Genomic DNA, 57,671 nt, shown 5'->3' with positions numbered 1-57,671 from the left:
AGTCTTGCGTTCTTTGCTATTCCTTACACGATTATTGCATTCTTTATTTCTTATTTCTATTTACCAAAGCTTTGGAAGGTTGCAAAAGAGTTTAAATACACTACCCTTGCCGATTATGCAAAGGGCCGTTTTGATAGTAAGTTTTTATCATTGCTAATAGCCATTGTAGGTGTATTAATGCTTATTCCATATATTGATTTACAGTTAGCAGGTATTCAAGATACTTTACGTGTAGCTGGTACAGGTTATATTAATGTTCAGGTAGTTGTTATTATATCGTTTTTATTAGTCGCACTATATACATTCTTTAGTGGTATCAAAGGGCCAACTTATACAGCAATTATCAAAGATATTTTAATCTGGGTTATTATGCTGTTCCTTGTAGTAACTATTCCAATGATTCATTTTGGTGGTTGGGGCTCTATGATTAATAAAATTGTGGTCGAGTCTCCTGAGCTTCTCACAATTCCAACAACTGGTCCAAAGGGCATTCCTTGGTTTCTAACCGCTTCACTTGTTTCTGGTTTAGCGTTATTTATGTGGGCGCATGGTGCAACAGGAGTATTAACGGCAAAAAACGCGGATACACTTCGTAAGAATGCAATCTATCTACCACTATATAATATAGTGCTGATTCTGGTTGTGTTTCTAGGCTTCGCTGCATTTCATGTATTACCAGAGGGAAGTGATCCTCGTTTTGCATTATTAAATTTAATACAAATGTCTTATGGCGGGGTGGTTCAAGGTCTAGCATATGCTACAATTGCTCTTGCTTCACTTATTCCATGTTCGATTATGGCGATTGGGGCTTCCAATTTGTTTGCGAATAATATTTATCGTGACTTTATTAATCCGAAGGTAGCTCCTGCAAAGTTAACGCTTATTACACGTTCTATGGTATTTGTCGTTATCGGATTAGCTCTGGTATTTGGAATGTTGTTCCCAACCGCCCTTGTATCACTTCAACTTCTAGGGGTATCTGGAATGGTTCAAATTTTCCCTGCTATTGTCTTTAGCTTGTTCTGGAAAAAGCAAACGAAAGAGGCAACGATTATCGGGTTAATTGTAGGATTAGTGGTAACGTTTACAGTTTCTGCAACAGGAATGACTTATGGCATCTATGAAGGTTTCTGGGGTTTAATGGCAAACATCCTGATACTTATGATTCTAAATCCTATTTTTGCAAGAGCTAACAGTCGCAATTCAAACCCTATTATGGATCTATTATTTACAGAACGTAAAGTAGGTTAGGAAAATGATAGATTAAAGCTCGAATACGCTATGTATTCGAGCTTTTTTAGAAGCTTAAATAAAACATTATATTGTAGACTTTGATTGTTTAATAGAATACTAGTGTGCCATCATCTCATGTGCTATCGTATGTCCATCCATAGAAGCTGGGTAGTATGTTGGCCAATTTTCTACTTCATCTAATAGCGCTGCTCGATCATCTCCCCAATATAAATGGAAGTGATCAGATTTTTGTGGTGAAATAATATGGTCACTAAATTGAATATAACCAGGCACGCCTTCTTCGTTACCTGTGTGTTTGTAAATAAAACGAACGCCTCGATTGCCTTTTTCGTAAGTTAAAATTTCATAACCGTCATACACGAATTCTCCCATGTGGGCATGTCCGTTATCGTAAAATGTTACATTATTTCCTTCGATAACGATTCGATCAGTTGACGTTTTGTAGCCAATTTCATAGTAGGCCTTAAAATCTTCTGCGGTTTTCGTATCATCATGCTCTGCCTTGTGCTCAAATACCTCATCTAAAGTTCCATCCTGTAAATAAGGGTAGACTGATTGCCAATCTCCAGCCCAATCACTTAGTTCACGTTCCTTTACCTGTTCATCGTCAAAATAGCCTGCATAAATATCCTTTGAATCTTCGTCATGACTGTGGTTATGGTCGTGATCATGATTATGTACCTGTTCTTCGCTTGTCGTTGTTTCTTCGGATGGAGTGGTAGCTTGCTCAACCGAGTTATCCTTTGTTTCCTCTTCAGCGCAGCCAACTAACATAGCGCTTAATGCCAAAATACTTAACCAACTTATTTTTGCCTTCATCATCATTCTCCTTTTATAAATAGTAATTGTTACGCTTTATGATTATACGTAGCTAATTTGCAAATGTCAACGTAAATAGTAATTATTACGGTTTATAAAACTCGAAATAGGAATAATTATATATTTTCTTTCTTACCAATGATTATCTTTGTTATTATTATCCTTAATAGGGATACTCTAGTTAGACAATTAGTTAAAATACTAATGATAAAGGGGAAAGCACATGGCAAAAAAAGGTGTAGAGCTGTCACCTGAACAACGTGTAGAAATACTTGATTTATTGAAAAAGCGATTCGAAAAGAACATGAATCGACATGAAGGGATGGAGTGGTCAGAAGTAAGAGCTAGGCTTGAGACAAATGCTGAAAAATTATGGTCACTTAACTATATGGAATTGACTAACGGTGAACCAGATGTCATTGCACAGGATAAAGAAACTGGTGAATTTATATTTTTTGATTGTTCAAAAGAGAGTCCTAAAGGTCGCCGGAGCCTCTGCTATGATCGAGAAGCACTCGAATCAAGAAAGCAGCACAAGCCAGAAAATAGTGCTATAGATTTGGCTGCTGAAATGGGCATTAAATTACTGACTGAAGAACAGTATCGTGAGCTTCAAAGGTTAGGGAAATTCGATAATAAAACTTCAAGCTGGGTGAAAACACCTGAGAATATTAGAAAATTGGGTGGGGCACTGTTTTGCGATTGTCGTTATGACACAGTCTTTCTATACCACAATGGAGCAGAATCCTATTATGCTGCAAGGGGATTCCGTGGTTCACTAAGGGTTTAATTTTAGATTGAAATTAGATTTATTTTGCAGAGAATTGTAGAAGTGTGCTGATATTAAAAATATTATGCCTAATCTTAATACGTACAAGCAATGTTTAAAATCCTAAGTAATATATGGTACTTATAGACTCGAATACGCTCTAATGTATTCGAGTTTTTTACACCTATTAAATATAAATCTACTAAACTTTTTGCTGAAAATTATACGTTTTTATATTATGGTAAAATAAGTAAAGATGATAGAACATGACTTATCGGAAGGGGATATTATGCAAAAATTATTAATTATAGTTAGCTTTATAGTCAGTTTCTTATTTATTATTGGATGCAGTGGACAGGTCGAAGAAAATGGAGATTTTCTTTTATATAATACTGGATTTCCCTTTAAAGCAAATGAAACTTATTTTATCGTGACGAAAACAGAGTGGACTGGTGATTTACCAGTTGAAATCGATTCAATTGAATTAATAAAAAACAAGGAAGAGACAATTACATATAAAGAAGATGGAATAAAATATGAAGTTTATGGTGCAGATCCATTAAAAACATCAGGTGTTTGGCCAGAATCAGATATTGGAGATCTCAAAAGTATCGAAAATCTAGAAATTCAAAAGGAAGGTAAAATCGTTTTTAAATTAACTTTGGGTGAGGATGTAAAAGAAGATAGTAATCGGAGAGTGAAAATTAACTATAAGATTGACGGAGTTGGAAAAGAAAAAGTTGTTGATTGGGTAACTCTTCAAGAATTATCTACAGAATTAAAGAATTAGTGAAATGATAGTTGGATTCAAATGTATATAGTTAAAAAAGGGAGCTTAGTCTATCAAGCTCCTTTTTTAGGTTTCTATAATTTGCAAGCTCTATATCAGTAAGAACTTTTTACATTTTCTTTCTATAATGTAAATACTCTAAAAAACTTTTGGCTGCTAGAGAAAGGGATTTTCGCTCTCTCATTGCAATGCCGATAGTTCGGTATGCAGGTATTTCAAGCTCCTTCGCAAATATCTGATAGGGAATACGGTTTAGTATTAATTCTGGCAATATGCTGATGCCTAAACCGTTTTCAACCATAGACATAATCGCATAGTCATCCCAGGTTGTAAAAGAAATTTGTGGAGTAATTTGATGCTTCTCGAAAATTTCAGAGATTTCTGCTTTGGCCCCTTTTTCCAACAGCATAAAGGGACTGCTTAATAATTCTCTTATTGGAAAATTATCAGCATCAGCAAATGAGTGATCTTGAGGTATTATTACGAGCAATCTGTCTTCTTCTAAAACTATCGTGTCCAGTTGTGCGTTACTAGTAGGTAGTCTTAAAAAACCAAAGTCAACACGTCCTTCCAATATCCAGCTCTCTATCTCTGTATAATCTCCTAAAAGCAATTCGAAATCGATATTGGGATAGTCCTTTTTAAAGTATTTAATGATATTTGGTAGCCAATGTGTTGCCACACTTGAAAAAGTGCCTATACGGATTATTCCTGTTTGTAAATTTTGTAATTCCTCGATTTGTGTCATTAAAATTTCATGTTCATTGCATATTCGCTGTAATTGAGGAAGCAGCTTGATACCATCAGAGGTCAAGCTTATTCCTGCACGTCCTCTTTCAAAAAGTGAAACGTCCCATTCTAATTCTAAATCGTTAATCATTCGGCTGATACCTGATTGAGTATAGTTCAATGCTTCCGCAGCTCTTGTGAAGCTCCCATATTCTACAGCTTTTACAAACGCCATATATTTTTGGATATTCATAGTTCCCTCCTTAACATTCGGTTTTGTTATGTAAAGCATGAGAAACATTCAATTTTGTTATATATATGGGTATGCTATTCTATTGCTATTGAAAAATCAAGTTTAAAAGGGATGGGTTTACAGAATGGTTAGGCATTCACAAGAGGCTTGGGGGAACTTAAAGTGAAAAATACTTATTTTAAATATGTATTCGCATTGCTCTTATTTGGCTCTAATGGAATTGTTGCGAGTTACATACTATTGACCAGCTATGAGATTGTTTATCTTAGAACTTTAATTGGTAGCATATTTTTGATCGCCATATTTATATTAACAAAGCAAAAATTACACATTTTAAAAAATAAAGCACACTTTATGTATTTGCTAATTTCCGGGGTGGCGATGGGTGCAAGCTGGATATTTTTATTTGAAGCCTTCAATCAAATTGGTGTTAGTATTGCCACACTTGCCTATTACTGTGGACCAGTCATTGTTATGATTCTATCACCGTTTCTATTTAAGGAAAAAATGACAAGGGCTAAGATACTCGGATTTATTGCAGTTATGATCGGGATGCTGTGTGTAAACGTTCAGGCATTTATGCAGGGGACGGTTTCTATAGGATTGATATTTGGGATTTTGTCAGCATTCATGTATGTTATTATGGTTGTCTTTAACAAAAAGGCTAGAAGCATAACAGGCCTTGAAAATGCGACGGGACAGCTAGTCATCAGCTTTTTAACAGTTGCTATTTTTATAGGATTTAAACAAGGTTTTTCGGTCAATATAGTAGATGGGAATTTGTTTCCTATACTATTATTAGGTGTTGTGAATACGGGAATTGGTTGCTATTTATATTTTTCGTCGATTGGTAAGCTTCCTGTACAGTCTGTTTCCATCCTCGGTTATTTAGAACCGGTTTCAGCATTGATTTTTTCAGCCTTAATATTAGGTGAACAGTTAAGTCTAGTTCAAATGGGTGGTGCTGTATTAATCTTAGGAGGCGCAGCATATGGAGAATTATTTAGATCTTTTAATAATTTTAGGAAAAAAGTGTAGAACCTTCTTTTTAATTACGTCGTTGTAATAATGTTAGGAGAAGATTAATAGAACTATAAAAACATTAAATTTATTCAAGGATTTCATATTTTATCTGTATCTATAAAATTCTTTGAAGAATAAGGGGGCATAATGGAAGAGTCTTATTTTCTTTATATCATTAAAATGATAATTATTGGTTTAGTACAAGGCTTTACAGAACCAATTCCTGTGTCATCAAGCGGCCATGTAATGATAGCAAGTGAGCTTTTAGGATTAGGTGAACAAGGTTTTACTTTCGCAATTTTAACCAATACAGCTTCACTATGCGCGATACTTTATATTTATAGACATGATATTAGTAGAATAGCTACAAATTCCATTTATTATGTTAGAACAAAAAATCACAGGTACAAGAGTGACTTCCGTTTTGTGAGTTTTATCATAATTGGTACAATTCCAGCAGGGGTACTTGGGATACTGCTGGATGATTATATAGCTGAACATGTTAGTATGACAATGATCGCAATAATGCTTTTTGTCACGGGAATCGCGTTATGGTTAATTCGCAATATGAAGGGTGTAAAAGATGAACGTCATCTTACGACTAAGGATGCATTAATAGTTGGTTTAGGACAGGCTGTAGCTTTAACACCAGGAATTAGTCGTTCAGGGGCAACAATCATTACATCCATTGCTGTTGGCATGAAACAAGAAACAGCACTTCGATTTTCGTTCTTATTATATATCCCAGTAAGTCTCGGAGGGGTAATTTTAGGTCTATCTGATTTCATAAATGAGCCAAATAAAACAGATTTAGCAATACCATATCTAGCAGCATTTCTTTCTACATTAATCATGAGCTATGTGGCGATGAAATGGTTTATGGGCATTATGAAGAATGGAAAATTAATATATTTTACCTATTATTGTTTTCTTGTAGGAATACTCCTACTAATCTTCTTTTAATATTGATATTCTAACTCGCGTACATTCTTTGTATGCGGTTTTTTTATTGAAGAAATTTGATTAAACAATCTATAATAATATATGGTGCAATTTGGAAATATTATTCAGGTGATGAATAAGGTAATAAGAAGTAATTAGCTGTTACTTGTTCTGTCATTTTTATTTTACATATTCGATAGTTAGAGGATTGGGTCACACATGCATATAACTGGTCCGTATAATACTCTATTAGGCTTATACATTCCTAGATAATTAAAATATATATCAGGCTCGGATACTTTTAGTATTCGAGTTTTCTCTTTTGGTACTCAAAGTAAAATATATAATTTTCACAAAAGATCTTAGAATCTGAGCCAAATTAGATTCCTGTTTGTCTAATAGTTGTATTTGCAAACGGAAGGAGGAAAAGGTAGTGAACATAAAACGCCTAGTAAGGAAGGCACAAAAAGGGAATGATAGTGCTTACTTAGTACTTTTTCAGGAATTTGAAGCTGATATTTATAGAATGGCTTATGTGTATGTGAAAAATAAGGACGATGCATTGGATATAGTTCAAGAAGTAGCCTATCAGTCATTTAAGAAAATAAGCACATTAAAAAAACCGGAATACTTCAAGACCTGGTTAATGAAAATTACAATAAATTGTTCCTTAAATCTCATCAATAAGAATAAAAAGGTGATCCCATTAAATCCGAAATTTGAGTTACATACTCCAGTTTATGAAGATGAAGATATCGCACTATCATTATCGATTCTTAGTTTAATGGAGATTTTAAAGGATGATGAAAAGAACGTTATATTACTAAAATATTATGACGACTTAACATTCAAGGAAATATCGGAGGTATTAGAAATTCCCCTTGGTACAGTAAAGTCAATTTTATATAGGGCATTAGAAAAGCTGCGCGAAAATTCTAAGGAGGTAGGCAATTATGGATAATCAAATTAAAGAAGAAATAAAAAAAATTGTTCTTCCAGACGAAATTAATGAAAGAAGTAAATTGGGAATCCAAGCTGCAAAAAATGAGTTGGCGGGGAGTGTTAAACGATTTGTGAAAAGAAAAATCGCAATTGCGGTTTTAGCCTCTTGTATAATAGTCCCGACAGGAACATTTGCTTATCAATCGTTGCTTGCTGACGATTTATATGGTTCTTTTGACAATGTGAAAAAACATGTGACTAATTTTACAATGGAAAACTATCTATTATTTGATGCTAAATTAAATAAAGCAAAAGGTAATTTAGGAGAAGAAGAGTATGAAAAGTTCAAAGAGCTACTAAATATCATTATTAGTGCAAAGCTTGATTATGGGGATAAAAATGGGAATATAAATTTTTCTTTAGTTCCAAAGAGAGAGACTGAGGAGATAGAGGGGGTAATGTATGATATCCAACCAATTTTTGATAAGTTAAATAGTCTACCATCCAGTAGAGATTTACTGACAGATGAAGAGTATGAACAATATATTCAAGCATTAATCACTTATGAAACAACAATGGCACTTGTAGGAACTTCAAGTACTCCTGAAATCGATATGATTCCTACCGAAGTTAAAGACGAATATGTAAAAGCAAGTGAATTCTTAAATTATGTTAATGAACTACAAATAAATAATTGATAAAAGAATGACAGACTATCTAATTTCCAAGTAAAATCTATTCTCCCTTTGAACATAAATTCCTATCGAAAATGTTGATGTAAGTTTACTTCTTTTATGTAATAATATTTTTATGTAAATATTACTAATAACGCATATTGAAAGTAGGAATCATAATGGCAACAGGAACACATACAGTGGAAATTCCGGTAGAAGTACAAGTAGTTTGGGATTATATAAGTAACTTGGAAAATTGGGCACCTACAGTACCGGCCTATAAAGAACATGAATTAATCAATGATAAGCAATCCATTTGGACATTTGAAGGCAGTGTCAAGGGAATTAAAAAAACTATTCAAGCCCAAGTTGATATTACTGAATGGGAAGAACCTTCAAATATAAAGTTTGAACTAAAGGGTTTATCGGATAATTTTACAGGAAGTGGTCAATTTACTGCTGAAGAAATAAATGGTAAAACAACAATGACATGTACAGTAGATGTCAGTGCAGGAGGCATTTCGGGTGCAGTGTTAACGCCAGTAATTAAATGGGCAGTTCCAAAAGTTGCATCTCGTTTAACTGAATCAATTGCACGTAAGATCCTAGTATTTTCATAGTTCTCTAAGATTGAAAATCTCATTTCATTTATATGGAAAAAGCCTGTTACTTATTGTATAACTACAAAAAGTAATAGGCTTTTCTTGAGTACCCCACTAATTATATAGCATGCTGATCTTGTTTTTTTATAGATTCCTTGGCTTGTGGTCGATGATGTAATACGTAATATAAGAAAACGGATAATAATGTGATGATACCGGCTGCTTGATACATCATGCTGTAATTAACGATTGAAGCGATTAACCCCATAAAATATGAGCCTATGCCATAGCCAAGGTCAAAAAATAATAAGAATGTCGCTGTTGCAATTCCTCTGCGATGAATAGGAGAGTTCTTAACGGTAAGTGCTTGATAACACGAAAATAATGTTCCATAACCTATCCCCATTATCAATGCAGAAAATAAGACCATTTTTCCAGAATGAGATTGACTAAGCAAGATTAGTCCCAGCCCGAACAATAAAATTGCTGGATAATACAAATAATGCTCCTTATATTTATCGAAAGCCTTCCCGACAATAGGTCTAAAAACAACAATCATCAAAGCAAACACAACAAAAAATAAGCTTGCTATTTGAGTTTGATTGATTTCAGCGGTAAATGAAGCTAAAAAACCTGATAATGAGCTATAAGAAAAGGCTAGTAAAAATGCGAGTAATGCTATTGGTAATGCTTTTATTTCAATAAAATCACTGAATTGCATTTTCTTTTTCTTTATGGGCTCTGTAATTTGTACTTCAGTATTAGAACGTTTTGGCGATGAGACACGCATGGCACAAGCAAATAGAAGTGACAATGCTGAAATGATGCAGGCAGCTACTAACAGTAATGTGATGTTTTTGTCTTTCCATAGAAATAGTCCGAATGCTGGACCAATAACCATTGCCAGGCTCATGAACATACTAAAATAGCCTATCCCTTCACCTTGTCTTGAGACTGGGATTAGTGATGAAGCAATTGTAGTCGTAGCCGTGGAAGCAAGGGCATAGGCCATCCCGTGAAGAAAGCGGATGATTAAGAAAACAATTATTCCCATTGCACCAAAGTAACAGAAGGATGCGATAAGAAAGACTACCAGTCCGAGGAGAGCCATTTTCTTATTACCGAAACGGTCTACCCATTGTCCAGAGAATGGTCTAATTAGTACAATCCCAAGAGAATAGATAGTGATAGCTAGTCCCATCTGTTGCTCATTGCCATTTAAGATATCTTTTACATATAAAGGGAATGCTGTGGCTAATATATAGAAATTCAGCGATACAAAAAAATTACTTAAACATACAAAGATAAAATCTTTTGTCCATATCTTTTCTTTCATTTACTTCTCTTCTTTCTTATATAACTCAAATTGGATTTTAACCTTATTGATTATATAGTTAAAGAACATTAATGTATAATTATATTTATTAATGTTAATATAAGCAAAACTAATGTAATGGAGAGGTTCGATGAATTTTGAACAGCTGGAATATATAAAAGAGGTTGTTGAAACGAAATCAATGTCGATTGCTGCAAAAAACCTTCACGTGACCCAATCTGCTATCAGTCAATCGATTTCATTATTGGAAAAAGAGTTTGGGGTTGAACTATTTAAACGCTCTCGAAATGGAACGCTTCCAACAGAAGAAGGCAAGGTTATCATTACGAAAGTACTTGAAATTTTAAAAAAAGCGGATGAATTAAAGGAAGAAGTCCAATCTTTAACCTCCTCTTATATAGGGGAGTTAAAGATTGCTACAGTGCCAAGCATATTTATGACATATTTACCTAAAGCCTTAGCAAAATTTAAAAAGGATTTCCCGCAAATAAAAGTAACGCTCATGGAGCTAGATAATAGAGAGGTTATTGAACACGTAAATCAAAACAAAATCGATTTGGGGTTAATCGCCATATCTAATTCTGTAAAACACAAGTTTCCTGAATACATTTCCTTTCATTCATTTCAATCACAAGCGACATTTAATGTGATTGTTTCAAAGGACTCCACATTAGCTTTTAGTAAGGAGCTGCAGTTGATGGATATTAGAGAACACCCCTTTGTAATTTATGGGAAGAATTTTTACATCAATTTAATTGAAGACTTTGAAAAACAGTACGGTGCACTGAATATTATTTTTAAATCAACAAATTCGGAAGTAATTAAGAAGTCGGTGGCAGAGGGTGTAGGAATTAGTTTGTTTTCCAGTCTAATGCTAACAGATGATCCTTATTTGGAAAGTGGACGGATTATTTCAATCCCCTTAACAGGATTTCCACTTAATTTTAACCTACTATTTGGAGGTATTTACTCAAAAAATCGAAGTCAATTTCGTTTAATTCAAAAATTTCTCGAGTATTTTCAGGTTTGACAGGTTGGATTTAAAAACGCAGATAATTAAACAACTATTTTAGAGGATTATATGTAATGAAAGAAACCAATTTTGAAGTAGCTTATCAAAATGGTTTCTTTTTATTTTCCTAAATAATGTAATTTTATTAATGAGCTTGAAAGCAGTTTACAAATAGAGGGATTCGATGTATAGTTGATTACATAACTAATCAACCGTTCAACGTGTGAGGAAGTGAGAAATTCTTGAAAGTTGTTTTAGATGATTCGAAGCCGATATTTCAGCAAATATCAGAAATGATTGCAAATGATATTGTCGAAGGTGAGTTGCTAGAAGGGGACCAAATTCCTTCAACTACAGAAATTTCAAAGTTTTACCAAGTTAATCGTGCAACGGTTCAAAAAGGCCTTGCAGAATTAGTTGAAGCTGGCTATGTATATAAACAACGCGGGGTTGGTATGTTTGTTGCATCAGGAGCCAAACAAAAATTGCTTGATAAACGTAAGGAGGAATTTTACAACGAGTATTTAAAACCAATGCTTGAAGAGGCTAAACGGATTGATATTAAAAAAGAAGAGCTACAAAATTTAATCGAGGAGGATTATAGGGATGATTAAACTCGAAAATGTTTCGTTTTCTTATGGCAGTAATCAAGTGATAAAGAATGTGAATTTATTAGAAACAGAGCCGATTATCATAGGATTATGGGGCAGAAATGGTGCTGGAAAAACGACTCTTATGAAGCTTTTATCTGGTTTGGAAAATATAGATGCAGGAACGATAAGTGTTAACGGGATGACACCGTATAACAACAATGAAGCGATGAATACTATCACATACATGCAGGAAAATCACCCTTTTTCAGACCTTTGGAATGTAGAGGATGCCTTACGTTTCGGGGCATTATTCAACAAAAATTGGGATAGTGAGCTGGCAGAGCATCTAGTTACTTTGTTCGAATTACCGAGAAAAAAGAAGATTAAACAATTCTCTAAAGGTATGCAAACTATGATTCAAATTGTTATTGGACTTGCTAGTAAATCTCCGATAACGATAATGGACGAACCAACAAACGGACTTGATGCATACATGAGGAAGCAGTTTAAAGAAGCGCTGCTGAGTACATTAGAGGAGGATCCTCGTTTAATAATTTTATCTACTCATCATATTGAAGAGATTGAAGCATTGTGTGAAAAAATTGCAATTATCAATGAGCATACTATTGTACGCTATCAAGATACTGAGGAGTTAAAAATGCGAGGTGTACATTTATCTGGATCACGGGAGGCAATTGAACCTTTAATTGTTAGCGAAAGAGTACTAGAAAAAAGAACGCTCGGAAAGCTGATTAGTGTGATGATTGATGATGTATTTTCAAATGATTGGAAATTAAAGGCCAAGGAAGCTGGCATTAACGTAGAAAAAGTACCATTACAGGATTATCTCATAAGCTTTACTACTCAAAAAGAGGTGAATAATGTATGAATTCATTTGTTGGACCATTCCGGTTAATGATAAAGGAAATGAGCATGACCTTTTATATAAATGCCACAATTACTTTTGTGCTATTTATTTTCTTTAATCTGTTAGGTGTATTTGATGTAGCGAAATCAGGAATATTTTTCTTGCACGGACCACTTTTTATTGTCTTTCTGTTATATCCATTTATAAATTTTAAAGGCTATCAATATATACTTTCATTTGGCGGGACTAGGAAGCAATTTGTGTTTGCTTTCTATCTTTCGAGCTTGATATATGGTGCTATAAGTATATTACTTTTAAATTTATTTTACTATTTGAGTAAAATTATTAATGCTAATAATACTATTGAATTTTTTCACTTAGCCAATATTGTGAATGATTCTAATTTGCTTATGGAGCTATGGATAGATTTTACGTGGCTTATCTTTGTATTTAGTCTCGGCATAATCGCAAAAACAATATGGTTTAACTATGGCACACTTTTCACTCTTTCTTTAGCCACGTTCCTAATAATTGCGGTTACAATTGTAGCTCTATTTGCAGAGATAAGTAAGATTTTAGATGTGATTTTCGATAACTATATGCTATTTATTGTGATTTTGTTTGGATTATCTTTTACATTTCTTCTTATATCTTATTTACTAATGAGAAATGCCCCTTTAGAAAAAGGGAATCGAGTCCTTATTAGACAGAGTACGAGAACAACTTAATGTACCCATGCCCGAATACAGATTGTGTATTCGGGCTTTTAAATTATCGAGCAAATAACCCCACGGGAAATTTGTTCTTTTTTTATTTTAAGAGGTTAAAAAAGTATTCAATCCCATATTGACTTGAATATAGCCTAGTGTTAGGATAAAATAGTCCTAAGTTTAGGATAAATAATTTTAGGCTAAATATTGTTAGTCTAATGGGAGAGAAAGTAATTGACGATTTTATCAATAATTTTACAGGTTCTATTAGGTTTAGGGTTCCTAATGTTTGGTTTTATGAAGCTTGGGTCTCAGCAAATGGTTGAAGGCTTTAAGAATTATGGTTACCCTGCTTGGTTTAGAGTATTTACAGGAGTAGTTGAACTTGCTGCAGCTGTATTAGTTATTGCGGGTATTTGGAATTCAGCTTTGGCAGCATGGGGTGGTTTAGTAATCGTTGTGACGATGCTTGGTGCAATTTTCACTCATATCAAAATTGAAGATGCTGTAAAAGATTTGATGATGCCAATTATTCTGTTATTTTTAGGATTAATCGTACTGGTTATTAATTTTGGTTCATTAATTTAAGCTTGCTCATCAAGTCCTAAAGGTAGATGCTTCGGGTGCTGCTTATTGAGAATCCAACTGAAGTTGATTATCCTTTATATAGTAGACGAAGATAAGCCTTATAGTTAGGAGATTGAGTAATGGAAGAGCAAAATAATCTAGATTTAAAATTATTTCGTGTTTGGCTAAAAGCAACGAAAGCAGTTGTTGAAAATATACAAAAGGATATCGCCAATCATAAGATCAGTAGTGAAAATTTTATGATTCTTGAATTGCTTTATAGTAAAGGGCCTCATCCAGTGCAAAAAATAAGTGAAACATTGTCAATCCCAAGTGGAAGTATCACTTACGTTGTGGATAAGTTAGAGAAAAAGGGGCTTGTTGAAAGACAGCCTATCCCAAACGACAGAAGGGCATCCAATGTTGTACTGACTGAAGAAGGCAAAACACTTTTTGATCAGGTTTTCCCTAAACATGCTACTACTATTTCTGAAAACTTTTCATTTATCTCGGATGAGGAAAAAGAACTTCTAATTGATTTACTAAAAAGAATTGGAATGGGTGCACAAGGTTAGATAAATAAATTAAAAAACAAGTGATGGAGGAAATTAATCATGACAAAGCTAAACATTGGTATCATAATTGGAAGCACAAGAGAAGGACGTGTTAGTCCACAAGTGGCTGAATGGATTAAAGGAATTGCAGATAGCCGCGGAGACGCAAACTATGAAATCGTTGACATTGCAGATTATAAATTACCATTCTTAGGAACTACGGATGGTTCAGAGCCAGGAATCGCAGCTTGGAATGAAAAATTATTTAGCCTAGATGGTTTTGTATTTGTTGCGCAAGAATATAACCACAGCATCAGTGGAGCTTTAAAAAATGCAATTGATTTCGCTCGTGAAGCATGGAATAACAAAGCAGCTGGTATTGTGAGCTACGGTTCGACTGGTGGTGCTCGTGCAGCAGAGCATTTGCGCGGAATTATGGGAGAGTTAATGATTGCAGATGTACGCGTACACCCTACATTATCTCTATTCACAGATTTTGAAAACTATACAACATTCAAACCAGCTGAATTACACCTTACAAATGTAAATGCAATGCTTGACCAAGTTATTGCTTGGAGCGGCGCCTTACTAACATTAAGAAAATAATATATTGATAGTTAAATGGACATCGGATGCTACCTCTAGTAGTATTTGATGTTCGTTTTGTATTTCAAGATTTATTCATGTTATGGACTGTGTGAAAAGTGACGGGTACGGAAAAATGCTAATCTATCTTAATATTACGGATTCGATATTCTAGTGCTAATTGTCTTAGATATGAAATTCGTTCGTAATATGATTAGTTAAAATTTGAAGGACAAGTAAAGAGTCCATTTATAGGTTTTCATAATTATTGAACTGCACAATATTAAAGCATGCGACATACTATACCTCTAAAGTTGCCTTTAGACAGATTTTATAAAAATTATATATGGAAGGATACTTGAAAAAATGACTCAAGATTATCCGGTTTACCCGTACCTAGGTGTAGTACAAAAGGGAGTGCAACAGCCAATTGCTTTTCCGCCTCAGCATCAAGATCAGGCACCTGGCATGGAATGGGCAATGAATCCAAGACCCATATTTGATTATGCTGGATATAAAGGTAGTGGAAAGCTTAAAGGTAAGGTTGCGCTTATTACTGGTGGCGATAGTGGTATTGGACGTGCAGTGGCAGTAGCTTATGCGAAAGAGGGGGCTAACTTAACGATCGTCTATCTTAATGAGGATCGAGATGCACAAGAGACAAAGCAATATGTAGAGAAATTCGGAATCAGTTGTCTTCTAATCCGAGGAGATTTGCGTGAACCAACAACTTCTGAGCATGCTATAACTCATACTATAGAGAAATTTGGGCGAATTAATATTGTAGTGAATAATGCAGCGGTTCAGCCTTACACAAAGGATATTATGGATGTTTCTAATGACCAACTTGACGACACCTTCAGAACAAATGTATATCCATTATTTTATATGACAAAAGCTGCTCTTCCATATTTAAAGAAGGGTAGCTCAATTATTAATACAGCTTCGAGAGTTGCATATGAGGGAGAAAAGAACGTACTTGACTACGCAGCTTCAAAGGGGGCAGTTGTATCATTTACACGGTCCTTGGCACTATCACTTGTAGAAAAGGGAATAAGGGTAAATGGTGTTGCTCCAGGGCCGGCATGGACACCACTTACTGTTAGCACATATCCAGCAGATGATGTAGCAACACTGGGTACTGACATACCAATGGGACGTGCAGCTCAGCCATTTGAAGTCGCTCCTGCATTTGTATACCTCGCAGCTAACGAGTCGATGTACGTAACTGGTCAAGTACTTCATGTAAATGGAGGAATAATTCGTCAATCATAAAAAAACACCCTTTTTATAGTCGTCCATTTTGGATGGCTATTTTTTAATGGAACAAAAGTCAACTTAGTAATATATGACTTTTATCTCTATAAGTAACTTAAAAAATAGGCCATAAAATCTATGAATGAAAATAATAAACATTGACAAAGGAATTTTTTATTCTTAATATATATCGTGTACGATGTATCGTATCCGATTTATCTAAGGAAGGGGATACTAACTGTGAATAAAGCTGAGTTTATTGGTGAATCTATTGATTTTATACACCGCTATACGATGAAAAGCTTACAGAAAACAGCAGAAGAGCATGGCGTAACTATTCCTCAAATAAGGGTTATTGGCGATGTATATGCCCATAAAACTGTTAGCATTAAGCAACTCTCGCAAAATTTGAAAATGACTCAAAGTACGGTTTCAGATATTGTGGATAGATTGATTGCAAAAGAATTGCTGGTAAAAAGGCCAAATCAAAAAGATAAACGACTAGTAGATATTTCGTTAGCTCCTAGTTTAGTTGAAAAAATTGATGAAAGTATTTCCGAGGTCACAAATCAGTCACTAATTGGTGTAATGAATCTTTTAACTCAAGAAGAGCAAGAAATAGTGGAGAAAGGGATGAAATTATTAGTGTCTGCCGCAAAAGAAAAAATGCTTGCTGAGGGAATTGACAACTATGATTTCATCGACATATTATACTTCTCTGAAAAAGAAAAACGTGGGAAATAACATATAGTAAAAATGGAGGCTACAAGGTGAAAACCATCATAAAAAGACGCTGGGCTATTTTTGTAATTTGGCTTATTGCGACAATATTGTTAACAATAATACAGCCAGATATTAATGCGATATTAAGACAAAAAGGACAGGAAGGTACAAGTAGTGATAGTCCTTCTGTAATCGCAGGGGATATTTTGGCAAAAATGAATACCACTGAAGGAACAGATAATTTAATTGTTTTTTACGATGAAGATAAAATTTCTGAGGAAGAAATGCAAAAAATAGGAGATGCGGTTGAATCAATTCGCAGTAGTAGCAAAGAGCTTGGTATTACAGAAATGATTGACCCTTTCAGTTTACCAGATGCCAAGAGCTCTTTATTCTCTGAAGATGGTACAACCTTAATGGTGAGCTATAAGTTAGATAAAAAAGGACGAGAAATCGATGACATTAAGACACAGTTTGAAAACAAACTTGATAGTGTCCCTGTCGAATTTTATCTTAGTGGTGAAGATTTCATAAATAATGACTATTTAAAAGCTTCACAGGCAGGAGTTGAAAAAAGTGCTGCACTGACGGTGATTTTCATACTCGTAGTATTAGTTATCGCCTTTAAATCAGTTGTTACTCCTTTTATCTCTCTTGTGGCAGTAGCATTTTCCTACCTTGTGTCAATGGGGATTGCTGCACAGCTAATTGATAAAGCTGGCTTCCCAATTACGAGTCTTACGCAAATGCTTTTAGTTTTGATCTTGTTCGGGATTGGTACAGATTATAACATTCTTTTATTTAATCGATTTAAAGAAGAATTAGCTAATGGTAAATCAGTAGATGATTCAATAATTAATACGTATAAAACAGCGGGAAAAACAATTGCTTATAGTATTCTTACTGTATTTATAGCTTTCCTTGCACTCGTATTCTCTGAATCTCCAATCTATCAATCTGGTGTAGTTGTTGTGATTGGCGTAACCATTTTATTGATCGAAATTTTGACATTAACACCATTTATCATGAAAGTGTTAGGCAAGAAAATTTTCTGGCCATCGAAAAATGTAGGGGGACATAAGGAGAATAAATTTTGGGAGAAAACCTCTTCCTTCGGTACTAAGCATCCGATACTTGTTACGGTGATTATTCTCGTGCTTATTTTACCGATGATCTTGCTTCATGACGAAAAACTTAATTTCGATACAGTTGGAGAGCTAGGAGATAGTTATCCTTCATCAAAAGCTATTAATCTAGTAGCAGAGCATTTTGGAAAAGGTCAAGCTATGCCGGCTACTGTTGTAATTGAAAATGATCAGCCACTTAATAACAATGAATCTCTTGCTATTATTGATAATATTACAGAGAGATTAAAGGCCCTTGATGGTGTGAAAATGGTTTCTTCTGTTACTCAGCCTCAAGGACAGCCAATTGAAGACTTTTATGTCGATAGTCAAATGGGAAGTGTTACAGATGGAATTTCCCAAACAAAAGTTGGAGTCGACCAAATATATAGCGGATTGTCAGAAGCTCAAAAAGGTTTAAAATCCGCCGACTTTTCTAAAGCAAGCCAAATGGTTGATGGTACAGAAAAACTTCAGGCTGGTGTTACAGCCTTAGCAAATGGTCTTAAACAAATTCAAGCTGGAATCGATGATGGGACTAATAATCCACAAACGATTCAGAATGGCTTGGCAGCTATAGAAACTAATCTTTCAGCTATGAGTAATGGAGTTGCGATTTTAGCAGAAAATTATGGGAAATTGCAGGCTGGTTACTCTGAAATGGGAACACATTATCAAGATGCAGCAAACGCGCTATTAGCAGTCAAAGGTGCACTTATTCAAATGCAATCTATGACAGATGCAATAGGCAATAGTTACGAGGGATCTGAAACAGATTCAAACTTCCAAGCACTAAAACAAACTATCGATCAGCTTTCAACCTCTCTAAGTCAAATCACACCTGAGAGTATCGCTGTTTTAAATGAAAACTATAATACAGCAAATGCAGGCTTTGCCACTGCGAATAAAAGTCTGGCAAGTATGACTGATGGTTTATCGCAGATGGCAGATGGTTTGAAAAAATTAAAGAATGGCCTTGGACAAGCATCTTCAGGAATTGACACAATCGTAACCAATATGAATGCAGTTAATACCGGACTGAGTGAAATGAAGGCTGGTCAACAGCAGTTAGTTGCAGGTCTTAATGGTTTCGGTGAATTTGGCGATAAATTAACTGATGTAAATGATGGGTTGGAAGAAATATCAAGCGGGCTTGATCAAACGAATGGTTATTTAACTCAGCTAAATACGAATAAGACATTTTTTATTCCTGAGGAAGCTTTAACAAACGAAGAATTTAAAAAATCCTTGGATGCATTTATGTCTGAGGATCGTCAAATCACTAAATTGACAGTAGTTTTAAAGGATGATCCATATTCAGATGCAGCATTGGCAACAGTAAGTCAAATTAATGATGCGCTTTCCAACGGGCTAAAAGGAACACAACTTTCTGATGCAAAGAGCGGAACTGTTGGAACAAGTGCAACAACTAATGATATGAACGATGTATTATCAAGGGATTTAAATCGTACAACAGTAATTGTGATTATTGGTGTATTACTCGTGTTATTCCTGGTGATTCGTTCATTCTGGACACCAGTATTTATCACAGCGTCGCTTATTGGCGCGTACTATACTGCCATGTTCATCATTAACTTTATTTTCCTAGATATTTTGGGATATGCAGGAATTTCTTCATTTGTTCCTTTCTTCTCCTTTATCATAATCGTGGCACTTGGAGTAGACTATAGCATCTTCTTAATGATGCGCTTTAAGGAATACCCTGAGCTTACTGCAAAAGAAGCAATTGTGCTTGCATCTAAGCATACAGGTGGAGTAATTATTTCAGCAGTAATTATTCTTGGCGGTACATTCGCTACATTAATGCCAGCAGGAATTGTCCTGTTAACTGAATTAGCGATTGCAGTCATAACGGGACTGATTGTTTTATGCTTTATTTTACTTCCACTGTTTGTCCCAGCGTTAATCGCTTTACCAGAAGCTTTAAAAAAATTGGTTTCTAAGGAAAAGTAATAAGTAAAATATTTTTGAAAGAATAGGTTTCGCATAAGACCATTATAAAAAGGGAATCAATCAAATTTTATGATTGATTCCCTTTATTTTAGGTTTTTAGATAATTCGTGTTGGGTATATTGCTAAATGTAAATAGCCTGCTAACTTCGTTTAAAGATATACTGCCACACATATCACTAAACAAGCGCAGCCCGCAATAACGAACAGATGCCAAATTGCATGGTTGTAGGGGATTTTTCTCCAAGCGTAGAAGATTGAGCCAAAAGTAAATAGCAATCCTCCAGCTAGTAAAACAGTGAATCCATCAAATTGCAGGAACTGGTACAATGGTTTAATGGCAAAGATAATTAGCCAGCCCATAACAATGTAAAGTATTAATGAGAAAGTTTCGAATTTATGGATAAATAGACATTTAAATACTACGCCAAAAATAGCGATTGACCAGATGGTACAAAGGAGAACAATTCCAAAAACTCCATCCACGGCAACTAACAAAAATGGTGTATAGCTTCCTGCAATAAGTATGTAAATAGATGAATGATCTAAAATAGAGAAAAATCTTTTATATTTTTCGGGCATACTGTGTAGTAAAGTTGACATTAAAAACAAAAGGACAAGTGAAGCTCCAAAAACGGAATTAGAAACAATTTGGACCGTGCTTCCTTTTTGAACGGCGAGAATTATTAAAATGACGCAAGCGGGAATACTTATAAATAAGCCAATTCCATGTGTAATCGCATTCCATAATTCTTCTTTCCAATTTTTATAATCAAATGCTTCGTTATTTTTCATCGTTTTCACTCCCTGTGATTTCACTATACTTGAATAATAAATGGACAGATACTATCATTTGTCATATAAATTTCTTTACAATTGTGAACAATAAATACACAAAGTATAGGTATTTTTTGAAATCGATTACATTTGTCATTATTCCAGAGTGAATATTTGTATTATAATATTTCTACTATATTAAAGGATGTGTCATTTTGGGACGAATTCATATTGTTACAGATTCAACTTGTGATTTAACAAAAGAAGAATTAATGGAACATGACATTAAAGTCGTACCTTTAACAATTCAAATTGATGGAAAAACCTATATAGATGGTCAGGATGTAGAACCTGAATCATTTTTAGACCTAATGAAAAACTCAAAGGAATTACCAAAAAGCTCTCAGCCAGCACCAGGGAAATTCAAAGAACTTTATGACGAACTGGGAAGCACGGGCGATCAAATTATCTCCATTCATATGACTGGTGGAATGAGTGGAACATTTGATTCGGCACGACAAGCAGCTGAAATGAGTGATTCAGACGTAACGGTTTTCGATTCACGCTACATCGCGGTGGGACTTGCTATTCAAATTCGTGAGGCCATTAAACTACGTGATGCAGGTGCCTCAGTAGAGCAAATCATTGCCCGCCTTGAAGAGGTAAGAAAAAACACAAGATTATTTGTAGTGGTAGACAAATTAGATAATCTTATTAAGGGTGGCCGTATTGGTAAAGGAACAGGAATGATTGGTTCTTTATTAAACATCAAGCCAATTGCTACACTCGATGATGGATCTTATACACCAGTTGCGAAGGTAAGAAGTCACAAACAGGTTGTTAGTTACTTATTTAAGCAGTTCCAAGAGGATGTTGCAGGGAAAACAGTTAAAGCTGTTGGAATTTCTCATGCGGACGGATTAACAACTATGGGTAACCCGCTTATTGAACTAGTTGAATCAACTGGCATCAAGGACATAGAGATTAAATTTACTTCTCCGATCATTAGCACACACACTGGCCCTGGTGCAATTGGATTTATTTATTTCGCTGAATAATAAGAAATCTGCTATCATACGCTCATATACTATTATGAGTAGAATGATAGCTTTTTTATTTTCAGAATAGATTTCACATACAAAACGAAATAATTGCTCAAATTAAACTAAATATAACTAAACAATTTACAACAAATTCCGATTTGAAATTTAAAAAGAAAACAAATATGAAAGGGGTAATCATTCTGAAACGAATAACTATTCTCTTCGTATGCTGTGTTGTCTTACTTCTAGGTTATTTGAAAGTGGCTGGTGATAAACAAGTAACTAACGAATCTTCACAAAAAAATCTATCGAATACAATAGTCGCCTTAGATGCAAATGGTGCAACAGAAACTGATCAACCTCAACAAGTTGAGGATGAAACAGAAACAGAAGCACAAACGGAAGCAGAAGCAGAAAAGCATCCAGTTGAAGGCTTAGACGAATCCGTTGAAGAACTGACCTTAACGACAGCATTCCAAGAATCGATTGAAGAGCAATTATTAAATGAATTAAAATTAGTCCCACCTGAAGAAATAAAAGAAGATTCAACTAGATTATATTATTTGGCGCTTGGAGATTCATTAACTCGAGGTGTTGGGGATGAAGAGCAAAAAAATGGGTATACTAAAAGATTAGTGGAGAAGCTTGTGCAATCTACTGATGTAGCTGAGGTAATCTTAGACAATAGAGGAAAACGAGGCCGTAGAAGTGATCAATTACTGAACCTTATTAAAAAAGGCCATTATGATTACGAACTAAAAAATGCTGAACTCATTACACTAACTATTGGTGGAAATGATATTATGAAAGTAGTTAAAAAAGATTTGTTTGAGCTTAAAAGAGCAGACTTTGATAAAGAATTAGTTCAATTTACAAATCGCTATAACGAAATTTTGACTAATATTCGAACGGTAAACCCTGAGGTTCCAATTATAGTGATCGGACTGTATAATCCTTTCTCAGTAATAACAGATGAAATCACTGAATTCGAATCGATTATCACGGAATGGAATGATACAATCGAAGGAACATCTAGTAAGTATAAAAATTCATGCTTTGTGGACATCCAGGATTTGTTCGATGAAAACGCAAATTTAGTTTATCATTCAGATTTCTTCCATCCAAATGGATATGGGTATACAATAATGACAGAACGAATTCTCTCCATGATGAAAGCCTGTCACATAGAAGATTCATCGAACGGGTTAATCTTTACCAATTAAAATGGAGAAAGTAAGGTTAGCCCTTATCCTGTGATAGATTGATGATGTCATATGTGGGGTACATAGTTTTTAAGGTGAAAGATTTAAGGAGTGAACGTAAGTATGAATAAGTGGAAAGTCGCCTTTTTTATTTTAACAGGTGCCATCATTCTTTTCATTACCATCATTTTTTATTTGGCGACTTCTCCTTCAGAAGATGTTCAAATCAATAGTAAAGGTGTTACGGTAAGTCCTACTGACAGTGTATTACTTGTCGAAGCAACAGCTGATGATATCGAAAAAATGGCAATGAATTATTTACAAAAAGAGTTAGCCAATAGTCCACTGCCAATCGATATTGTAGTTGATAAGTCCATTAACCTAAATAGCGAACTAACTGCATTTGGTGTAACGGTTCCGTTTTCAATGAAATTTAACCCAGTAGTTACCGAAGAGGGGAATATACAATTAAAGCAGGATTCCGTTAATGTAGGAAAAGTAAATATACAGCCATCAACAGTTTTAAAGCTTATGAATGATGCTGTAGCATTTCCTGATTGGATAATTGTTCGACCAAATGAAGAAGAGGTTTATGTAGATCTAACAGATATTAAGGTGATGAATGGTGCTCGTGTAAGAGCAAAGGAAGTTGATTTAGAAAATAATCGTGTTCTTTTAGAGGTAATTGTACCAAACGAATAGGGGGATAAGGAATGAGTAAAGAAATCGCGACATTTGCTGGCGGTTGTTTTTGGTGTATGGTGAAGCCCTTTGACCAACAACCCGGCATTGAAGAAGTACTTTCAGGCTACACAGGCGGTCATATTGAAAATCCTACATATCGGCAGGTGTGCTCTGAAACAACCGGTCATTTAGAGGCTGTACAAATTACTTTCGATTCGAAGGTTTACTCTTATGAGAAATTGGTTGAATTATATTGGACTCTAATTGACCCTACTGATGCAGGCGGTCAATTTTATGACCGAGGCGAGTCATACACGACTGCTATCTTTTACCATAATGACGAACAAAAAAGAATAGCAGAAGAATCGAAGGCACGTCTAGAACAATCAGGTAAATTTAAAAAACCGATTTCCGTAAAAATCCTTCCTGCTAAGCCTTTTTATGCTGCTGAGGATTACCATCAGCAATACTATAGAAAAAATCCGATGCATTATGAGCGTTATCAAATTGGATCAGGACGTGCTGCATTTATTCAAAAACATTGGGGGCATGAACATGAATAAAGAAGAAAGATTAAAACAATTAACTGAAATGCAATACTACGTAACACAAAAACAAGGGACAGAGCCACCGTACCAAAACGAATATGATCAGCATTTTGAAGAAGGCATCTATGTGGATATCGTATCAGGAAAGCCATTATTTAGTTCAAAAGATAAATTTGATGCTGGATGTGGCTGGCCAAGCTTTGCTAAACCAGTAGAAACAGAAGAGGTAACAGAGCATTTTGATACTTCACATGGTATGAGAAGAGTGGAGGTCCGAAGTAAAGCTGCTGATTCACATCTAGGGCACGTTTTCCCAGATGGCCCGAGTGAACTAGGAGGGTTACGTTATTGTATTAACTCTGCTGCACTTCGCTTTGTTCCAAAGGATAAGTTGGAAGAAGAAGGCTATGGAGAGTATTTACAATTATTTAAATAAATACTGGAAAAGGTGGAGAAACTCCACCTTTTTTGTTGTCCCTTTTTGCAACTTTTCTAATATCGATTAGTTAATAGTATCCTCAAAGGATTTTCTACCTGTATCAATTTCTTGAACTTTAATATTAATGTTTCTAATTGAATCCTCTTTTAACGTTAAGTTCTCTTCTTTCTCAAGCTTTTTATATAATTTTACATGCTTTCGATATAAAGTTTCTGTTAGTCGGTATATATCAACATCTTTTTCTAGCCCTACCTTAAAACTATCTTTTATTTCTTTTTTAATTTGTTTAACAATGGCCTTCTCTATTTCTTCTGGTGTTAAGTTTCCTGTGAAATTATCTAATCCAGCCGTTAAAGAAAGGTTAATATCAAATTGCACATCATTACCATTTACAATTGGTTCAATTTTCACTTTTATGTTTTTTACTGTTGTGGAGAAGTGGTTTTTATTCTCTAAAGTTGATGTAACTCTCGCTGAAATCGTTTTGTTGCTTAACCATTTTAAACCTTCGGCATCAGAACCTTTTACGAACCCTTTAAAATCTGTGGGTGTTAGGATTCCTATTCCAGCTGTCTCAATGCTCTTACTTGGATCCTTTTGGTTTTTCCAATCATCTTTGAGTCGAACGTAGGGTATATTAATTGTTTTTGGGGGCTCATTCAACGAGATGATTAGTGTTCGAACAGTAACTGGTTCGATGAAGGATTGTTGTTTATATGAATTGAGAGGGTCAGCCAATCTAGTCAGCGTAATTGAGCGTCTTAATAAAGGTACAGTCGTAAGGAACTCTGATAAAGGCTCATCGGTTGAATAAACCCACGTATTGTATCTCGTATCGATAAATCTCGTAATATCATTGATTACGGAATTCAACCTATTATCCTTTAAAGCATTTTCACTTAATATTAAAAATGAAAAATGCCCCCAATATAATTCTTCATCAATTGCTTTATACAAATTTGAAAAAGCCTCACTGAGGGTTACACCTTTGAAAGAATTCACTTCGGATTGAATGACATCTTGATTTACTTGTTCCGATTTAGCTACATTTGAGAAGCTGATAATTTGAACATATACCTCATAATATCCCTCTTTATAATCGATGGCTGCTCCTAAGGCATAATACATTCTTTCATTTTCATTTAAATCCCAACAACCTGTTAAAAGAAAGGCGAGGGGGAATAAGTATAATAACTTGATTGTTTTTTTCATTTTGTACCCTCATTTTGGTTTCTTGTGTCATCTTTGGGATCGAGCATATTTGGTCGTTCTGAATATTTTGGTTTTGATTGTCTGATAATTGCTTTTTTAATGTTTTCCCAGCTTAAGTCAGCTGTAATATCCAAATACGGAGTTCCGAAAATACGAATATTAGCGAGATATATTAAAAGTAAAAAAATACAAACAAAAAATCCAAATAAGCCAAATATGGATGTCACGAAAATAAAGGTGATTCTAAGAATAACGACCATTGTTACTAGTGATTGGTTCACAATCGAATAGGAAGCTATAGTTGATAGCGCAATAACAACTACCATTGCAGGACTAGTAATACCTGCACGAATTGCGGCATCACCAATAATTAAACCACCTACTACTCCTATTGTTGTACCAATTTTTGAAGGCATCCTTAATCCAGCCTCACGGAATAATTCGAAAATTACTAATAAAATTAACATTTCTAAAACAGCGGGAAAAGGTAAGCCCCTGTTTGAAATTACAACTGTTGCAAGTAATTGTAAGGGTAGCTGATCTTGGTGAAATAGAGTCAGTGCCAGCCAAAATGCAGGTAGGGCGATACCTAAAAAAACACCGAGCAAACGTAAAATCCTTTCGAAAGAGCTGAAAATAATCGGGTTTTCGTTATCCTCAGATGTTTTAAGTAAAGAGAAAAAATTGATAGGTGTAATAACAGCATAAGGTGTACCGTCGACGATAATTATAAACCTGCCCCTGATTAATGATTGAATAGCAAAATCTGGCCTTCCGGTTGAATTGGTTGATGGCATAACCCAGTTTTTTTTATTAATAAACTCCATTAAAGCTTGTGCACTAACAATTATGTCAGTATCTATCTTATTAAATTGTTTTTTTAACTCTGTCAAAATATCTCTATTCGCAATATCATCCATATACATTATTGCTACTTCAGTTTTTGACCGTTTACCTATGTTAAATTTCTCGACACAAAGAGAATTAGTAGGTAAGCGTTTTCGAATTAATGCAATATTGGTAGATAAATCTTCAATAAAGTTGTCACGGGGACCCTTCACCAGTACTTCCATATTAGTTTCTTCAGGTGTTCGATTAGGCTTTCTAGATATATTACAAGCATAGAGCAATTTTGTATCCTTAAAGTAAATTAAAATATTGCCACTATATACTTTAGAAATTATGTCATTTTCATTTGTTATCTTTTGTATTTGGGGAATGGGCAATTGCTCAATCATTTGGTCATTTACTAGACAGGAATTGTTATCCTTAAATAAGCTCTCTATATTGGGTAAGACGACTGTGTAAAGCAATTTTTCGTCTACCATTGAATCACATTTAATAAAGAATACAGGGGATTGGTTAAAGGTGAATTCATTGAAAATAACATCGGCCGATTTGTTAAAGAGCTTCCTTAATGTAGTGATATTTATTTCTTTCTGTCCATTTACATCCATCCAAATTCACTACTTTCTTAATTTTGATTATTCTCTGGATGTTTTGCCATTTTAGTTTTTTTTCTACTTGAGATTAGAGCGATTGTACTTAATAGAATTGAAATACCTAAAAAGCAAACAAAGGTAGTAATCAGCATTTCATTTCCATTTAAATGTAAAAAAAGAGTATCATCCAATCCTATTACTATTAAGCAGAAAAAGAAAAAGGGGAAAAACATAAACTTCCATATCTTTTTTCTTTGACCTGTCAAATTTAAAATATCGCAAGCTATAAATAACAGTAAACTAACTCGGATAAATGTACCCGTTAGCCATTGATAAATCGATAGAAAATCCATATGCTCTATAAAACGACCGATTGTTACAAGTCCCCATTCTTCATAAGCTGGGTATCTTTGTCTCGCTGCCTCTTCAGGTCCAAATTCTACTATTGCCCCTAAAAGTGGGCCAAGTGTTAGACCAGTCAATATGAATAGCATAATTGCAAGATGGTACCATCGAAGTTTACTTTTAAAATGGTGTTGCATAAATAAGAGCAATAGTAATTCTATAAATCCTGAGGCTGGGTATACAACACCTAGTATTACAGGGTTAACACCATGCTCCAAGAACGGTTGTATAAGGCTATAATCCTTGACTTGAATATTAGCAATTGCTACATAGAAGCCAAAGACCACAACGAAGAATAATACAAATGTATTAACAATTACGATTGTCAGCATATTGGTTGAAATTAATAAAAAACAAAGAATAATGTAAATCGCTAAGAGAGCTAATTTGGGTGTATTGGGTAAAAAAGTCGCATTAACCCACAGTAATGTTTCACACATAGTAAAAGCTGCAAGTATAAAAATAAATACTACAACACTGTATAAGAGAATTGAGCTAGGTATTTTACCTATTTTTTGATATAGCCATTCTTTTAATGGTTTTTGCTCTGTTTTATTATGGATAAAGAGCACTAAAAATAACCACGGAAACATAATGACAGCTGCTAGAATAACAGACATCCACCCATCTCTTTTTACATGGTCTAAAATAGGTGGTAAGATTGTTACGTGATTTTTTAATCCGATAAAGGTCATTACTAAAAAAATGACATGTAAAATTCCAATTTTCCCGATTTTATGCATCGTTTTTCCTTCTAACACTTTTTTTAGATAGCTTTGACAAGTACAATTAAAAATATAAGAATAGAAAATAAAATGTTTTTATATGAGTACAAAGTAACTATAGATAGATTAGTTTATCGAGAAGCAAAGGGGCTCCGAAATGAAACAGAGTTTTTATTTATATATCCTTTCTTTTAGAGGAGGAAATGCAAACGATCCTAAAACTAGATTTGCCGAAACTGCATTTTTAGATCATAGTTTTCCTAAAAGCAGCACCTCTTTTGAGGAAGTATCAAGGTATATCGAGATGATTGCTGATGATAACATGTCAACGCAAACTTTCGATGAACTTTGGGAACTTTATGAGATAAAATATTAAAGTGCTTTTATTTCTTTGATTTTTAGTAGTGCAAAATGTATATTATAAGGTAAATCATTGCACAATGCTGCAAAAGCAAGTATATTTTAAGATGAGATAATTTTGGAAAGAGGGATTGCTAATGAGTATCCATATTAACGCTAAACAAGGTGACATCGCAGAAACTATTTTATTACCTGGAGATCCATTACGTGCAAAATATATAGCTGAAACGTTCTTAGAAGATGTAACATGTTATAATGAAGTTCGTAATATGTTTGGATATACTGGTACATATAAAGGAAAACGTGTTTCTGTTCAAGGTTCAGGAATGGGTGTACCATCAATTTCAATTTACGCAACAGAGTTAATGCAAGAATACGGAGTACAAAAGCTAATTCGTGTAGGTACTTGTGGAGCAATCCAAAAAGACGTAAAAGTGCGTGACGTAATCATTGCACAATCTGCTTCAACTGATTCTAAAATGAATGAGATTATCTTTAATGGTATCGATTTCGCACCAACAGCAGATTTTGATTTATTGCTAAAAGCATATAACGCTGGTGTTGCTGCTGGGTTAAACATTAAAGTAGGTAATATCTTTACAGCTGATATGTTCTATTCAGAAGAAAATCAAAACGAAAAATTAGCTCGCTACGGTGTTTTAGCTGTTGAGATGGAATCGGCAGCACTATATACACTAGCTGCTAAATTTGGACGTCAAGCATTATCTGTTTTAACGGTTTCTGACCACATTATTACAGGTGAAGCTACTTCTTCTGAGGAACGTCAAACAACATTCAATGATATGATCGTCGTTGCGTTAGAAGCTGCAATTCAAGAGTAATGTATAGCAAATGCTTTGCATATTTTTTTTCGTAAGGCTGTCTAATAATTGACAGCCTTTCTTTTCGTAAATAACAGGAAAGTTTATGCAAGCTAAGTTATCTTTCGTTATACTAGAGAAAAAATCCAAAAAGGATGTAAAGCAGATTCTTTTACGTGAGTGTAAAAATGAGAGTGGTGAATTAGATGGATGATCAAAACCAACAAGGATTTGAGAAAACCGAACATGATGGACAACAGGAAGAACAGGTGAAGCCTGCAAAAAAATTTATTCGTATTAAACCGTTTAGTTTCATCATGCTGATGTTCTTAACAATTTTATTGACAGCGGGCTTAACAATTTTTGCACTGACTTTTGGTGAAAAGAAGGTAGTCGAGGTTTCCGTTCCTGTAGAGCGAGAGGAATTTTCGGAGTTATATGATGCCTTTGATGAGCTGAAAAATAAATACTATGTTGAAATTGATGAAGAGGCTGTAATAACAGGTGCTATTAATGGGATGTTTGATGCCTTAGAAGACCCATATTCAGATTATATGGATGTAGTACAAGCTGAACAATTTAATAGTGATCTTTCATCAAGCTTCCAGGGGATTGGGGCAGAAATTCAAGAACGTAATGGAAACATTGTCGTTGTGTCGCCTATAAAAAACTCACCAGCCGAAAAAGCAGGGGTGATACCAGAAGATATAATCTTGACAGTCGATGGGCAAAGCATACAAGGTATGAGTGCCTCTGAGGCGGTATTATTAATTCGTGGTGAAAAAGGTACACCAGTTAAGCTAACAATCCAACGTGGCCAATCAGAAGAATTAATCGAAATGACAATCATTCGTGACGATATTCCAATTGAAACAGTTTACGGTGAAATGGGAGAAGACAAGATCGCCCATATTCAAATCACTTCCTTCAGTGAACAGACTTTCGATGAATTAGTTAAATTCATGGAGGAATTTAATGCAGATGGCATGAAAAGTATTATTTTAGATGTACGTCAAAATCCAGGTGGCTTCCTAACATCTGCAATTGATATCGCAAATCTTTTCCTTGATGAAGGAAAGCCAATTGTACAAGTGCAAGGGCGAGAAGGCGATGCGGAAGTAATGTTAGCTGAAGGTGGCAAGAAATACAGTCAACCAATAGTGGTTTTAATCGATAATGGTAGTGCATCTGCATCTGAAATTTTAGCTGGTGCTTTAAGTGAATCAGCCGGTGCTAAGCTTGTTGGTTTAAATTCCTTTGGTAAAGGGACAGTTCAAACAGTTAGCTATTTACAAGATGGTGCAAACCTAAAATATACAACAGGTAAATGGTTAACTCCAAATGGTAATTGGATTAATGAAAAGGGTATAGAGCCAGATGAAAAGGTTGAGTATCCAGAATACGCAACTGCTACTTATATTAACCCAGAGACTGAATTTAAAATTGGGAATGTTTCTCCATCAGTTCGTTCTGCTGAACAAATCCTAAACGCATTAGGCTATGAAGCTGGTACAATTGATGAAACCTTCGATGAAGCAACTAAAGCTGCAGTAGAATCCTTCCAAGAAGCTCACCAATTAGAACAAAGTGGAGTACTTGTTGGTGAAACGACGTATGCATTAATGGATGCAATCCGTGAGAAAATCAATAACGACGATCCACATATACTAAAAGCAAAAGAATTATTAACAGCTACGAATTAGAGCTGTTATTAGATTAAAAGTTATAGGAGAGGGCTGCTTTTGTTCAACTTATGAGCAATTGAAGGCCCTCTTTTTGTTAATTAAATTCAGGAAAGGTGTGCTGTAGATGAAAGATGTATATTTATTCAGCGGTTTTTTAGGTAGTGGCAAAACGTCCATGCTTACTAATGTCCTTAAACAATTTAAAGAAAAGGGGCTAAAGCCTGCTGTCATTATGAATGAATTAGGAAAGCTTCCATTTGACTCACAAGCAGTAGATGAAGAGATTCCTTTAAAGGAAATGCTTGAGGGCTGTATTTGTTGTTCAGGGGCAGAAAAAACGGAGGCTCAAATCCAATCACTTTTAGCGGATAATGAATTTGATGTCTTAATAATCGAAACTACGGGGGCAGCGCATCCTGTAGAGGCATTGGATGCGGTGTATTCCCCTTTATTTGCAGAAAGCCTCAATATTAAGGGAATAGTCACTGTTGCAGACAGTAAGCTCTGGCTTGATCGTTCTTCGTTAACACCTCAGGTTAGAAGTCTATTTATAGAACAAATTCGTCATGCACATCTTTTACTTGCCAATAAAATGGACTTATTAACTGAAGCAGAACAAGCGAAGGTTGTGTTTGAAATGCAGGGTGTCAATCCAAATGCTTTTATCCTGCAAACGACTAATGGAAAGGTCCCATTGAAGCTACTTGAAGGGTTACAGGCAACTGCACAAGCATCTAAGGACGATATTCAAGCTGCCAAAATTGGTAAACATCTACATTTAAGTTCGCGTCTTGTAGAGCTTAAGCAAAGTTTTTCTCAAGAGCAATTTGAGGAATGGGTTCGTTCTATGCCGTCCTCTGTATATCGAATTAAAGGCTATGTTCCGATAGAAGGAATTCGCAACCCCATGCTTTTCCAATATGCATATGGATTGGTGCAATGGATACCTGAATATATCAATATGCCTCCGAAGATTGTCATGATTGGCGAGAACATTCAGGAAATCGATATTATCGGCGAAAAATAAATGTAATATGGATGTCATATAAGATAAGTTTTTGCCTTATATAGCAATCTATAAAATTTGTCAATAGCATTTCAGTTGTAAGTTTTTCGTTTGCAGGAAAAGCCTTCCTATTTCTGCTCTTTCTAAACATATAGGTAGCCAGATTTTGAACTTGAGTTGGCAATGCTTCCAGGTTATGGATCCTTCTTTTCAATTATTCTCGTATATGATTAGTTGCGAGAGGAGGAATACAAAATGAAAAAATGGTTTATCACATTTTGTGCACTTGGTTTAATCTCAACACAAGCTCAAGCAGCAGATGCTGCATCTAATCAGGAGGAAGGGCAAGAAAAGTCTGTAAAACATGAAGTGAAGGTTATAAATATGAAACAATATGAAGATATTCTAGCTCAATTTAAAAATGAGTTGTCTTTCACGAATGTTCATAGTGTTAAAGATTTATCAAATAAACTGCAAATCTCAAAAGCTAACTTAGAAAAATTAATCGCGGTACAATTAAAAGGTTGTAAGGTTTCTGTAGGGGAACAGCCATCGCAAAAACCTGTTAAGAATGAAACTGCTAATGAACAAAAAGTTCAAGAGCCAAAAAAAGTGGAGAAGCAAGAATCTAGTAAGGAGCAAGAGGTGGTTAAACCTCAAGCTCCAGTGACGGAACAACCAGCAGTGTCAAAACCAGCTGAACAAGTGGAGGAAGCAACAAAACCCTCAACAGTAGCAGAGGCTGATTCTGTAGCTGGATTTGAAGCTCAAGTTGTGGAGTTAACAAATGCAGAACGTGCTAAATATGACTTGGCACCACTTAAAGCCTATAATCCTCTAATGAAGGTTGCTCGTGCAAAATCACAGGATATGGCTTCTAATAACTATTTCTCACATACAAGTCCAACTTACGGTAGCCCATTCGATCAAATAAAGGCTGCCGGGATTACTTATCGTGCTGCAGGTGAAAACATTGCTCAGGGTCAAAGAACGCCTGAAGAAGTTGTACAAGCATGGATGAATTCAGAAGGTCACCGTGCCAACATTTTAAATTCAAGCTTTACACATATTGGAATAGGCTATGTTGAAAACGGAAACTATTGGACACAGCAATTTATTCAGCTATAATTGTTGAGATTAATACCGAGCGAAGAGTTAGCTAACACTCTTCCTCGGTATTTTTTATTTGCTTGTAATGAAGCTTGAATCTGGGAAGTTTATATAATTAGTAGTTAGTAGTTTAAACTAGTGTAACAATAAGTAAAACTTCTTGAAAGTTGGTTGCTGAAGAAATAGAAACGGTTTAATCGATACTGAAACGATTTAGGACTCGGAAAAATAATTATTGAATAAGTACTCAAGGTATATCACTTAGTATCTTTTTATTTATTTGGATTGTTAGTAAAATGATATATGGTACAATATTGACTTAAACGGAAAGTTTATTGGTAAATTTTCATTATATTGTTTTGTAATCATATAAATTTAAGTGAAATACAATTTAGCTGTATTTAGATAGGGGTTTTTTTGTGAATCAAAAATCAATTATTTTAACAGGTGGCGGAACGGCGGGGCATGTTTCTTTAAACCAGGCGATTATTCCATCTTTGCTAAAGGAAGGATATGACGTTCATTATATTGGGTCTAATGATGGCATTGAAAAGGAGTTAATCACTCAAAGCTATCCTGAAGTTCCTTATCACAGTATTTCTAGCGGGAAATTACGACGTTATTTTTCAATGAAGAACTTTACCGATCCATTTAAAGTTTTAGCTGGAGTTGGTCAGGCTTTTTCGGTTATTAGGAAAGTGAAGCCGACAATGATTTTTTCTAAAGGGGGATTCGTCTCAGTACCAGTTGTAATAGCTGCAAAATTAGCTAAAATCCCTGTTGTTATTCATGAATCAGATGTTACACCTGGCCTTGCCAATAAAATCGCATTACCCTTTGCATCTCATGTGTTTACGATCTTCCAAGATACTTTAAAATACTTACCGATTGATAAAGCAACCTGCACCGGTTCAATTGTGCGTGAGCAATTATTTAAAGGGAATGCAGCAAAGGGGAAAAGCCTTTGTGGGTTTACGGACGAGAAAAAGGTATTACTCATTATGGGAGGAAGCTTAGGTTCTGTTGTACTTAACGATTCTTTAAGAAGTAATTTACCAGAGCTTCTTGCATCCTTCAATGTGATTCATCTATGTGGAAAAGGGAATGTGGATGCCTCTTTAGATAACTTAAAAGGGTATAAGCAATTTGATTATGTAACAACTGAACTTCCAGATTTGCTACATGCAGCTAGCTTTGTTGTTTCTCGTGCGGGCTCTAATTCAATTTTTGAATTTTTAGCTTTGAAAAAACCAATGCTTCTTATTCCGCTTTCAGCAAGTAAAAGTCGTGGTGACCAAATATTGAATGCGAATATTTTCGAAAAACAAGGCTTTGCTCATGTCTTAGAAGAGGAAATGCTTTCAAAGAGTACCTTTATGAAGGCCATCAACACATTAATACAAAAAAGTAATGAATATAAACAAGCTATGGAACAAGCGGAAAGCCCAAAAACACCAGATGAAATGGTAAAATTAATCCTTAAATTCGAGAAATAATTTGACTAGATGATTATGGTTAGATTTCAAGAACAAAAACAGCCTAGAAGCAAAAGCTTCTGGCTGTTTTTTAACATACTCATGTAAATATTTATAATAGCAAGAAGATACGAGAATTACATCGCTTGTTCTTCTTCGTTTGATTGGTCATTTGCAGAAACAATGTAGAATAAGTCTTTTGGAATTTTATATAAGTCAAATTTTGTTTCGCCTGCGTTGATTTCCTCATATAAAGCAGGGTTTGTTTCTGTTGCATCAATTACGTACGGTAGTTTTTGTGCTGCACGTTTTGACTTTTCATTTTCTTTACGGATACGTAAGAAAACTGTATGAATGTCTTTTTCAAAAAAGAGCTCTTTTAGAAATTCATGCTTTGCTGCTTGGTTATAACCTTTACCTTGAAATGGTACACCTATCCATGTTCCAAGGAAGCCAGCTCCATCTTGAATATCATATAAAGTGATCGTACCAATAGGTTGACCCCAGTCATCGGTTATCGTTCTTGAGATAGTCTTGCCTAGTTGTTCTTCTTCTAATAGTTGTTTCGTGATAAATAGATACTCTTCATCTGAGTTTACTTTATGACGAACGTATGGGAAAACTGTTGGGTGGATCATTAATTGGTATAACTCATTCGTTTCTGAAAGATCTCTATACTTTAACAAATGAAACGCCTCCTTTTTTAGGATAGTTGCAAAACTGAAAATTACTTAATAACAAGGCAACATTTGAAATAATATACCTAAAGGAACTAGACGTCAAACAAATATTTTTGAAGTTTATTAGTTTAAGAAAAATAGCATCAAAAATACTATATTTACATTTAAATTCTGTTAACATCATATTATAGAATTTCGATTTTATACAATAATTTTAATCTAAAAATACAATTTTTGCTCATTAAAAATTGTGAACAAATTATAAAATTTTTAAAAGATTTATTAAGTTGCTTCATAAATCATTTACAATTATGATAGAAGTAAAGATAAATAGGGAGCGATTGATGCGTGGAAAGAACATTTTTAAAAGTACATGGGTCAGGTAACACATTTTACTTATATAATACTAGCGACGAAAATGAGTTTAACTGGGTTGAACTAACGAAGTGGTTATGTCAAAAGGATAACCATAATGGTGCAGATGGGTTACTACTCGTTTTACCTTCAAAATCAGCAGATGCAAAAATGCGTGTGATTAATGCAGATGGTTCTGAAGCTTCAATGTGTGGTAATGGTCTCCGATGTGTGGCGAGATTTGTCTGTGAAAATTTAGATAAACAAGAAGCAATTATTGAAACAATGAAAGCAAACTTAAAAGTACGAAAAGAAGTATCATTATTAGCAGAAATTCCTACTTATGCAGTTGAAATTTCTCCAGTATCATTTTCGTTAACGAGTTTACCTATGGAGTATAAGCAACAAACTGAAATACAGCATCAAATCATTCCAGAATTTTCAGCTACGGTTCCATATACAGCTGTTTCTGTACCAAACCCACATTTAATCGGAATTGTAGAGCAGCAGGATATTCAAAATAATGCACATCAGCAAGAGTTATCTCAACATTTAAATGGTGAAAATAACTTTTTTAAGGACGGGGTAAATGTAAGTTATGTCTATCCAATGAAAAATGACACAATTTTCGTTCGTACTTTTGAACGAGGTGTCGGATTTACGAATGCATGTGGCACAGCAATGACCGCATCTGCACTTGTATCAAGGTTAAACAACATTGTAGATACAGATGTCGTCACTGTATTTAATCCAGGTGGCTTTGTTAAATGTGAAGTTAAAATCCTCGTGGATGGCTATAAGTTAACACTTATCGGTAATGCTACAGTTACGTCGTCCTATGTCGTTGATATCATGGATAACGAATTTAAATTTGTAAGCAGTCAACAAACTGGGGAACAAAAACTATACGAAAAATGTCTTGAACTTGTTAAGAAGGAGACCGCTTCTTTTGCTTCTTAATGATGAGTAGGAGGGTGTGTTCAATGTCTTTACAAAGCTTTTCCAAGGTTCAATTTGATTTGCTTTTTGAGAATAGCAGGGATCTGGTTTATTTCATGGAAAAAGACGGGGAGGATTTTCGTTACATCTATTTGAATAAATCATCTATTGAAATACTTTCTCAAAAGGTAGTTGGTAAAACAATTGCTGAAGTGATGAAGCCAAGTGATTCTGAAACAATCGCCCAAAATTATCATCAAGCCGTAGTTAAAAAAGGTCAGGTTAGTTACCAGGATTATATTTATTACCTTTCTGAAGTGAAAAAGTATGAAACAACGGTCATACCTATTTTTGATAACAATCGAACTTATGTGTTAGCAATAACAAAAGAAATTGCCTTCGACCGAGATTTAGAGGATAAATATCTATTCATGCGTTCAGTTTTCTTTAATTCATTCTTATCAACGGTTTTAATCTCAAATGATGGGAAGCTACTAGAAGCCAATCCCCAATTTTTAGAGGATTTTAATGTGAATATTGAAGAGGTTCGTTTAAAGAAGCTTATTGATCTACCCTTCATCTCTAATCAGGAGCAGCTAGAGCAGTATTTAAATGAATCATTTGATGGTACACACTTAACATCTAAGCTATTAACCTTCATTGACAAAAATGGGAATTCTAGAAGCTTTACGGCTACCTTTTCTCCCCTGATTCAGCTGGAGAAGGTAGCAGCGGTTTTCATCATCTTACAGGAAGTTACACAGCTAATTGAACAAGAAAAAGAATTGCGCACAACCTCTATGGGGCTTTCTAATTTTCAGTATGCCATTAATAGCGTTGCAGAAATTATCATCATGGATCCAAATTGCCGTATTTTAAATGTAAATGATCGTTTTATCCAGCAAATGGGGTATGTAAAAGAAGAGTTAATAGGTAATACACTTGAAATCATTAATTCTCGTACACATTCCAAAGAGTTTTTTGATAATATCTTTTCAATATTACATAAAGGTGAAGTTTGGCGAGGGGAAATTTGTAATCAAACAAAGAACGGTGCTCCGTACTGGGCTGATACAACCATTATCCCATTTTTTGATGAAGATGGTGCTATTAAACAATACATTAATGTCTATTATGATATTTCTGAAAAGAAAAGAATGCTGACAGAGCTTCAGAATATTGAGCATATGTTCAAGCTTATCACTGAAAATACGAATGATATGATTGTGATTACTAATGAGGATGGCATCATATTATATGTCTCCAAAGCCTATACGAATAAGCTTGGGTTTGATGAAGGGGAATTACTCGGTAAATTTTATACTGATATTCTATCCCCTGAAAGTAAGGTTAAATGGAATGAAGAGTTTTCAGTTGATTCTGATGGGGAAGATTTGAAAATTGAATTGATCCATCAATCGAAGTCAGGCGAGAATTTTTGGACTGAGTGCAATTACACAATAGTTAAAGATTTTCTACGTAACAAAGGGATTCAAATTATTATGGTTGCGCGAGAAATTAATGATAGAAAGGCGATAGAAAATCAACTATCATTTCTGGCCTACCATGATTCTCTTACTCAATTACCAAACAGACGTTATCTTCAAAACGAGTTTCCTAGCATCATAGAGAGCTCTAATTCGAACTCAGAATCCTTGGCAGTTCTTTATGTTGATGGAGATAATTTCAAAAAGGTAAATGACCAGTTTGGGCACAAGGTTGGCGATGAGTTTATCATACAATTCGGCAAGGCCTTATCTAGGAGCATTCGTGGAAATGACCTAGTCGTTCGAATGGGTGGCGATGAATTTGCCATTATTTTAACTGGATTACATCAGGAGAAAATAAGTCGGAAACAACAGGTTAAGCAAATTGTTGATAGAATCAATCAAAATTTAAAACGTGGTTGGTTGATATCTAACCAAATGTTTGCGCCAACAGCATCTATCGGCATTTCATTTTATCCAGACCATGGAGTAAGCCTAGAGAATTTATTATCCCATTCAGATAAGGCCTTATATGGTGTAAAGACGACGTCAAAAAATAATTACAATATATATAGTCCCGAACTATTATAGTTTGTTCTAGCCTCCTTTTAAGTTAAACTTAAAAAGAGGCTATTTATTTGCTTAAAGGGTGATAAGATGCAGAAGAAAATTCTATTAGTAGAAGATGAAAAAAATATAGCCCGTTTTATCGAGCTTGAACTAAAGCATGAACAATTTGATGTGTTTGTAACCCACGACGGTAGGGAAGGCTTGAATATAGCATTAGAACAACCATTCGATTGTCTATTACTTGATGTAATGCTTCCTGGTTTAAATGGGATTGAAATCTGTCGTAGAGTTCGTACACAGTCAGATGTACCTATTCTTTTAATTACGGCGCGGGATGCTGTAATGGATCGTGTGGCAGGATTAGATGCTGGTGCAGATGACTATATCGTGAAACCGTTTGCCATTGAGGAGCTGCTCGCAAGAATTCGTTCAGTTTTAAGAAGGGTTAATACGAATGTAGAGGAAGATTACGATCTTATTAAGGTGCGCGATATTATAATAAATCCCCAATCCTATGAAGTAAGCTTTGAGAATAAAAAGCTAGAATTAACTAAGACTGAATATGATTTGTTAAAGCTATTATGTGAAAATAAAAATCGGGTTTGCGAAAGAGAAATGATATTGCAATCTGTTTGGGGCTATAAAACTGAAGTGGAGACAAATGTTGTAGATGTTTACATTCGACACCTACGTGCTAAGCTGAAAACAGAGCTTGCACCATATATTGAAACTGTACGTGGCGTTGGGTATGTGGTGAGAGAATGAATAAAGTTATTAAACTTTTTCCAAATAACCAATCCTTAAAAAAGAAATGGACAATTTCAACAGCAATCGTCATTTTCATAAGCTATGCAGCTATCTGTAGTGTAATCTACATTGCACTATACTCCTGGCTAATTCAAAATGAAGAAAATAACGCCATTCGAACTGCCGACGATTTAACCTCTTTTTTTAACTCACAAGACGACTGGATATCAGTACAGGATATTCAAAAAAACACTGGTTTATCAAAGGCAATTTTAAATCAAAGTCAAACGGTTCGAATTTTTAACTTTGATGGATATGAAATAATAAGAATTAATAACGTTAATTCGGCAGTACCTTTAGAAGCCTCCTATGCACAGCTAGATAATATGATAGTGTCAAAAGAAGAAGTGGATCAGGAGGAAGTATATGTTGTTAATAAGCTTATCAAAACTCAGGACTTTACAGGGATACTGCAGTTAATACATCCCTTATCGACCTTCCATTCGATGATGCAATATATTTTAACCACAATGCTTATCGCAGGTTTTGGAGCTATATTATTAGCTGGATTTGTAGGCTATTATTTAGCAAATATTTTGATTAGACCTTTACAGGATTTACGTGATTCCATGTTATCCATTCAGAAAAAGGGTTTTGAAGAAAAAATCAATTTCTCCTATGATGCAGATGACGAAATTGGAGATTTGCTTAAGCTCTATGTATCGATGATGGCGGACTTAGAGAATTCTTTTGCAAAGCAGCAGCAATTTGTATCAGATGCGTCTCATGAGCTTCGTACTCCGATACAGGCAATTGAAGGGCATTTATCATTAATCAAACGATGGGGAAAAAATGATCCTGATGTATTAGAGGAATCCTTGAACACTTCACTTGTAGAAGTGATTCGCATGAAGAAAATGATTGAAGAGCTATTAAATTTGGCTAGAAAAGAAGAACGGGATATAGAGGCTGAAGCAAATGTGAGAAACGTTTTAAGCTCTGTAAAGGACGAGCTACAAATCATTTACCCTGAGGCGATTGTTAATATTGCTGAAAATGGCGAAGAAAAACAACCTAATATTACGGAAAACGCGTTGGCTCAGATTTTGCGTAATATTATCGAAAATGGAATTCGATATAATGATAAATCACCAGTGATTGATATTGACGTACACTACTTAACGGAAAGCATCTTTTTAACAATTAGAGATAATGGGATAGGAATTTCGAATGACAATCTGCCCTTTATCTTTGACCGCTTCTATCGAGTAGATGTCTCAAGAGAAAATATTGGCGGTGGAACCGGTCTCGGATTAAGTATCACCAAAATGCTTTCAGAGAAATATCAAATCGAAATGGACGTAACAAGTACAGTAGGAAAAGGTACAACTTTCACACTAAAATTTACTGTCTCCTAGTATAATTTTTAATATTGAGACAAAAAATGGGTTATTAGTCAAAAAAAATTGCTTATTTCGTGAAAAATAGTTGTTTTTTTTATTGAGAGTAGTAAGATTGATATGGAAAAAAAACGTTCTTCATTATCTTATTAATAATAAATATTAATCAATTCAATAGATAATTTCTATTGTAGAAGAATGGTAAAATATGAAATAATATTTTAGTTACAACAATGGAACTGCCTTAGGGCGAAATTTGGAGGTTATCTCATGTCGAACAATGTATTATTTGCTGGTTCCCCTTGGTCAGCATTTTCTGGTCCTAACTTAGGATACGTGATGGAGCAATACGATTTATTTTTACAATCTCCTGAACAAGTAGAGCCAGAACTAGTTGCACTTTTCCAGCAATTTGGCTCACCAGTTATTGGAAATGAACAAGGTGTAACTGAAAGTGTAACAACTCAACCAGGCAATACAGGCAATATTAAAAAAATCTTTGCTGCAGTACAATTAGCAGATGCAATTCGCGCTCACGGTCATTTAGCTGCTGATATTTACCCATTAAAAGACCGAAAATTAGATTCTTCACGTATTGAATTAGCTTCTTATGGTTTAACTGAATCTGACTTAGTAGAGATGCCAGCATCATTATTCTTTAATAATGCTCCTGGAAGCGTTATCAACGGTAAACAGGCAATCGACTATTTACGTTCACTATATACTGGGAAAATCGCTTATGAATATACTCATGTTCAAGAAGCAGAACGCCAATGGATTCAAGACAAAATTGAGTCTGGTACATCAGCTTTTAATCTAACTGCTGAAAACAAAAAAGCATTATTAGAAAGATTGACTCGTGTTGAAGATTTCGAGAAATTTATTCATAAAACTTTTGTTGGTCAAAAACGATTCTCAATTGAAGGTTTAGATACATTAGTAGTATTACTTGATGAAATCGTTAGAAAAGCTGACGAAGAAAAAATGAAATATTTACAAATCGGCATGGCACACCGTGGTCGTTTAAATGTTCTAACACACGTTGTAAACAAACCATATGATATGATGTTTTCTGATTTTGCACATGTTCCAAACGATTATTTCTTCCCAACAGATGGATCTTTAGAAATTACTAAAGGTTGGACTGGTGACGTGAAATACCATATGGGTGCAACTCATTCTAAAAAATCGGGCATGAAAGTAAAATTAGCTTACAACCCATCACACTTAGAGGTAGTAAGTCCAGTTATTACTGGTTCTACTCGTGCTGCACAAGAAGTAACTTCTAACGCTGGAAACCCTAGCCACGATCCAAGTAAAGCTGTAGCTGTACTTGTACATGGTGATGCTGCATTTGCGGGAGAAGGAATTGTTCAAGAAGTGTTCAACTATGCAAATACTGGTGGTTTCTCAACTGGTGGTTCCATTCACATTATCTCTAATAACATGATTGGATTCACAACTGAGCATTATGATTCACGTTCAACTCAGTATTCTTCTGATGTAGCTAAAGGTTATGGAATTCCTGTAATTCATGTTAATGCTGATGATCCAGAAGCGGTATTACAAGTTGCTGGTTTAGCATTCGAATACCGTAAAGTTTTCGGCAAAGATATTTTAGTAGACTTAATCGGATACCGTCGCTTTGGTCACAACGAAACTGATGACCCAACCGTTACAAATCCGTTAACATATCAAATCGTTACAAAACATCCAACGGTACGTGCACTTTATGGAGAAAAATTAACTAACGAAGGTATCCTAACTCATGATCAAGTGAAAAAGCTTGATGAAGAGGTTTATGCAGAAATGCAAGCATCTTACGATCATGTTAAACAAGTGGGTGCTGAAAAAGGACATTTCGATATCGAAATGCCTGAAGCAGTTAAAAATGAATATCCTGTAGTAGATACAAGTGTAAGTAAAGAAGACCTAAAACAAATTAATGACGATTTATTAGCATGGCCAGAAGGCTTTGAGCCACAAAACAAGCTTGCTAAAATCTTAAATAAACGTGTTGAAGCTCTTGAAACTGATAAAATCGATTGGGGTCATGCTGAAACATTAGCATTCGCTGCAATTTTACGTGATGGTAATCCAATCCGTATTACAGGTCAAGATGCACAACGTGGTACGTTCTCTCAACGTCACCTAGTATTACATGATAAAAACTCAGGCGCTGAATTAGTACCATTACACAATGTATCGGATTCTAAAGCATCATTCTCTGTACACAATTCACCATTAACAGAAACTGCTATTGTTGGATTTGAGTACGGTTATAATTTAGAAAATGATAATGCTTTAACAATTTGGGAAGCCCAATTTGGTGACTTTGCTAATATGGCACAAGTTATGTTTGATAACTTTATCTCGTCATCGCGTTCTAAATGGGGAGAAAAGTCTGGCTTAGTATTCCTACTGCCAAATGGTATGGAAGGTCAAGGTCCAGAGCACTCTTCAGCACGTATTGAAAGATATCTACAATTGTCGGCTGAAAATAACTGGATTGTTGCAAACTGCTCAAATGCAGGAAACTACTTCCACTTATTACGCCGTCAAGCGAAAATGTTAGGAACTGAAGCTATTCGTCCTTTAATCATTCCTTCACCAAAATCTTTACTTCGCCATCCATTAGCTGCGGCCTCACAGGAACAGCTTTCTGAAGGTGGTTTCCAAGAAGTAATTGAACAACCTGGTTTAGGTGGCAATGCTAAAAAAGTGGAACGCATCATTCTTGCTTCTGGTAAAGTAACAATTGATTTAGCAGACCGTGTGCAAGATGGGAAAGAATATGATAATCTTCATATTGTTCGTGTTGAACAGCTTTACCCATTCCCATCACAAAAAATTGCTGATATCATTGCAAAATATCCAAATGCAAAAGAAATCTATTGGGTACAAGAAGAACCTAAAAACCAAGGTCCATGGAAATATGCATTAGAATATTTACTAGACCTAGCAGATGGTAAAAAGGTAAAATATGTTGGACGTCCAGAAATGTCTTCAACTTCTGAAGGTGACATGGATTCACATAAAATTGCGCAGGCAAAAGTTATTGATGAGGCGCTTGCTAAATAAATTACTATTTTAATTTACTGATTAAAACAGCTACACTATGATAAGTAGTAGCGATACCATATGTACCTTTTACAAGGTACATATGATATTTAAAGGAGGATATTTAAAGTGGCTGAAATTAAAGTCCCTGAATTAGCAGAATCAATTACAGAAGGTACCATTGCACAATGGGTAAAAAAAGTTGGAGATCGCGTTGAAAAAGGCGAATTCATCGTTGAATTAGAAACTGATAAGGTAAATGCAGAAATTATTTCAGAAGAAGCTGGTGTTTTAACTCAAGTATTAGCTGAAGAAGGCGATACGGTTTTAGTTGGCCAAGTAATCGCCGTTGTAGAAGCAGGAGAAGGTGCTGCACCGGCTCCAGCAGCAACACAAGAAGCTCCTAAAGCTGAAAGCGCTCCAGCAGCTGCACCAGCACCAGTTGCAGCACCAACACCAGCTCCAGTGGTAGAAGAAACTTCTAATGAACGTGTAGTTGCATCACCAGCTGCTCGTAAATTAGCTCGTGAAAAAGGAATTGACCTTGCTGCAATCTCACCTGTAGATCCACAAGGCCGCGTACGTGTTCAAGATGTAGCAGCTCATGGAACAGCTCAAGCAGCACCAGCAACACCTATTTCTACAACTAATGGTCCAGTTGTATTTGCTCCAGCAGCAGAAACGGATCGTGTTACAATTGAAAAAATGTCACGTCGTCGTCAAACTATCGCAAAACGTTTACTTGAAGTTAAACAATCTACAGCAATGTTAACTACTTTCAACGAAATCGATATGACGAACATCATGGCATTACGTAAGCGTAAACAAGAAGAGTTCGTGAAAGCTAACGACATTAAACTTGGTTTCATGTCATTCTTCACAAAAGCAGTAGTTGCTGCACTTAAAAAATATCCTTACGTTAACGCTCAAATCAATGGTGATGAAATTCACTTAAACAACTTCTTCGATATCGGTGTAGCTGTATCTACTGAAGAAGGCTTAGTAGTACCAGTTGTTCGCGATGCAAATGCTAAAAACTTTGCTGAAATCGAAAAAGATATTGCTGATTTAGCTAAAAAAGCACGTGAGAAAAAATTAGGTTTAAATGACATGGCTGGTGGTTCATTCACAATCACTAATGGTGGTGTATTTGGATCATTAATGTCAACACCGATCATGAACGGTACACAGGCTGGTATTTTAGGTATGCACTCAATCGTTCAACGTCCAGTAGCAGTAAACGGAGAAGTTGAAATCCGTCCAATGATGTACGTTGCATTATCATATGACCACCGTATTATCGATGGAAAAGATTCTGTTGGCTTCTTAAAAACAGTAAAAGAATTAATCGAAAATCCAGAAGATTTACTATTAAATTCATAATTTCCTTAAAAACTACCTAGCGGAGAAAAATTTCGCTAGGTTTTTTTTTCCATTTATATTAAAATTTAAATATTAAAAATTTTCTAAAATTAAAAATGAGGAGAATTATAAAATTTCAACTTTTTCTTTCATGGATGATTACTGGAGGCGATTGTAAATGTTCAAACCATATGATTGTTATAGCTTTTATGATGAAATGCTAGAGGGCAATAAACCTAAAAAACATTATATTCCTTTTTATGAGCAATTATTAAAGTTTACAGACGAAGAATTATTAACAAAGCATACATCTGCCCAATCTAGCTTCCTAAGACAGGGTATAACATTTACAGTTTACGGTGCGGACGGTGATACAGAAAGGACGATGCCTTTTGATTTTGTTCCTATCATTATACCTGAACAGGTATGGGGTAATATTGAAAAGGGAATGAAGCAAAGAGTCGAAGCGTTAAATTTGTTCTTACATGATGTATATCATGACCAACTGATATTAGAGGCAGGAGTAGTGCCAAAAAGTTTAATCGAAAATAATCCCTATCATTACAAAGAAGTAATTGGCGCTAATCTGCCATTACATAACCATATCTTTTTAGCAGGTATCGATTTGATAAGAGATGAAAGCGGAGAATATCGTGTGCTAGAGGATAATTTGAGGAATCCCTCTGGAATATCCTATGTCTATCAAAATCGATATGTAATGCGAAAAATGTACCCTGAATTTTTTAGAGATTATTCTATTGAAACATTAGAGGTACAATTACTTCAAATGCAGGAGGCTTTATTATCACACAGACCTGTAAACTTAGAACCAGGTAAGGATCCTCGTGCAGTGCTCTTGACAGCTGGAATCTATAATTCTGCATATTACGATCATGTTTTCCTAGCAAAAGAAATGAATATTCCACTTGTCGAAGGTCGAGATATGGTAGTTAAAAACAAAAAAGTATATTTAAAAACAATTCGTGGTCTAAAGCAAGTTGATATTATTTACAGAAGAATTGATGACGACTTTTTAGATCCCTTAACCTTTAGAGAAGATTCATTGCTTGGTGTACCAGGCATTATGGAGGCATATAAAGAAGGGAATGTAGCAATTTTAAATGCTGTTGGAAACGGAGTAGCTGATGATAAGGCAATTTATATGTATGTTCCTGAAATGATACGTTTTTACTTAAATGAAGAGCCTATTATAAAGAATGTTGACACTTATCTTTTAACAAATGAGGCAAGGAAAAATTGGGTGCTTGATAATCTGGACAAGCTAGTTATCAAAAATGTTGGTGCATCAGGTGGTTATGACATGCTAATCGGACCACATTCTACTGAAGAAGAACGTGAAATTTTCCGACAAAAAATTGAAGAAGCTCCTCACCAATATATAGCTCAACCAACTATAAAGCTTTCTAGAGCTCCTGCCTTTCAAGAGGGGAGATTCTACCCATGCCACGTTGATTTGCGAGTTTTTGTGATGAGAGGAAAAGAAACGCACGTTCTTCCAGGAGGTCTTTCTCGAGTTGCACTTAAAGAGGGCTCTCTTGTTGTGAATTCCTCACAAGGTGGAGGCGGTAAGGATACATGGGTTGTAAAGGAGGCAAAGGTACATGCTTAGTCGAGTAGCGGACTCTCTATACTGGATTGGTAGATATAGTGAACGTACAGAATCAAATGCTCATATTCTTTCTACTCAATTAGAGCATATGATTGAGCTTTCTACGGAAGATAAAAATTACGAAATTGAGTGGGAAACAATTATTAAGATTTGCGGATATCATAATGAATATTCAAGTAGGTATAATGGATATGACTTACAAAAAATGATTCAGTATCTATTATGTGATGTTGAAAATTACAATTCGATGAACTCCATGGTTGAAAGTATACGAATGAATGCTAGAAATACAAGAGATATCCTTCCGAATGAGTTGTGGGAGGAATGGAACGATTTGTACCTGTCGATTAAAAGTAAAGAACGCAAGGATTATTCGATTATAGCAACACAAGAGTTTCTGTATTCAATACGGAAAGCCTCTTTAACGGCTAGTGGTATCATAGATTCGTTGATGACACGCGACGAATGCTATTTATTTTTGAAGATTGGTAAATGGCTAGAGCGTGCCGAGAAGACGGCTATAATTCTTAATGAGCTATTAGAACAGGAAGGACAGCTTAAAGGTGATTTCACAGCAACCTTCTCCTTACAATTAACACATGCTCTTGAAGAATATACTAGACGATCTAGAGATCGTTCTAACCGCAAAGTTTTAAACTTTTTGATAGGTGATCTTAAAACTAGTCGTTCCATTGCTTTTTCAGTCCAGAAGATAAAAGAAGCTATTATAGAAGTAGAAAACGGGAAAACCGAAGTATACACTGCTGATATGTTTGAGGCACTGACCGAGCTTGAAAATAGTTTACAAATTGATACAACATTATTATCAACTGAACAGTGCAGGAAATGGGTTAAGGACATTAGAGAGCAATGTACGAGCTTTGGACCGATCTTTTCAAAAACGTATTACCTAACTCCTCCAATTTTAGTACCTTGAAAGGAAATTCCATTAAATATTAAAGTGAAATGCCAATAAAATTTGGAGGGAGGATAATATGAAATATCGCATTAAACATACTAGCACTTTTAAATATGATACACCAGTTGAACAATCATTAAATACGGTTCGTTTAAAGCCTAGAAATAATGAATGTCAACGCCTATTATCCTATCATCTTAAAATCTCCCCCAATTCAATGACAAAGGATTATATCGATATATGGAAAAATTCAACATCTAGTTTTTATATACCAGAAAAACATGAAGAGCTAAGCATCATTTCATCATCAATTGTAAGCGTTCAAAGATCACCTTATTTATATCAAATTGAATATTCTAAGGAAATGATGGAAATTTTCCATTCACCACTTTTTCAGGATCACTACCGTCCATATCTCACTACAACTAATTATACGAGGCTAGAAAAAAGACAACTTGAAGAAATTTTAAAAACTATTGGAGAGCCTATTAACCCTATTCGATTTTCTTGCGATCTTATGACCTACCTGTACATGAATTTGAATTATGATCAGATGGCAACTAATGTAAATACAACAGCTGCCGAGGCTTTTGCTATAAAGGCCGGCGTGTGTCAGGACTTTACCCATATTATGTTAGGAGTTTTAAGGCACTTTAATATACCTGCTCGTTATATAAGTGGTTATCTATATGTAGGTGAAGATGATAAATTAGTAGGGAATACAGCAACACACGCTTGGGTAGAGCTAATGTTACCTGGAATTGGATGGATTGGTCTTGATCCTACCAATAATGTTGAAGTACTCGATAATCATATTATTATGTGTGTCGGTAGAGATTATCAGGATGTTAGTCCAGTTGAGGGTGTATATCATGGTGGAGCCCATACTTTAAATGTGAAGGTGACTGTAAGGAAGTTAAATTAACAATAATTACTAGGTCAACAAAGTCTATTTTTCAGAATAATGAATGTTGACATGATATTGTTAGTATAGTAATATTCAAATAGTAAATTAAATATTAAAACCTCACGTTACTAGTGAGGTAGAGGCGCGATACTTAATAGTTTTTCATGGAGTTTAGAGCAAAACCATGATATGAAAAATGAGGAAATATCGCCGAAGTGTGAATGTAGGCTCTCTACTTCATGCTGGGTCTGCAGTGAATAATTGCAGGACTGTCTCAGATGGATATCCCAACCATCTGAGGTGAGCTATCTCAGTCGGGAACGTTAGAGGATTTGGGCTATATTTTTAGCGACCTAAGTTCATCTTAGGTCGCTTTTTGCATTATTTAGCTCGAAAAAGAGAGAAGGAGAGAGAGAAATGTCGAAAACACTTAAAATCTTAATGACTACATTGCTGGCAGTTGTATTACTAGCAGCTTGTGGTAAAGCTGATGAAGGGACTTCAACATCAACTTCAAATTCTAAAGAAAGCGATGTTTTTAAAGTAGGTTTAGAAGCTGGCTATGCACCGTTTAACTGGACTCAGAACGATGATTCAAATGGGGCGGTTAAAATTGAAGGCTCCCAGGAATATGCGGGTGGCTATGACGTAGAAATCGCTAAACGTGTAGCAGAAGCACTTGGTAAAGAATTAGTTATCGTTAAAACAGAATGGGATGGTTTACTACCAGCACTACAAACAGGTGTAATTGATGCAATTATTGCAGGGATGAGCCCAACTGATAAACGTAAAGAAGTAATTGATTTCTCAGATAATTATTATACAAGTCAATTTGTTATTGTAACAAAAGCAGGTGGAGCATTTGAAAATGCTAAAACTCTTGAAGATTTCGCAGGAGCAAAAATCACTTCACAGCTAAATACAACAAATTATGATGTAATTGATCAAATTCCGGATGTTAAAAAAGAAGTTGCAATGGAAAGCTTCTCACATATGCGTGTTGCTCTAGAATCAGGTGCAATTGATGGATATGTGGCTGAAAGACCAGAAGCAATCTCAGCTACAACAGCAAATCAAAATTTCAAATATGTAGAGTTAGAAAAAGGCTTTAAAACAGAAGAAGCAGATACAGCGATTGCAATCGGACTTGTAAAAGGCGATGAAAATATTGATTTAATCAATGAAACGTTAAATGCAATTTCTGAAGAAGAACGTCAACAAATTATGGATCAAGCAATTGAAAACCAACCTGCAGCACAATAGTTAAAGCGGTGAATACTGGTCACACTTTAGTGGCCAGTATCCATCTTTTAGCCAGACTTATTTTATCTTTAGAGTAAGTGTTTAGTAGAGTTAAAGGTTTTCTAAATTATTTAGGAGGATATTTATGAGTTTAGATATTATACTCTCAATATTAAAAGAGAATTGGCCAAGTTATTTACGTGGCGCATATATGACGTTATTAATTGCAGTTTTTAGTACAATTATTGGTGCTCTTATCGGATTATTTATCGGTGTAATGCACACGATTCCTCTTCGTAAGAAATCTATTAAATCTGTTATTTTAAAGATTTTTAATTTCATATTAACAGTTTATGTTGAAATCTTCCGTGGTACACCAATGATTGTACAAGCAATGGTCGTATACTATGGATTATATGCTTATGGAATAGAAATGGATCGTTTTGTTGCAGCGATCGTTGTTGTTGGGTTAAATACGGGTGCTTATATGGCTGAGTATGTGCGCGGTGGTATTGAATCGATTGATAAGGGACAATATGAGGCTGCGTCAGCTATTGGAATGGGACATTTCCAAACGATGATTCATGTCGTTTTACCTCAGGTATTCCGCAATATTCTACCGGCAACAGGGAACCAATTAATTATGAATATAAAAGACTCTGCCGTACTAAGTGTAATTAGTGTAACGGAATTATTCTTTACAACAAAATCGATTGCTGGTGCAAATTTCCGTTTTGCAGAATCCTTTATCATTACTGTTGTCATCTACTTAATCATGACTTTTGTTGCTTCTCGTCTATTACGTATTGTCGAAAAAAGAATGGATGGTCAAGATGCATATCAAGTTCAAGTTAAAAGGGAAGAGTAAATTTATTAATGGCATAAGGAGATCGTATGATGGAAAAAGTAATTGATATTAAACATCTAAATAAATCATTTGGCAGCCATGAAGTTTTAAAAGATGTAAACTTCACAGTAAAAAAAGGTGAGGTTGTTTGCTTAATTGGTTCTTCAGGCTCCGGAAAATCAACATTATTACGTTGCATTAATCTACTTGAAACACCAAGTGGCGGCGAAATTATTTATAAAGGCGAAAACATCTTAGACGACAAACACGATATTAAACAATATCGTACACATTTAGGGATGGTTTTCCAGCAGTTTAATTTATTTAACAACCACAATGTGTTGAAAAATTGTGTCGTTGGTCAGCAAAAGGTTCTAAAACGTTCAAAGGAAGAAGCAAAATCAAACGCATTAAAATATTTGCAAATCGTAGGTATGGATCAGTATGTGAATGCAAAGCCTCGCCAGCTTTCAGGTGGTCAAAAGCAACGTGTAGCTATCGCACGTGCGCTGGCTATGGATCCAGAGGTAATGCTATTCGATGAACCAACTTCCGCATTAGATCCTGAAATGGTAGGAGAAGTGCTAAAAGTAATGCGTCAGCTTGCTGATGAAGGACATACAATGTTAATCGTTACGCATGAAATGGAATTTGCTCGTGAAGTATCTGACCGTGTAGTATTTATGGATAAAGGGGTTATCGTAGAGGAAGGTTCACCTGATCAAGTGCTAGTTAACCCGACACAAGAAAGAACAAAAGAATTTTTAAAACGAACTATCAAGCAATAATAAAAAAGATAAATTTCTGAATTGACTCAGAAATTTATCTTTTTTATTGCATAATCAACATTTCACTAGATTCGTCTTCAAGAATAGAATCATCCTCATGATTATCAGTAAGCTTCGCGCTTATTTGTTTTCTAGAAATGGATACAATCGACGACACAATAAAAGCAGATAAGGCTGAATATAATAAACCAGACCAGCCAATTGAATATACCGTTGTAAGGAGGATGAAAATATCTAAAACAAATAGAGTTTTACCTGGGTCCCAATTGTACTTTTTTTGTAGAAAAACAGCTAATATACTCGTTCCACCAAGGGAAGAATTTTTGAGGAATAAATATGTCATACCGATTCCTGCAAATGCACTTCCTAAAACTACACCTATCCAAGCAGGAATGGAAATAGTAGGAATTAATCCTGTTAAAAAGGAAATACCAGTAAGCATACAAATTGATATAACGGTTGAAATTGTAAATTCTTTACCCAGTTTTTTATAAGCGAGAATCATAAATGGTATGTTTACTAAAAGATAGGTTATTGCAAAGCCTAAAGTTATCCAATAGTTAATGCTTAATGCTAAGCCTACTGTTCCGCCAGTAGCGACATTTGCGCTATGCAAGATATATATCCCCATATTAACAATGAGACATGCAATCATAAGGTGTACATACTTCAATGGAATGATCCTCCCTTCAATAGTTAACTAAGAATATTATTCTATGTAATTATTTAGCTATAATGGATTCTATAGTATTTTTTTAATGTGAGCAATCATCCCATTTAACGCGGTGAACTGTTAAAGCGTGATAAGTATAGAATATTTTAGTTTACGTCAAAATAAAAAAGCCGCATTCAGCAAGCTTTCATAATTTGTTTTCTATACGATTTAATATGATTTTCAAGGAGTTTTCTTTTGAGAGTGTCTTATTTACTCGAGAAATGGTATTATAGGTAGCTCCAGTAAATGCCTCGATGTGCTCATAGGTATGGCCATCTAAGAGCATTCTAGCGACATCAAGTCTTTGTGAAAAGGCTTTTAACTCGTTTAGGGTACACAAATCATCAAAAAACGCTTCACACTCATTTGTTGTCTCAAGTAACAAAACTACCTTCATTAACTGTTCAACCTTATAATCAGGAGAATCCTTCATATCTGAAACCTCCGAATTCTGTAGTAAATAATATTTAAATATTATTGGAATTAACTTCTCGAATTCCATTCAGATATGATTATAAATATAATAGCAAAAACAATTGCTATGATGAAAAACCACATTGGAGCTCCGCTAAAACCACCAAAGAACAATTTGATCACCTCTAATCTAATGTATCATTTATAACATTTTCCCACAATATAGATAGAAATCTTTCCACAAAAGAGTGGAAATGAGATACAATAGGGTCTAGAATAGAAGCAATATATAGAAGATTTAAAGTGAGGTTAAAAAGATGTTAAATTTAAAATGGAAAGATGCACCAACGATACGTAAAGTAAAATGCACACATACGAATGCTGAGAAATATTTAGTTTCTAATGTGTTAACAGTTGGCAAAGAATATGAAGTGAAAAATGAGACAGAAGAATTCATCTTTGTCATTGATAATACTGGTAATGTAGGCGGCTATTATAAAGACTATTTCGAATGATTAAAATGCAGCACCCTAGTTCCTCTCAGATGAGGAAGCTAGGGTGTTTTTGTATATAAAAAATAAAAACTATTTTTACAAAGTGGACACTATTCGATTTCTTTAATACTTGCTTCAACTGTGGCTTGTTGTTCATTACTTATAGCTTGCACCCGTAGAGTCTCTTCGATTAACTGAATTAGCTCCAATTGGGTTTGTTTAAATAAATCGACATCATTATTTGTGATGGCCTTCTGCTTATTTGTATCCTGAGCAGTAGTTTCAAGTATTTTAGCGTTTTTATGTAGCATCTGCTCAGAAGTTTCCATTAGGCGACGAGTTGTTATGTTTGCTCTTCTTTGATTATTCATATGAATAAGCATGGAAATTTGGGTTTGCCATAATGGAATGGTTGTCATAACGGAACTTTGAATTTTTTCTATAAGCATTTGATTGGTTTGCTGGATCATTCTGATTTGAGGTGCAGTTTGAACTGCTATCTCTCGTGAAATTTGTAAGTCATATTGACGTTTGTCTAACCAATCAATCGAAGCTTGTAAATCGTTTAATCGTTGTTTGTCTAACGGATTATTCGACAATTCATAAGCTTGTTCAATTTTAGGTAATTGATTTAAAATTAAATCCTTTTTCTTCATTTCTGCAGCTGCAATATACATATTTATATTATGATAATAATCTTCGTTCAATTGGTACAACTCATTTAACATCCGCACATCGCCAAGTAAGCCTTTTTGAGAATGCTCCAGCTGTATGCCTAAGCGATCGATTTGTTTACTTAATCGATTATACTGAGTGATGTGTTCCTGAATTGATGATTTTGAGCGGTTAAACAGCTTTTGTAGAAAACCTTTCTCTTTTTCAATTAAATCATCAGGGTTAATTTTATTTAAATGCTCTATGAGCTTATGCAAAATTTCACGTATAGGGGAAGTATCATTACGTTGAACTCGAATAAGCATATTGTGAGTAAAGTTTTTTAATGAATGCTGAATTTCAGATCCAAACTGTAAAACATTTTCGTATTGTGAAGCATCTAATTTACTGGCTAGTAGTAATGCATGTGATTGATTTTCTTCAGACAGAGAAGAGAATACCAATGTATCGGTCGAATAGTGATTGCTTGTACAAGAAAAAGAGCTCTCATTATTTGAAAACTCTTCAAATGGATGATTTGAGCTCTTATTATTGGTCATTATTTTCCACCTCGAAGATCGATTTGCTGCAGCTTTCTAGCATTTTGAAGCTTTACGAAATCTAATTCAATTCTTAAGTTTTCTAGGTCTGATTCAATCGCACTTTTTAAATCATTTTCCATTGTTATATGAAGCCCTTTTAATGTTTTACGCGTATCTTCAAGAGCTAAGTGAACCTCTGTATCTTTAACCTGAGTTTGGCTTAACATGGTATATGTTCCTGTTAATTGCACTGCAGATGGTAAATGCGAATAGAAGAAATCCTCTACCGAATAAAACTTTTGTGGATTTTTCTGTACAATGTTGACAATTCTTTTTGAAAGTTTCATCATCTCATTTAATAATTTAAAGGAACGAACTGAACGAACACGAATGTATTGTTGTGAAAGGGAGTTAATATGTCCCTTTGCTTGTTTTAACTGTGATTCAATATGATTAAATTCAGAGCGGGATAGACCGAGCTCTTTACTTCGCTTAGATTTTTGAAAAGCTTTTATCACTTTATTGCTTATTAAATAAACAGCAATAGATACAATCGGCACGAAAATAAAGCCAAGATCAAAGTGGACAACCGTTAAAATAAATACTGTAAAACTAATTAAAAAATTGAGTGCATGTCGTATGAAGAAATTTGCAGCCCCAAGCATATCCGTACCTCCTTTATTTCTATATCTTTATTACGAAAGTAGCTTACTAAAAGTTTCAATTGTTCTCAAATTTTTAATCTAAAATGTTAAAATGTTCTATTTTTTACTTTAAAGGAAATAGTTATAAAACCACAAGCTTATATTTATTAGTATAGCCTAATCAGATACCATTTTTTCTACAGGAAAATAAATGTAGTTTTAAATGCATTGTTATTGTCGTTTAAGGTCTTAAAATGGACAAATTTATAACTTTTCCATTAAAATGCTAATAGCAGAAGGAAAGGAACGAAAATTATAGTGTACCAAATAATTTATATGAAAGCAGATTATGAACCATGGTGGATGTTTGAGGGATGGCAATCGAATATTGTAACAACCTCAACTTTCCAGTCTGAGCATGAGTTCGATAAACATCTTCTGGAGACTTTAATGTCTTTTCGACAACAGTATGAGCATGAAGCTTCTAAAGAAAATAAGTATTATGCGTTTTGGACAGATAAAGAACGGGAATACTGTGAAGCATGTGAGGATGATATCCAAATTTATCATGGAATAATAATCGATAAATTGACTCAACATAATAACGAATAATCCTCAATTAACTGAAATAAGTGAAAATTAAAAAAAGACTTTGACAAATTGGGATAAGATGGTATAATTTAAATAACAATAAAATTGCATGACCGGGTACAAATTGATTCACATATTACAAAGAGTGATCGGTGTAAAGTCGGTACTCTTTGTAATATGTGAATTTTTTATTACGGTAAATCAATCACATATTGTTAATATTTTTATTTTTTGGAGGTTTTCTTAAATGAAACAAGGTACAGTAAAATGGTTTAACTCAGAAAAAGGTTTTGGATTCATCGAGGTTGAAGGGGAAAACGACGTATTCGTACACTTCTCAGCTATCCAAGGCGAAGGCTTCAAAACACTTGACGAAGGTCAAAAAGTGGAATTCGAGGTTGTTGATGGAAACCGCGGACCTCAAGCTGCTAACGTAACAAAAATTTAATTAGTATTAATTAAAACTATAAACGTTAACTAAGAGACATCCCTTTTGGGGGATGTCTCTTTTAATGCAAACTGATATTTTCTAATGTAGAAGTTACAATTATCTCTTCAGAGGAATCGTTTTCATTATTGCTTCTGTCTTAATATTTCCGTAGTCCTCTGCGAGATAATTTTTATTTTGTAAACCCATCACTTGATTCTTCTAAAACTAGTACATTGTTAAAGGTTTGGTAGGGAGTAGCAAACTCTACACCTGTCTCAACTATTATCTAATTTAAAAATATCGTTCCAGGTTTAATAGGTCCAGTTAAAAAGGTTTCAAGAGAAGGAAATCATCAAGGTTTTCAGCTTTAGGATAAACTGCATCTTCAGCTATTCGTATTTTTCCTAATTATAACCAACTTCTTTTAAAACATTTTCATTATCAAAATATTTAACCATCGAATACATAACATTTTCCTTTGCCAAATGGTGCAGAATATATCGCTGCTGAACCGCTTAACCAGTTTCCATATTTCGGATTATTAGTGAAATTAATTTACTACCGTTCCATCATTGTGGAGGTGGAGGGCAATCCTTTTTTATTTATATTTTTTTATATTCCACGTATACACACTCCAGTCAATATACTAATTAATATAATATATTAGTATATCGAAGGAGGTGAGATAATGTCAGGTTACGAAAATGGAAATAACTCTAGTTCATTTGTATTGCTTGTTGTTCTCTTCATTTTGTTAATTATTGTTGGTGCTTCGGTATGGTCGTAGTAATAATATTATATTCCACTGCCACTCAAACGTTGTTGTTAAGTGGAATGAACACCGCCTTCTCAATATGAAGGCGGTCTTTTTTTTATCTATTCATCTAAAAACAGTGTAAATATATGACATATAATTCAAGATATTTATGTAATTTAACAACTTATTATGAATAGCAAAGATTCCATCTATCTAGAGACTGGTTATTCCACAATCGTGCCAACTGTTGAATAAAACTCCAAATATAATGGATAAATATATTAAAATACTGGTAGTATTTTGAGTAAATGCATTGAATAATTTAATTTGAATATTCATTTTTAATTGGAGGGATTGTAGTGATTAGAAAGGTGTAAGCGTCAAGTAGAATTGGACACATTTTGCTAATTAATTTTGAACAATTTCGTTGATTCTTCTCCCACTCCTTTGTAGAAGTAGGAGAAAGA

The 57,671-nt window shown here is 34.7% G+C and carries 57 protein-coding genes and 1 riboswitch (1 of these 58 running past the window's edge); of the genes, 45 read left to right on the top strand and 12 right to left on the bottom strand.

What is annotated here, in order from left to right; translation table 11 throughout:
- On the top strand, nt 1-1,251 hold the 3' portion of the coding sequence (locus BJ095_RS13810) for a sodium:solute symporter family protein (RefSeq protein WP_107936066.1). The gene continues 225 nt to the left of window position 1, outside the view; only the last 1,251 of its 1,476 coding nucleotides appear in the window; its start codon lies off the left edge, out of view; its stop codon occupies nt 1,249-1,251.
- A 99-nt stretch (nt 1,252-1,350) separates the two neighbouring features.
- Here BJ095_RS13810 and BJ095_RS13805 read toward each other — a convergent pair whose 3' ends face one another.
- Nucleotides 1,351-2,073 carry a metal-binding protein ZinT gene (locus tag BJ095_RS13805; RefSeq protein WP_107936068.1) on the bottom strand — a complete coding sequence of 241 codons (723 nt, stop codon included), beginning with the start codon at nt 2,071-2,073 and terminating at the stop codon, nt 1,351-1,353.
- Between the two features lie 223 nt (nt 2,074-2,296).
- On the opposite strand from BJ095_RS13805, the gene BJ095_RS13800 reads away from it, so the two are divergent.
- Nucleotides 2,297-2,863, top strand: a complete 567-nt coding sequence (locus BJ095_RS13800) for a DUF4256 domain-containing protein (RefSeq protein WP_107936070.1) — start codon at nt 2,297-2,299, stop codon at nt 2,861-2,863.
- Between the two features lie 268 nt (nt 2,864-3,131).
- Nucleotides 3,132-3,632, top strand: a complete 501-nt coding sequence (locus BJ095_RS13795; RefSeq protein WP_107936072.1) for a hypothetical protein — start codon at nt 3,132-3,134, stop codon at nt 3,630-3,632.
- Between the two features lie 109 nt (nt 3,633-3,741).
- On the opposite strand, the gene BJ095_RS13790 is transcribed toward BJ095_RS13795, so the two are convergent.
- A complete protein-coding gene (locus BJ095_RS13790; protein WP_107936074.1) occupies nt 3,742-4,614 on the bottom strand; it encodes a LysR family transcriptional regulator in 873 nt (290 codons plus the stop codon).
- Nucleotides 4,615-4,776: 162 nt separating this feature from the next.
- Between BJ095_RS13790 and BJ095_RS13785 the strand changes: the two genes are divergently transcribed.
- The 5 genes from BJ095_RS13785 (at nt 4,777) to BJ095_RS13765 (ending at nt 8,815) form a co-directional block, all read left to right on the top strand.
- Nucleotides 4,777-5,652, top strand: coding sequence for a DMT family transporter (locus BJ095_RS13785; RefSeq protein ID WP_107936076.1), 876 nt, complete (start codon nt 4,777-4,779; stop codon nt 5,650-5,652).
- A 132-nt stretch (nt 5,653-5,784) separates the two neighbouring features.
- Complete coding sequence (locus BJ095_RS13780) at nt 5,785-6,600, top strand: undecaprenyl-diphosphate phosphatase (protein WP_107936078.1); 816 nt, start codon at nt 5,785-5,787, stop codon at nt 6,598-6,600.
- A 412-nt stretch (nt 6,601-7,012) separates the two neighbouring features.
- Nucleotides 7,013-7,540 carry a sigma-70 family RNA polymerase sigma factor gene (locus BJ095_RS13775; protein ID WP_107936080.1) on the top strand — a complete coding sequence of 176 codons (528 nt, stop codon included), beginning with the start codon at nt 7,013-7,015 and terminating at the stop codon, nt 7,538-7,540.
- Nucleotides 7,533-8,219, top strand: coding sequence for a DUF3600 domain-containing protein (locus BJ095_RS13770; protein WP_107936082.1), 687 nt, complete (start codon nt 7,533-7,535; stop codon nt 8,217-8,219). The genes BJ095_RS13775 and BJ095_RS13770 overlap by 8 nt, the downstream gene beginning before the upstream one ends.
- A 155-nt stretch (nt 8,220-8,374) precedes the next feature.
- Nucleotides 8,375-8,815: a CoxG family protein gene (locus BJ095_RS13765; RefSeq protein ID WP_107936084.1), complete on the top strand. Its 441-nt coding sequence runs from the start codon at nt 8,375-8,377 to the stop codon at nt 8,813-8,815.
- A gap of 100 nt (nt 8,816-8,915) precedes the next feature.
- Here the strand turns inward: BJ095_RS13765 and BJ095_RS13760 are convergent, their stop codons facing one another.
- Nucleotides 8,916-10,133, bottom strand: a complete 1,218-nt coding sequence (locus tag BJ095_RS13760) for an MFS transporter (RefSeq protein ID WP_107936086.1) — start codon at nt 10,131-10,133, stop codon at nt 8,916-8,918.
- A 130-nt stretch (nt 10,134-10,263) separates the two neighbouring features.
- On the opposite strand from BJ095_RS13760, the gene BJ095_RS13755 reads away from it, so the two are divergent.
- The 10 genes from BJ095_RS13755 to BJ095_RS13710 all read left to right on the top strand — a co-directional run bounded on the left by BJ095_RS13755 (nt 10,264) and on the right by BJ095_RS13710 (nt 20,100).
- Nucleotides 10,264-11,163 (top strand): LysR family transcriptional regulator, encoded by a 900-nt coding sequence (locus BJ095_RS13755; RefSeq protein ID WP_107936088.1) that lies wholly within the window; start codon nt 10,264-10,266, stop codon nt 11,161-11,163.
- 224 nt (nt 11,164-11,387) lie between these two features.
- The gene (locus BJ095_RS13750) at nt 11,388-11,759 is read left to right on the top strand and encodes a GntR family transcriptional regulator (protein ID WP_107936090.1); all 372 of its coding nucleotides are present in this window, start codon (nt 11,388-11,390) and stop codon (nt 11,757-11,759) included.
- Nucleotides 11,752-12,627: an ABC transporter ATP-binding protein gene (locus BJ095_RS13745; protein ID WP_107936092.1), complete on the top strand. Its 876-nt coding sequence runs from the start codon at nt 11,752-11,754 to the stop codon at nt 12,625-12,627. The genes BJ095_RS13750 and BJ095_RS13745 overlap by 8 nt, the downstream gene beginning before the upstream one ends.
- Nucleotides 12,624-13,334 carry a hypothetical protein gene (locus BJ095_RS13740; protein ID WP_107936095.1) on the top strand — a complete coding sequence of 237 codons (711 nt, stop codon included), beginning with the start codon at nt 12,624-12,626 and terminating at the stop codon, nt 13,332-13,334. Before BJ095_RS13745 ends, BJ095_RS13740 begins: the two co-directional genes overlap by 4 nt.
- Nucleotides 13,335-13,550: 216 nt before the next feature.
- Nucleotides 13,551-13,904, top strand: a complete 354-nt coding sequence (locus tag BJ095_RS13735; protein WP_107936097.1) for a DoxX family protein — start codon at nt 13,551-13,553, stop codon at nt 13,902-13,904.
- Nucleotides 13,905-14,023: 119 nt separating this feature from the next.
- A complete protein-coding gene (locus tag BJ095_RS13730; protein ID WP_107936099.1) occupies nt 14,024-14,458 on the top strand; it encodes a MarR family winged helix-turn-helix transcriptional regulator in 435 nt (144 codons plus the stop codon).
- Between the two features lie 39 nt (nt 14,459-14,497).
- Nucleotides 14,498-15,043 (top strand): NADPH-dependent FMN reductase, encoded by a 546-nt coding sequence (locus tag BJ095_RS13725; RefSeq protein WP_107936101.1) that lies wholly within the window; start codon nt 14,498-14,500, stop codon nt 15,041-15,043.
- A gap of 345 nt (nt 15,044-15,388) precedes the next feature.
- Nucleotides 15,389-16,297 (top strand): SDR family oxidoreductase, encoded by a 909-nt coding sequence (locus tag BJ095_RS13720; RefSeq protein ID WP_107936103.1) that lies wholly within the window; start codon nt 15,389-15,391, stop codon nt 16,295-16,297.
- Nucleotides 16,298-16,519: 222 nt separating this feature from the next.
- Nucleotides 16,520-17,023, top strand: coding sequence for a MarR family winged helix-turn-helix transcriptional regulator (locus tag BJ095_RS13715; protein WP_107936105.1), 504 nt, complete (start codon nt 16,520-16,522; stop codon nt 17,021-17,023).
- A gap of 26 nt (nt 17,024-17,049) precedes the next feature.
- Entirely contained in the window at nt 17,050-20,100 is a 3,051-nt protein-coding gene (locus tag BJ095_RS13710) for an MMPL family transporter (protein ID WP_107936107.1), read from the top strand.
- Nucleotides 20,101-20,250: 150 nt separating this feature from the next.
- Here the strand turns inward: BJ095_RS13710 and trhA are convergent, their stop codons facing one another.
- Complete coding sequence (gene trhA, locus BJ095_RS13705; protein WP_107936109.1) at nt 20,251-20,892, bottom strand: PAQR family membrane homeostasis protein TrhA; 642 nt, start codon at nt 20,890-20,892, stop codon at nt 20,251-20,253.
- Between the two features lie 197 nt (nt 20,893-21,089).
- On the opposite strand from trhA, the gene BJ095_RS13700 reads away from it, so the two are divergent.
- The 5 genes from BJ095_RS13700 to msrB all read left to right on the top strand — a co-directional run bounded on the left by BJ095_RS13700 (nt 21,090) and on the right by msrB (nt 24,787).
- Entirely contained in the window at nt 21,090-21,932 is an 843-nt protein-coding gene (locus BJ095_RS13700; protein ID WP_107936111.1) for a DegV family protein, read from the top strand.
- A 245-nt stretch (nt 21,933-22,177) separates the two neighbouring features.
- A complete protein-coding gene (locus BJ095_RS13695) occupies nt 22,178-23,140 on the top strand; it encodes a GDSL-type esterase/lipase family protein (protein ID WP_181418072.1) in 963 nt (320 codons plus the stop codon).
- A 102-nt stretch (nt 23,141-23,242) separates the two neighbouring features.
- A complete protein-coding gene (locus BJ095_RS13690; protein ID WP_107936115.1) occupies nt 23,243-23,821 on the top strand; it encodes a YpmS family protein in 579 nt (192 codons plus the stop codon).
- 11 nt (nt 23,822-23,832) lie between these two features.
- Nucleotides 23,833-24,366: a peptide-methionine (S)-S-oxide reductase MsrA gene (gene msrA, locus BJ095_RS13685; protein ID WP_107936117.1), complete on the top strand. Its 534-nt coding sequence runs from the start codon at nt 23,833-23,835 to the stop codon at nt 24,364-24,366.
- Entirely contained in the window at nt 24,353-24,787 is a 435-nt protein-coding gene (gene msrB, locus BJ095_RS13680) for a peptide-methionine (R)-S-oxide reductase MsrB (protein WP_181418071.1), read from the top strand. Before msrA ends, msrB begins: the two co-directional genes overlap by 14 nt.
- A gap of 66 nt (nt 24,788-24,853) precedes the next feature.
- On the opposite strand, the gene BJ095_RS13675 is transcribed toward msrB, so the two are convergent.
- The 3 genes from BJ095_RS13675 to BJ095_RS13665 are packed head-to-tail and all read right to left on the bottom strand — an operon-like array spanning nt 24,854 to nt 28,592.
- Nucleotides 24,854-26,002: a Ger(x)C family spore germination protein gene (locus BJ095_RS13675; RefSeq protein WP_107936121.1), complete on the bottom strand. Its 1,149-nt coding sequence runs from the start codon at nt 26,000-26,002 to the stop codon at nt 24,854-24,856.
- A complete protein-coding gene (locus BJ095_RS13670; RefSeq protein WP_107936123.1) occupies nt 25,999-27,459 on the bottom strand; it encodes a spore germination protein in 1,461 nt (486 codons plus the stop codon). Before BJ095_RS13670 ends, BJ095_RS13675 begins: the two co-directional genes overlap by 4 nt.
- A gap of 17 nt (nt 27,460-27,476) precedes the next feature.
- Complete coding sequence (locus BJ095_RS13665) at nt 27,477-28,592, bottom strand: endospore germination permease (protein WP_107936126.1); 1,116 nt, start codon at nt 28,590-28,592, stop codon at nt 27,477-27,479.
- Nucleotides 28,593-28,731: 139 nt separating this feature from the next.
- Here BJ095_RS13665 and BJ095_RS13660 point away from each other — a divergent pair, with 139 nt between their 5' ends.
- The 6 genes from BJ095_RS13660 to BJ095_RS13635 all read left to right on the top strand — a co-directional run bounded on the left by BJ095_RS13660 (nt 28,732) and on the right by BJ095_RS13635 (nt 35,052).
- Complete coding sequence (locus tag BJ095_RS13660; RefSeq protein WP_107936128.1) at nt 28,732-28,950, top strand: YozE family protein; 219 nt, start codon at nt 28,732-28,734, stop codon at nt 28,948-28,950.
- 121 nt (nt 28,951-29,071) lie between these two features.
- Nucleotides 29,072-29,776, top strand: a complete 705-nt coding sequence (gene deoD / locus BJ095_RS13655) for a purine-nucleoside phosphorylase (protein ID WP_107936130.1) — start codon at nt 29,072-29,074, stop codon at nt 29,774-29,776.
- A gap of 185 nt (nt 29,777-29,961) precedes the next feature.
- The gene (locus BJ095_RS13650; RefSeq protein ID WP_107936132.1) at nt 29,962-31,458 is read left to right on the top strand and encodes a lmo1851 family serine protease; all 1,497 of its coding nucleotides are present in this window, start codon (nt 29,962-29,964) and stop codon (nt 31,456-31,458) included.
- Nucleotides 31,459-31,564: 106 nt separating this feature from the next.
- Nucleotides 31,565-32,467: a CobW family GTP-binding protein gene (locus BJ095_RS13645; protein ID WP_107936134.1), complete on the top strand. Its 903-nt coding sequence runs from the start codon at nt 31,565-31,567 to the stop codon at nt 32,465-32,467.
- Nucleotides 32,468-32,701: 234 nt separating this feature from the next.
- Complete coding sequence (locus BJ095_RS19465; RefSeq protein ID WP_107936136.1) at nt 32,702-33,574, top strand: CAP domain-containing protein; 873 nt, start codon at nt 32,702-32,704, stop codon at nt 33,572-33,574.
- Nucleotides 33,575-33,975: 401 nt separating this feature from the next.
- A complete protein-coding gene (locus BJ095_RS13635; protein WP_107936138.1) occupies nt 33,976-35,052 on the top strand; it encodes an undecaprenyldiphospho-muramoylpentapeptide beta-N-acetylglucosaminyltransferase in 1,077 nt (358 codons plus the stop codon).
- A 116-nt stretch (nt 35,053-35,168) separates the two neighbouring features.
- Here BJ095_RS13635 and BJ095_RS13630 read toward each other — a convergent pair whose 3' ends face one another.
- Nucleotides 35,169-35,717, bottom strand: coding sequence for a GNAT family N-acetyltransferase (locus BJ095_RS13630; RefSeq protein ID WP_107936140.1), 549 nt, complete (start codon nt 35,715-35,717; stop codon nt 35,169-35,171).
- 342 nt (nt 35,718-36,059) lie between these two features.
- Between BJ095_RS13630 and dapF the strand changes: the two genes are divergently transcribed.
- The 12 genes from dapF to BJ095_RS13570 all read left to right on the top strand — a co-directional run bounded on the left by dapF (nt 36,060) and on the right by BJ095_RS13570 (nt 51,963).
- Nucleotides 36,060-37,025, top strand: a complete 966-nt coding sequence (gene dapF, locus BJ095_RS13625) for a diaminopimelate epimerase (protein ID WP_107936142.1) — start codon at nt 36,060-36,062, stop codon at nt 37,023-37,025.
- 23 nt (nt 37,026-37,048) lie between these two features.
- Complete coding sequence (locus tag BJ095_RS13620) at nt 37,049-39,082, top strand: sensor domain-containing protein (protein WP_181418070.1); 2,034 nt, start codon at nt 37,049-37,051, stop codon at nt 39,080-39,082.
- A gap of 66 nt (nt 39,083-39,148) precedes the next feature.
- Nucleotides 39,149-39,826: a response regulator transcription factor gene (locus BJ095_RS13615; protein WP_107936146.1), complete on the top strand. Its 678-nt coding sequence runs from the start codon at nt 39,149-39,151 to the stop codon at nt 39,824-39,826.
- Entirely contained in the window at nt 39,823-41,226 is a 1,404-nt protein-coding gene (locus tag BJ095_RS13610; protein ID WP_107936148.1) for a sensor histidine kinase, read from the top strand. Before BJ095_RS13615 ends, BJ095_RS13610 begins: the two co-directional genes overlap by 4 nt.
- A 252-nt stretch (nt 41,227-41,478) precedes the next feature.
- Entirely contained in the window at nt 41,479-44,289 is a 2,811-nt protein-coding gene (locus tag BJ095_RS13605) for a 2-oxoglutarate dehydrogenase E1 component (protein WP_107936150.1), read from the top strand.
- Nucleotides 44,290-44,397: 108 nt separating this feature from the next.
- Entirely contained in the window at nt 44,398-45,651 is a 1,254-nt protein-coding gene (gene odhB, locus BJ095_RS13600) for a 2-oxoglutarate dehydrogenase complex dihydrolipoyllysine-residue succinyltransferase (RefSeq protein WP_107936152.1), read from the top strand.
- Between the two features lie 157 nt (nt 45,652-45,808).
- Entirely contained in the window at nt 45,809-47,260 is a 1,452-nt protein-coding gene (locus tag BJ095_RS13595) for a circularly permuted type 2 ATP-grasp protein (RefSeq protein ID WP_107936154.1), read from the top strand.
- Complete coding sequence (locus BJ095_RS13590) at nt 47,253-48,197, top strand: alpha-E domain-containing protein (protein ID WP_107936157.1); 945 nt, start codon at nt 47,253-47,255, stop codon at nt 48,195-48,197. The genes BJ095_RS13595 and BJ095_RS13590 overlap by 8 nt, the downstream gene beginning before the upstream one ends.
- A 58-nt stretch (nt 48,198-48,255) precedes the next feature.
- Nucleotides 48,256-49,104 (top strand): transglutaminase family protein, encoded by an 849-nt coding sequence (locus BJ095_RS13585; protein WP_107936159.1) that lies wholly within the window; start codon nt 48,256-48,258, stop codon nt 49,102-49,104.
- Between the two features lie 111 nt (nt 49,105-49,215).
- Nucleotides 49,216-49,402: riboswitch (Lysine riboswitch) on the top strand.
- A gap of 101 nt (nt 49,403-49,503) precedes the next feature.
- Nucleotides 49,504-50,349 carry a transporter substrate-binding domain-containing protein gene (locus BJ095_RS13580; protein WP_107936161.1) on the top strand — a complete coding sequence of 282 codons (846 nt, stop codon included), beginning with the start codon at nt 49,504-49,506 and terminating at the stop codon, nt 50,347-50,349.
- A gap of 124 nt (nt 50,350-50,473) precedes the next feature.
- The gene (locus BJ095_RS13575) at nt 50,474-51,196 is read left to right on the top strand and encodes an amino acid ABC transporter permease (RefSeq protein WP_107936163.1); all 723 of its coding nucleotides are present in this window, start codon (nt 50,474-50,476) and stop codon (nt 51,194-51,196) included.
- Nucleotides 51,197-51,225: 29 nt separating this feature from the next.
- Entirely contained in the window at nt 51,226-51,963 is a 738-nt protein-coding gene (locus BJ095_RS13570; RefSeq protein WP_107936165.1) for an amino acid ABC transporter ATP-binding protein, read from the top strand.
- A gap of 43 nt (nt 51,964-52,006) precedes the next feature.
- Here BJ095_RS13570 and BJ095_RS13565 read toward each other — a convergent pair whose 3' ends face one another.
- Nucleotides 52,007-52,636 carry a YitT family protein gene (locus BJ095_RS13565; RefSeq protein WP_107936167.1) on the bottom strand — a complete coding sequence of 210 codons (630 nt, stop codon included), beginning with the start codon at nt 52,634-52,636 and terminating at the stop codon, nt 52,007-52,009.
- Between the two features lie 187 nt (nt 52,637-52,823).
- The gene (locus BJ095_RS13560; protein ID WP_107936169.1) at nt 52,824-53,111 is read right to left on the bottom strand and encodes a YerC/YecD family TrpR-related protein; all 288 of its coding nucleotides are present in this window, start codon (nt 53,109-53,111) and stop codon (nt 52,824-52,826) included.
- Between the two features lie 298 nt (nt 53,112-53,409).
- Here BJ095_RS13560 and BJ095_RS13555 point away from each other — a divergent pair, with 298 nt between their 5' ends.
- Nucleotides 53,410-53,607, top strand: a complete 198-nt coding sequence (locus tag BJ095_RS13555) for a DUF6501 family protein (protein WP_107936171.1) — start codon at nt 53,410-53,412, stop codon at nt 53,605-53,607.
- An 89-nt stretch (nt 53,608-53,696) separates the two neighbouring features.
- Here the strand turns inward: BJ095_RS13555 and BJ095_RS13550 are convergent, their stop codons facing one another.
- Nucleotides 53,697-54,800 carry a toxic anion resistance protein gene (locus tag BJ095_RS13550; RefSeq protein ID WP_107936173.1) on the bottom strand — a complete coding sequence of 368 codons (1,104 nt, stop codon included), beginning with the start codon at nt 54,798-54,800 and terminating at the stop codon, nt 53,697-53,699.
- Nucleotides 54,800-55,447, bottom strand: coding sequence for a 5-bromo-4-chloroindolyl phosphate hydrolysis family protein (locus BJ095_RS13545; protein ID WP_107936175.1), 648 nt, complete (start codon nt 55,445-55,447; stop codon nt 54,800-54,802). Before BJ095_RS13545 ends, BJ095_RS13550 begins: the two co-directional genes overlap by 1 nt.
- 297 nt (nt 55,448-55,744) lie before the next feature.
- Here BJ095_RS13545 and BJ095_RS13540 point away from each other — a divergent pair, with 297 nt between their 5' ends.
- The 3 genes from BJ095_RS13540 to BJ095_RS13530 all read left to right on the top strand — a co-directional run bounded on the left by BJ095_RS13540 (nt 55,745) and on the right by BJ095_RS13530 (nt 57,234).
- On the top strand, nt 55,745-56,038 hold the full coding sequence (locus tag BJ095_RS13540) for a DUF1033 family protein (protein ID WP_107936177.1): 294 nt from the start codon (nt 55,745-55,747) through the stop codon (nt 56,036-56,038).
- Between the two features lie 226 nt (nt 56,039-56,264).
- Nucleotides 56,265-56,465 carry a cold-shock protein gene (locus tag BJ095_RS13535; protein WP_107936179.1) on the top strand — a complete coding sequence of 67 codons (201 nt, stop codon included), beginning with the start codon at nt 56,265-56,267 and terminating at the stop codon, nt 56,463-56,465.
- A gap of 670 nt (nt 56,466-57,135) precedes the next feature.
- A complete protein-coding gene (locus tag BJ095_RS13530; protein WP_107936181.1) occupies nt 57,136-57,234 on the top strand; it encodes a YjcZ family sporulation protein in 99 nt (32 codons plus the stop codon).
- The last annotated feature ends 437 nt before the right edge of the window (nt 57,235-57,671 follow it).

Origin of the sequence: Ureibacillus chungkukjangi (genome assembly GCF_003217295.1) — a bacterium.
GTDB classification, from domain to species: domain Bacteria; phylum Bacillota; class Bacilli; order Bacillales_A; family Planococcaceae; genus Ureibacillus; species Ureibacillus chungkukjangi.
This window is presented reverse-complemented; position numbering and strand designations above follow the sequence as displayed.

What these genes read in the sequence shown, in the direction of transcription:
- BJ095_RS13580 (WP_107936161.1), top strand. Translation starts at nt 49,504, where the DNA reads ATGTCGAAAACACTTAAAATCTTAATGACTACATTGCTGGCAGTTGTA.
- BJ095_RS13760 (WP_107936086.1), bottom strand. Translation starts at nt 10,133, where the DNA reads ATGAAAGAAAAGATATGGACAAAAGATTTTATCTTTGTATGTTTAAGT.
- BJ095_RS13660 (WP_107936128.1), top strand. Translation starts at nt 28,732, where the DNA reads ATGAAACAGAGTTTTTATTTATATATCCTTTCTTTTAGAGGAGGAAAT.
- BJ095_RS13740 (WP_107936095.1), top strand. Translation starts at nt 12,624, where the DNA reads ATGAATTCATTTGTTGGACCATTCCGGTTAATGATAAAGGAAATGAGC.
- BJ095_RS13595 (WP_107936154.1), top strand. Translation starts at nt 45,809, where the DNA reads ATGTTCAAACCATATGATTGTTATAGCTTTTATGATGAAATGCTAGAG.
- BJ095_RS13610 (WP_107936148.1), top strand. Translation starts at nt 39,823, where the DNA reads ATGAATAAAGTTATTAAACTTTTTCCAAATAACCAATCCTTAAAAAAG.
- BJ095_RS13755 (WP_107936088.1), top strand. Translation starts at nt 10,264, where the DNA reads ATGAATTTTGAACAGCTGGAATATATAAAAGAGGTTGTTGAAACGAAA.
- BJ095_RS13550 (WP_107936173.1), bottom strand. Translation starts at nt 54,800, where the DNA reads ATGACCAATAATAAGAGCTCAAATCATCCATTTGAAGAGTTTTCAAAT.
- BJ095_RS13530 (WP_107936181.1), top strand. Translation starts at nt 57,136, where the DNA reads ATGTCAGGTTACGAAAATGGAAATAACTCTAGTTCATTTGTATTGCTT.
- BJ095_RS13745 (WP_107936092.1), top strand. Translation starts at nt 11,752, where the DNA reads ATGATTAAACTCGAAAATGTTTCGTTTTCTTATGGCAGTAATCAAGTG.
- deoD (WP_107936130.1), top strand. Translation starts at nt 29,072, where the DNA reads ATGAGTATCCATATTAACGCTAAACAAGGTGACATCGCAGAAACTATT.
- BJ095_RS13605 (WP_107936150.1), top strand. Translation starts at nt 41,479, where the DNA reads ATGTCGAACAATGTATTATTTGCTGGTTCCCCTTGGTCAGCATTTTCT.
- BJ095_RS13545 (WP_107936175.1), bottom strand. Translation starts at nt 55,447, where the DNA reads ATGCTTGGGGCTGCAAATTTCTTCATACGACATGCACTCAATTTTTTA.
- BJ095_RS13725 (WP_107936101.1), top strand. Translation starts at nt 14,498, where the DNA reads ATGACAAAGCTAAACATTGGTATCATAATTGGAAGCACAAGAGAAGGA.
- BJ095_RS13690 (WP_107936115.1), top strand. Translation starts at nt 23,243, where the DNA reads ATGAATAAGTGGAAAGTCGCCTTTTTTATTTTAACAGGTGCCATCATT.
- BJ095_RS13560 (WP_107936169.1), bottom strand. Translation starts at nt 53,111, where the DNA reads ATGAAGGATTCTCCTGATTATAAGGTTGAACAGTTAATGAAGGTAGTT.
- BJ095_RS13720 (WP_107936103.1), top strand. Translation starts at nt 15,389, where the DNA reads ATGACTCAAGATTATCCGGTTTACCCGTACCTAGGTGTAGTACAAAAG.
- BJ095_RS13575 (WP_107936163.1), top strand. Translation starts at nt 50,474, where the DNA reads ATGAGTTTAGATATTATACTCTCAATATTAAAAGAGAATTGGCCAAGT.
- BJ095_RS13555 (WP_107936171.1), top strand. Translation starts at nt 53,410, where the DNA reads ATGTTAAATTTAAAATGGAAAGATGCACCAACGATACGTAAAGTAAAA.
- BJ095_RS13780 (WP_107936078.1), top strand. Translation starts at nt 5,785, where the DNA reads ATGGAAGAGTCTTATTTTCTTTATATCATTAAAATGATAATTATTGGT.
- BJ095_RS13650 (WP_107936132.1), top strand. Translation starts at nt 29,962, where the DNA reads ATGGATGATCAAAACCAACAAGGATTTGAGAAAACCGAACATGATGGA.
- BJ095_RS13645 (WP_107936134.1), top strand. Translation starts at nt 31,565, where the DNA reads ATGAAAGATGTATATTTATTCAGCGGTTTTTTAGGTAGTGGCAAAACG.
- msrB (WP_181418071.1), top strand. Translation starts at nt 24,353, where the DNA reads ATGAACATGAATAAAGAAGAAAGATTAAAACAATTAACTGAAATGCAA.
- BJ095_RS13585 (WP_107936159.1), top strand. Translation starts at nt 48,256, where the DNA reads ATGAAATATCGCATTAAACATACTAGCACTTTTAAATATGATACACCA.
- BJ095_RS13615 (WP_107936146.1), top strand. Translation starts at nt 39,149, where the DNA reads ATGCAGAAGAAAATTCTATTAGTAGAAGATGAAAAAAATATAGCCCGT.
- BJ095_RS19465 (WP_107936136.1), top strand. Translation starts at nt 32,702, where the DNA reads ATGAAAAAATGGTTTATCACATTTTGTGCACTTGGTTTAATCTCAACA.
- trhA (WP_107936109.1), bottom strand. Translation starts at nt 20,892, where the DNA reads ATGAAAAATAACGAAGCATTTGATTATAAAAATTGGAAAGAAGAATTA.
- BJ095_RS13670 (WP_107936123.1), bottom strand. Translation starts at nt 27,459, where the DNA reads ATGGATGTAAATGGACAGAAAGAAATAAATATCACTACATTAAGGAAG.
- BJ095_RS13665 (WP_107936126.1), bottom strand. Translation starts at nt 28,592, where the DNA reads ATGCATAAAATCGGGAAAATTGGAATTTTACATGTCATTTTTTTAGTA.
- BJ095_RS13535 (WP_107936179.1), top strand. Translation starts at nt 56,265, where the DNA reads ATGAAACAAGGTACAGTAAAATGGTTTAACTCAGAAAAAGGTTTTGGA.
- msrA (WP_107936117.1), top strand. Translation starts at nt 23,833, where the DNA reads ATGAGTAAAGAAATCGCGACATTTGCTGGCGGTTGTTTTTGGTGTATG.
- BJ095_RS13795 (WP_107936072.1), top strand. Translation starts at nt 3,132, where the DNA reads ATGCAAAAATTATTAATTATAGTTAGCTTTATAGTCAGTTTCTTATTT.
- BJ095_RS13765 (WP_107936084.1), top strand. Translation starts at nt 8,375, where the DNA reads ATGGCAACAGGAACACATACAGTGGAAATTCCGGTAGAAGTACAAGTA.
- BJ095_RS13675 (WP_107936121.1), bottom strand. Translation starts at nt 26,002, where the DNA reads ATGAAAAAAACAATCAAGTTATTATACTTATTCCCCCTCGCCTTTCTT.
- BJ095_RS13620 (WP_181418070.1), top strand. Translation starts at nt 37,049, where the DNA reads ATGTCTTTACAAAGCTTTTCCAAGGTTCAATTTGATTTGCTTTTTGAG.
- BJ095_RS13805 (WP_107936068.1), bottom strand. Translation starts at nt 2,073, where the DNA reads ATGAAGGCAAAAATAAGTTGGTTAAGTATTTTGGCATTAAGCGCTATG.
- BJ095_RS13590 (WP_107936157.1), top strand. Translation starts at nt 47,253, where the DNA reads ATGCTTAGTCGAGTAGCGGACTCTCTATACTGGATTGGTAGATATAGT.
- BJ095_RS13800 (WP_107936070.1), top strand. Translation starts at nt 2,297, where the DNA reads ATGGCAAAAAAAGGTGTAGAGCTGTCACCTGAACAACGTGTAGAAATA.
- BJ095_RS13570 (WP_107936165.1), top strand. Translation starts at nt 51,226, where the DNA reads ATGGAAAAAGTAATTGATATTAAACATCTAAATAAATCATTTGGCAGC.
- BJ095_RS13790 (WP_107936074.1), bottom strand. Translation starts at nt 4,614, where the DNA reads ATGAATATCCAAAAATATATGGCGTTTGTAAAAGCTGTAGAATATGGG.
- BJ095_RS13770 (WP_107936082.1), top strand. Translation starts at nt 7,533, where the DNA reads ATGGATAATCAAATTAAAGAAGAAATAAAAAAAATTGTTCTTCCAGAC.
- BJ095_RS13730 (WP_107936099.1), top strand. Translation starts at nt 14,024, where the DNA reads ATGGAAGAGCAAAATAATCTAGATTTAAAATTATTTCGTGTTTGGCTA.